This is a genomic window from Aequorivita sp. IT1183 (assembly GCF_058068265.1).
In genome coordinates, this window is sequence record NZ_JBYRHS010000003.1 from 1 (window position 1) to 57,671 (window position 57,671).

A 57,671-nucleotide genomic window follows, 5' to 3' on the forward strand; every position below is an offset into this window, starting at 1 on the left:
AACGCTAACTACGCTTGCGTTAAACGTTGACGGTAAAACTTTAGAGTATACAGACGAAGACGGTGTTTTAACTAGCATCGACTTAGAAACTGTAATCGATACTTTCGAAACCCTTACAACTTTAGCCCTCAACGTTGATGGTAAGACCTTAGAGTATACAGATGAAGACGGTGTTACAACTCATGTTGATCTTGAAACTGTAATTAAAAATTTCGAGACTCTTACTGTAATCAATGATAATGGTGATGGAACATATAATTATATCGATGAGGATGGTGTAACAACTGTTATCGACGCCAACACTACTTCTGTAACTGTTGTTGATGGTGTTTATACATTCTTAGATGGTACCAATACTGTGATTACAACAATCGATACCAACGCAGATGCTATTGCTTTCGATAACACTACTAACGGCTTTACTGCTACAGATGTTCAAACTGCAATTGAAGAGTTGCTTACAACTATAACTACAGGTTCTGGAGTTACTTTAGTAGATAACTTGGACGGTACTATTACTTTAGAGTCTAGTACTGGTGCAGATTTAGGAACAATCGCAAAAGCTAACTTGACTGATAATACAGACGGCTCTTACCTTTTCAGTAATGCTGATGGTACAGATATCGAATTTGATGTTCTTTCTGTTGATGTTTCTCTAAATACAACTACCAACCAATACGAGTTTAAAGATTCTGACGGGAACGTAATTGGAAGCATCGATATGAATGCAAACAATGTTGCTTTCGATAACACTACTTCAGGGTTAACTGCTACTAATGTTCAAACTGCCTTAGACGAATTAGCTGCAAAAACTGATAAAGTTGTAAATAACAACGACGGTACTTACACCCACACTGCAGCAGACGGCGATGTGCAAACTATCGACGCCAACACTACTTCTGTAACTGTTGTTGATGGTGTTTATACATTCTTAGATGGTACCAATACTGTGATTACAACAATCGATACCAACGCAGATGCTATTGCTTTCGATAACACAACGAACGGCTTTACTGCTACAGATGTTCAAACTGCAATCGAAGAATTATTAAACACTATCGCTACCGGTGGCGGTGTTACTTTGGAAGAAAATTCTGACGGAACTTTTAGCCTTGTTGCTACAAACGGAACTGTTTTAAGCACAATCTCTAAAGCTAACTTGACTGATAATACAGACGGCTCTTACCTTTTCAGTAATGCGGATGGTACAGATATCGAGTTTGATGTTAAGACTGTTGATGTTACTCTTAATACAACTACCAACGAATACGAGTTTAAAGATTCTGACGGTAACGTAATTGGAAGCATCGATATGAATGCAGACAACGTAGCTTTCGATAATACTACTTCAGGGTTAACTGCTACTAATGTTCAAACGGCTTTAGATGAATTAGCTGCAAAAACTGATATAGTTGTAAATAATAACGACGGTACTTACACCCACACTGCAGCAGATGGCGATGTGCAAACTATCGACGCCAACACTACTTCTGTAACTGTTGTTGATGGAGTTTACACATTCTTAGATGGTACCAATACTGTGATTACAACAATCGATACCAACGCAGATGCTATTGCTTTCGATAACACAACGAACGGCTTTACTGCTACAGATGTTCAAACTGCAATCGAAGAATTATTAAACACTATCGCTACCGGTGGCGGTGTTACTTTGGAAGAAAATTCTGACGGAACTTTTAGCCTTGTTGCTACAAACGGAACTGTTTTAAGCACAATCTCTAAAGCTAACTTGACTGATAATACAGACGGCTCTTACCTTTTCAGTAATGCGGATGGTACAGATATCGAGTTTGATGTTAAGACTGTTGATGTTACTCTTAATACAACTACCAACGAATACGAGTTTAAAGATTCTGACGGTAACGTAATTGGAAGCATCGATATGAATGCAGACAACGTAGCTTTCGATAATACTACTTCAGGGTTAACTGCTACTAATGTTCAAACGGCTTTAGATGAATTAGCTGCAAAAACTGATATAGTTGTAAATAACAACGACGGTACTTACACCCACACTGCAGCAGACGGCGATGTGCAAACTATCGACGCCAACACTACTTCTGTAACTGTTGTTGATGGTGTTTATACATTCTTAGATGGTACCAATACTGTTATTACAACAATCGATACCAACGCAGATGCTATTGCTTTCGATAACACAACAAACGGCTTTACTGCTACAGATGTTCAAACTGCAATCGAAGAAATAAATACAACCATTAATACTTCGAAAGGAGATCTAACTGTAGATGGTGGTCTTGAATTTACCGGCGCCACAGATGGTCTTAATAAGTTATTAGCTGATGCAGGTATCCAAATAAAAGATGGTGGAATTACAACAGTAAAACTTGCTGACAATGCTGTTGATTCAGATAAAATTATTGATGGTGAAGTTAAAACTGCAGATATCGCAGATTTAAATGTAACAGCTGATAAATTAGGTGCAGATGCAGCCGACGTAGGAAAAGTTGCTACAGTTAATGCTGATGGAACAGTTTCTTACAATGCAATTACAACAACTTCAATTACCGATGCTAAAGACCTTACTGCTGGTGATACTTCTATTACTGTAACCAATGGTGCAGGTGCTACCCTAGTTGATTCAAATGTAAAAGTTACCGATGGCGGAATTACTACGTCAAAACTTGCTGACAATGCTGTTAATTCAGCTAAAATTATTGATGGTGAAGTTAAAACTGCTGATATCGCTGATGCTGCTGTTACAACTACAAAAATTGTAGCAGGAACTGCAGGTCAAGTAATGATTACGAATGCTTCGGGAGATGTTGAATGGGTAAATCAATCTACTTTACAAGCTCAAATAGCAGATGGTACTACTACTGTTGTAAGCGGTACAGGTACTTCGGCAAACCCTTATAAGGTTGAAGTAAAGGACGCTGCAATTACAACAGCAAAACTTGCTGACAATGCAGTAACTTCTGCTAAAATCGACGATGGCGAAGTAAAAACTGCAGATATTGCCAATTCAAATGTTACCGCTGCCAAACTTAATGACGATGTTGCTGGTGCAGGATTAGTAAAAAACTCCACAACTAACGCATTGGATGTTAAAGCTAATAACGGATTGAATGTAGATGTAACTGCAGATGCTGTGCAATTAGGTGGTGCTTTAATTAAACCAACTACTGTTACAACTTCAGCTGCTAATACTTTAGCGGTTGCAGGACTACAGACGGGAACATCTACAGATAAATTAGTTGTTGCAGAGACAGATGGTACTTTAAGACAAGTAAATTCAGCTATGCCGAAATTTTTCTATATGCCGGCAATTATTTTTGATACTACAGTAAATGGAAACTTTACCAGAAACTTGCATCAAGAATATCTTGGCCAATTTACAGGAACAAGCAACCCTACCCTAGTTTCTAGTTCAGGAGCGCCAAGTGCAATACCAAACGTACCAACGGCTACAGATTTATATTACTACATTACCTATTATGATACTGCTGTATTCTCAAATATTTCTGTAGATGCAAATGGTGTTTTAAGCTATACTATTATAGGAAATGCCACCGAGGCGTCGTATATGACCATTATATTCGTAGTGAAGTAAAAACAATACATAGAATCTGGCTTCGAAGCATTCGTAGCCAAATTCTTAATTAATCAAACTAATAAAATCATGAGATTTATAAAGTTTAATATAATTGAATGTATTGTCTTTATAGCATTACAGTTTCACACAGTAGTAGTGAAAAGCCTCGCAGACATACCGGAATATTTATCACAAAGTAAATGGCAATTAATATGAAGAAATCAATATTATATATCGGTACCCTCCTTCTTCTTACCCTTGGTTCAAAAGCCCAAACTTCAAACGAAGGCATGCTCTATGTTAGTGAAGACACAAAATTCTCAACAGTGGAGCGTTTTAATAACTTAACTACCGGATCGTTTTATAATGATGGAAACGCTTTTATTTATAGCCATTTCAAAAACGAAGGAATTATAGACTTCTACCAAAACACTGGAATTACAAGATTTATTGGAAGATCTAATCAAGCTATTAGTGGATCGCAAGTGAGTTATCTGTATAATGTTTTATTTGAAAATAGAAGTAACACCATTCCCTTTCAACTGTCAGGCAATATTCTAATAAGTGGTCAAGCAGACTTTTTTGAAGGTATAGTAGACAATGATAATTTTGGCGGAGAGATTACTTTCAATACAGATGCAAGCCACATAAACACTTCAGATTATAGCCACGTAGATGGTTTAGTGAATAAATATGGGGACTCCCAATTTACATTTCCTATTGGAGATGGAGGCTACTATCGTTTCGGCGGAATTTCTGCACCCGTAAATGATACGGCGGTATTCGAAGGAAAATTTTATTATGAAAATTCAAACGACCTATATCCGCACGAATTAAAAGCTGGAATAATATTGGAAATCGACAACCAAGAATATTGGACTATTGAAAAAGAATCCTCCACTAAAGAAAATGTATTAATTACCCTATCGTGGCGAGATGTAACTACTCCGCAGTCTATGATTTCAGCCGCAGAAAGAGAAGCATTAACAATCGTGCGATGGAACGAGGCTACCAATATGTGGGTAAATGAAGGAGGAGCAATAGACACTGCTAACAAAACTGTTACTGCAGCTGCAACAGGATATGGAGTTTTTACCTTTGCCAGAATTGTTGAAGGCGAAGTTTTAGGTTGTAGCAGCATCGCAATTTATAATGCAGTAAGCCCGAATGGAGATGGTGTAAACGATTTCTTTAGAATAGACGTAACAGATGATTGTGCTCGAGATATGCACGTATTAATATTTAACCGTTGGGGTGTAAAAGTTTTTGAAACAAACAACTATGGCCCAGATGGCGATGTGTTTGATGGAACGTCTACAGGTCGTGTTACAGTAAAATCTGCCGATCGTTTACCTACAGGAACATATTTCTATATTTTAAATTATGAATACGGAGATCCTATATTGGGCAACAGACACAAACAAACAGGTTTCTTATATTTAAACTAATAATTAAAATAATTTTCCAGAAATGGTAAAGATTTAATGTATTTAATCTTGAGAAGCTTAAATATATTTAATTTATATAACAAATTTATAGTCCCCCTGTATTATGAACAAAACTACTTTTTCAGTTAAAATAATACTTACACTATTACTACTATGTATAAGTGTATCTGGATTTGCGCAACAAACCGAAATAGATCTACAAGTTACTAATACACACAATGGTGCAAATCCATCTTCCCCTGGCGATATTATTCAATATACCATTAAGGTAAAAAACCTAAATAGCACTACTGATGGAACTGGCTTAGTAATAAAAAATCTCTTGCCAACCGATCTTACTTTTATTTCAGTTAGATCAATTCAAAATGGTACAACTTATAATTCTACAACTGGTTTATGGAATATCGGGTTTATAGAAAAAAACAAAGAATATCAATTAAAAATTGATGCCAGGGTTAATGCAAATACGTCAGCTAGAACGATTGTAAATACAGCATCCGTCAATGCTTTTAATCAATACGACCCTGTAACTACAAACAACACAGCTTCTGCAATTTTAAATATTTCAGGCGCCGATTTACAAGTGGTTAAAACGGTAAATAATAATTCTCCTCGTCCTGGAGATTTAATTACCTATACTGTAGTTGTAACAAATAACGGTCCTGAGGAGGCCAAGAATATTGAAATAAAAGATCTTTTGCCAGCAGGCTTAACCTTTGTATCATCAACCATAACTCAAGGAAATGCTTATGTTCCTAGCACAGGAATTTGGTATGCAGATAAAATAAGAAAAGACTTTACTGCAACCTTAACCATAACAGCAAGAGTAAACACAGGTACTTTAGGCCAAACAATAACAAACACGGCATCTGTATATTCAGTACAACAGCTTGATAGTATTACCAATAATAATTCTAGTTCGGTAGAGATTTATATACTTGAAGCAGATTTAACTATTAGTAAAACAGTTAGTAACCCGCTACCTAGCGAAGGAGATATTGTTACATATACTATTAACTATACCAATGCTAGTATATATAATGCACCTTATGCAAGAATAACCGACTTGCTACCAAGCAATGTTATTTATTTAAGTAATACAAGCCCTGGGGGCGGTTATAATCCACAAACAGGTGTATTCAGCTTAGGCACTTTACCCGCCATGACAAGTGGCACCTTTACTATTAGAGTGCAAGTAAGTCCGAACACTGGTGGTATTACAGTGGTTAATACAGCAAACATATCTTCCCCTGCTTTTGACCCAAATACAGCTAATAATACTAGTACAGCTACATTTCAAGTGTCTGGGGCAGATTTAGCAGTTACAAAAACAGTTAATAATACTACTCCTGCTGAAGGAGATATTGTAATTTATACAGTAATTGTTAAAAACAATGGTCCAGATAGGGCCAATAGTGTTAATGTAGCCGATAGAATACCAAATAACTTAGCAAACATAACCTTTACTTTTACCCAAGGTGATTATCAATCAAGCCAGGAGAGCTGGAGGGTCGGAAATTTACTCAATGGCCAAAGCGCAACTATGACGGTGCGCGGTACCCTAGATAGATCAGGTACGTTTATTAACGTTGCGACTGCCTCATCTAATAAACCAGATGGTAACCAAGCTAACAACAGAGCACAAGTAACAGTTAACTCCTACCATACTTTTTCGGCTGGTGCCTGTATTATTAATATGGGAATAGTTCCCCAAACTTATAATAATGGTTTAAAGCCATATGGTTTAGTTTATGAATTAGCTAACGTCCATGACATCCCAGTATACTGGTCTATTAAACCAGATAAAACCTGGGGCCCGAGTATGACTGGAACTACCACACAAAACATTGTAAATCAAGCAGATTTTTCGGTAAACGGAAAAGAATATAAAGGGGGGCCATTTATTATACCTTCAGAATATATGAGTGTACTTGTTAGGCACCCCAATGGTTCAGGCGCCACTATTACAGTACGTGATTTAATAACTTATTGGATGGGACAATTTCCCGGATTAAGCATAGACTGTGAAAGAGATGGCTTTGTAGCTCCCATGCACGATGTAATAACTAGATTCCCAAGAGCAGTTTTAGACACGCAAAACGGCTCTAAATTACGTACCGCTTTTTACGAAAGAGCAAGATTATATACTGGACAATTTAGTGCAGGGGCTAACCCTTCATATAGAATAGCCTCTCCAAGTCAATTAACAGATTGTGACGATATGTTTGGATTACCTCACGCCGATCCACATGATTGGAATGAATTAACGGAGCAAGTACACCTCAAAAACTGGATTAAAACTGGTGGATACTTATGGATGGCTTGTCACGCTGCGAGTTCTATGGAAGGATTAGTAAATATTTCTACTGCTAATGATCCAGATGGTTTAGATATGCGCCTTTTAACTAAAAATGGTTTAGTGGAATGGAGAAATCATAGTAATACGGCAACCCCACCATTTGATTATAGTTTAGAGCGCGGCATATTTAATGCCAATGTGGCTGCAGATCCTTTTATGCAATTTATAGGAAAAGTAGATGGCGCCCTCTCTGGGGGATCTGAAGAAATATATTTGGTGAAACCAGAAGGTTATAGATCCACTACTGTTTTTCCTGTGAGAGATTTAGATCATCCACAAACGCAACCTGGAGGTGCCTTCCCTCCTGGCCCAGCTGCTTCTGTAGTATATGGACGTGCTTTTGGAAATGAAGCCTACGGAATGGTAATGTATGAAGCATCGCACAGTTTTGCAAGTGGATCTGAAGCTGAAAATGTAGCGGCTGCACGTATTTATGGCAATATGTTATTACAAGGTGGTATAGAAAGAAACCCTAAAATAACTCCAGGCACCAATATACCCCCTCGGTCTGCCTGTATAGGTCAAACATTCCTGATGGATATGAAAATTACAGGAATAGGTTCATCTTTTACTTATGAATGGTCTTCCAGTATTCCTGGCACGTTTTCAGGTCCTGTTACAGGTTCAGTTAGTGGAAATGGATTAATTTCTAATTCGTTTACAACACCTTCTGTTACGCAGAATACAATGTGTATTATTCGTTTAAAAATAACTGATAATTGTGGAAGACAGAGTTTCCTAGCTAACCCTGTACTTATATATGCAAATCCAGTTCCAACAATTACCCCTACTACTAATAGATGTATTAATAAAGAACAAGTGCACACCACGGAAGCTGGAATGACAAATTACATTTGGAATGTAACCGGAGGTGTAATTACTGCTGGTGGAACAACAAACGCCGTTACAGTTAATTGGACTACTTTAGGAACGGGTAGTATTAAAGTTACCTATACCAATCAGTACGGATGTACAGGTTCTACAACCAAAAGTATTGTTGTTAACAATTCGCCAACTGCCGGGAATATTACAGGCATTTCAGAATTATGTCCAGGGAATACAACAACCTTAGTTGCCAATGCCACTGGATCAGGTACATTAACATATACTTGGGCATCTTCAAACACAGCCGTTGCAACAGTTAGCAATACTGGCGTTGTAACTGGATTGTCCAGTGGAAGTACTAATATTCGATATACCGTGACAGCTAGCTCTGCACCTGATTGTGCAACAACTTCGGCGCCCTTTTCGTTTAATGTATTAATTTGCAGAACCCTTATTGCAAATAACGATTCTTATTCTGCCACCTTTCAACAAGGCGTGGATGGTAGAACCTTTGGTAGTGTTTTAAATAACGATACCCTTGATGGCAATCCTGTTAATGCAACTGATGTTACCCTTACTTCAACAGCTACTGCAGCTTTATCTATAAATTCGGCCAATGGAAATGTTATAGTTGCTGCGGGTACGGCCCCTGGAACGTATACAATAAATTATACCATTTGTGAAAATGCGAGGCCTAGCAATTGCAAAACGGCTACAGCTACCGTTATAGTAGGCAACCCAACCCCTATGGTAGCCCAAAATGATTCGTACAATGCAAGCTTTCAAGAAGGTGTAGAGGGAATTACATTCAGCGCTGTATTGGATAACGATACTTTGAATGGTTCGCCTATAAACCCTGCAGATATTATACTAACTTCTACTGCTACAACTGTACTTTCAATCAATTCAGCTACGGGCGATGTTATTGTAGCCCCAAATACAGCACCAGGAACTTACACTATTAACTATAGAATATGTGAAAGATTAGCCCCAACTAATTGTAAAACCGCTACTGCTAGTGTAACAGTGGGTAATCCCACCCCAATAGTAGCACAAGATGAAACTTTTAATGCATCTTTCCAGCAAGGAGTAGATGGAGTTACTTTTAGCGATGTTTTGGATAACGATACTTTTAACGGTGCAGCCATAAATCTAACTGAAATAACACTTACCTCTACCCCCACTTCAATTCTATCTATAGACCCAAATTCTGGCGATATAACTGTAGCTCCGGGAACCGCCCCTGGAACCTATACAATAGATTATACGCTATGTGAGACCGCAGCGCCAAGCAATTGTGAAACAGCTACCGCAACGGTAAAAGTAAGGACAGCTTTTCCAATAGTTGCAACAAATGATACGTACAATGCATCCTTTCAACAAGGTACAAACGGCACTACTTTTAGCGATATATTAGATAATGACACCCTTAATGGTGCGGCTATAAACTCAGGAGATGTAACCATTTCATCTACTTCTACTTCCAACCTATCTATTAATCCCACAACGGGCGATGTAACCCTAGCCCCAGGAACCGGGGAAGGAACGTATACCATTAATTATACCATATGCCAAACCACCGCTCCTGCCAATTGCGATTCTGCAATTGTAACGGTAGTGGTTAAAGCGAGAAGTTTGATGATAACTAACCCGAATATTTATCACAAAGTGAGAGGCAATTAACGTGAAGAAATTTATATTTTATATCGGTAACCTGCTTCTTCTTACACTTTATTTAATAATATAAACTTCAAACGAAGGAATGCTTGACATCGGTGAAGACATAAAATTTTCAACTGTTGAGCGTATTAAAAACCTAAATTCAGGGTCATTCTTTAATTAGGTATAAAAGTATTTGAACTAATAATTAAAGCAGTCCGTGCGCCGAAGCAAATTTGTAAAGCGCAATGGTATTGCCTTCAATATTTAATTTCCTAAAAATATTGCGTCGGTGCGTTTGTACCGTAAAACTGGAGAGATAAAGCTGATCTGCTATTTCTTTAGAGTTATATCCCTTGCAAACCATTTGTATTACTTCGGTTTCGCGTTTAGTGAGGTTGTACTTTTTTAAAAATTCATCCATAAAAGTAAACTCGGTAGGAGTTTCCTCAGTTTTTTTTGAAAAGTCTGGAAACACGGTTTTGCCGTCCATCACTTCCAATATATTTTCTGCAAGTTTATCGAGATTGTCCGATTTCAAAATAAAACCATTGGCACCCGCAGCGTGGCACTGCTCCGCAAGTTCTTTTGAAAAATAAGAAGTAAGCACCAATATCTGAACATTGAGACTCATTGCCTTTATTTCTTCCAGTACTTGAAGTCCGTCTTTTCCAGGCATATTTAAATCTAGCAATAGCACATCGGCATCTGGGAGAATAGTAGATTGCATTAGTGCTCCCCCGTCATTAAAAGTAGCCGTAATTAAAAAACGTTGATTCTTTTCAAGTATTTCGGTAATACCATTTACGATGAGTGGATGATCATCTGCAATAATTACTTTTATTTGGGTTTTGGGGGCTTCCATTAAAATGATTTTTAATATTCTAAATATCTTGGTAAGGGTTTAAAAAGATTGCTTTTTCTTATTGTCTTTTTCAATAGGAAGCTCTGCTAAAATAAAAGTTCCTTTATTTATATTTCCGTTAATTTCTATAGTTCCGTTTAAATATTCTACGTTGCTTTTCAGCATCCTCAAACCAATGCCCTCCTGCCCTACACTGTTTTCCATTCCTTTTCCATTGTCTTCAATATAAATGGTAACAGAGTCTTCCAATTCCACAATTTGTAACAGCACATGACTCGCCTGCGAATGTTTAATGATGTTATTCATTACTTCTTGCACAATTCTATAAACCGTTAAACAAAATTCTTCGTTCCAAGTACTCGTGTCTTCAAGTCCTTCATAAATTTCTTCCACCTTAAGTTTTTCTGAAGTGTTAACCGCATTAACCAAATCGTGAATTGCAGGTCGCAATCCGTATTTTTCAAGTGCTATTGGCATTAATGTGTGACTAATATTCCGAACACTTTCACTAATATCTCCTAATAACCTATGTGTTGTTTCTAATTTTTGCGCTGCGTTGCTACCAATTTTGAAATCGTCGTTTTTTAGTTGCTTTAAATTCAATATTGCAATTGAAAGCATAGAACCCGCCTCATCGTGAAGTTTATGAGCAACTTTTTTACGTTCTTGTTGCTCGGCGTTTTTTAATGATTTTGTAAGATTTAAACGGTGCTCCTGTCCCAAATTTACAAGCTGTGCCTGATGCCGTTCTTTTAATTGTTTACGGCGAAGCCAAAGCGAAAGGGATACTAATAACAGAATAAGTACTACACTTCCTCCTCCAAAAATCATTCGCTGTTCCGAGAGTTTCTGTTTTTCTTTCTCTAAAACCATAGCCATATCGTGCTTTTCCACTTCATAGGCTGCTTCAGTCTTTAGCGTATTCACCTTTTCATTTTCGGTGAAAATTGTTCTTTCCAATTCAAGCTCCTGCGTTTGATACTGAAGTGCTTTTTCGAAATTCCCTTTTCTGCTATATAAATCCTTTAGGTAACCATATAAATCTTTCAAGTCATTATTTTGGCGATCCTTGCCAACAAATGCTGGTTCTGCAGCCAATAAATATTCTTCGGCTTCTTTATAGTTTTTCTGCTCCATGGCTGATTTTCCCAAAACGGCAAGAGATGAAGCTGCGGCAAGGTCTGCACCTATCTGTGTACGCAGTTTATAGGCAGTCTGCAAACGTTCGTCTGCTTTCACATAATTTTTCCGGATAACTAAAGAATTTCCGTAATTATGGTTTGCAAACGCAATTCCACCTAAATCTGAAGCCTTCTCAAAATATTGTATTCCTTGAATATAGAGAGTATCAATACCATTATATTCTTCTCTTAAACTATAAATAGTGGCCATATTAACTAAGGTTAGCCCCATAGACCGATATTCCTTCAAATTTTTTCCTAGCGCTAGACTTTTATTGTAATACTTAAGTGCTTTTTCATATTCACCTGCATTTTTGAAAGCAATTCCCAAATTATTATATGCCCTCAGTAAACCATTATTATTATTTGTTTTTTCATTCAGCCGAATTACTTTAAAATGAATTTTAACAGCCTCATCAAATCGAGATAAACGAGAAAGTGTATTGGCATAATTAATATAAATGTTAGAAAGCAGTACATTATCCTTGCTTCCTTCCGCAAAACTCAAAGCTTTCTCTATAGATTGCAGCCCCTTTAAATGGTCGCCACGCCTAGCATTTAAAATACTATTTCTATTGTATAGCTCTGCCAGTCGTGCTCTGTCTTGCGGCTTAAAACTTTCTTCGTTTTCGATGGCTTGCTTTAGTAGAATTTCAGCATTCTTAAAGTCACCAGTTGTTAGAAATTCTCTTCCTAAATTACCTAATCCTATAGCACTTCCTTTTTTATATGAAATTTTATCGGCCAGATTTATGGCAAGTGAATCAAAATGAGCCGCTTTTTTAGGATCTCTATTGAAGAAGTGTAAATTTCCGTAGGCAATATAGCAGTCAACTTCGCTGCTTTTTTCTTCGCTTTTCTTGAAGTAGTTAAACGCGTCATCAATATCCTTAAATGCGGCTTCGCGCTCAGCTTTACCGTAAACAAGTGCACGTTCTAATTGAAGTTTCGCTTTCTGTGAAGGCGATTTTGTACTCTTTATTTCTTGGGTAAGACTATCAAGTTTTGTCTGTGCTATAACATTGCAGCCTAAAAATAAAGTGGTTAAAAACAATAGTGTCTTTAACCCCATGGTAAAACTTGATACTAAAATTGAGGAATTATTAATTTGAATTAAATTCAATGGGTTTAATATTTTTTTATCAAAAAATAACAAGGAATCTTAAATAATTACTGTTATAAAGATAGAAAAATCAATAGAATGTAAAAATCGGAAACTGAGATACTTCCAGAAACATTTACAGTGATGTTTTATCACACTCTATTCCAGCCGATTAACTAAAATAACTTAAAGTTTTTTTACTGAAAGCATTTTAAAATATGTACTTATGAAATTCTTTTACACCACTTTGTAAGAAATTAGGCACAAAAAAAATGCGACTCTTAAGAGTCGCATTTTCAATTGGTGAAGAATAAATATTTAATTTTTAAGTGAAGCCATATCTATTACAAATCGATATTTTACATCAGCTTTTACTACGCGTTCATACGCCTTATTTATTTCTTTTATATCAATTAGCTCAATATCTGAAACAATATTATGCTCGCCACAAAAGTCAAGCATTTCTTGTGTTTCTTTTATTCCGCCAATAAGTGATCCAGCAATACGCTTACGGCCGCCAATGATTCCACCTCCGTGGAATGGCTCTAACGGCTCAACAGCCCCTACGAGCACCATTGTGGCATCAACCTTCAATAGACCAATGTACGGGTCCATTTTATGTCCCACCGGGATGGTATTCAATATAAAGTCGAAGCTGTTTTTATGTTTCGCCATATCTGCTTCGTCCTTACTAATAAGCACTTCGTGAGCTCCTAATTTTTTAGCATCTTCAGCTTTAGATGGCGAAGTAGTAATCATCACTACGTGAGCGCCCAGTGCGTTTGCAAATTTCACACCCATATGCCCAAGACCTCCAAGGCCAATAACGCCTACTTTATCGCCTTTTTTTACATTCCAGTTTCTAAGTGGAGACCAAGTAGTAATACCTGCACAAAGTAAAGGTGCAGCCCCAGCTGGATCTAAGTTTTCTGGAATACGAAGAATAAACTCTTCATTTACAACAACGCTAGTAGAATAACCTCCGTAGGTTTGTTTTCCTTCCAAATGTTTGTCTTTACTATTATATGTGAAAGTGGCGCCTTTTTCGCAAAACTGTTCTAGATCATTTTTGCATTGTGCACATTCTTGGCATGAATCTACCATGCAACCTACACCCACCAAGTCACCTTGTTTTATATTTTTTATATTCTTACCAATTGCTGTTACGCGACCAACAATTTCATGCCCTGGAACTACTGGATAAGTAGAACCGCCCCATTCATTTCTAGCTGTGTGAATATCGCTATGGCAGACGCCACAGTAAGTAATATCTATTTTTACATCATCATCACCAACCTCTCGACGCTGAATGTCCATTGGTTTTAGATCGTCTTTTTCGTTTTGTACTCCGTATGCTTTTGTACTTGTAGCCATTGAATTTATATATTTATGAATTTAAAATAATCAGAACTAGAAAAGAAATCCATCCGCCAGTCCTATTGATTTTTGTAAAGATATTTACTGAGAAGTGCAATTCAGGTTAAGGAGGTGTTAATACCTTGAATTATAAAGAAACTTAATCTCATCAAAATTTTATGAAAACTGCTATTGATTACCAAATCGTCAATTTTTTACATATTTTATGACAACTTTATATTTTTAGGTGTTAATTTATTTCATTATAAAAACTATTTTTAACCAACTAAAAACATAAACTCAATGGGAAACATTTTATGGTTAATTGTAGTATTACTTGTAATTGGCTGGCTATTCGGATTTTTAATATTTCCGGCAATAGGCGGTATTATTCACCTTTTACTAGTGATCGCGGTAATTATGGTAATCTACAAACTGCTTACAGGTAGAAAACTGTAGTATTTAGCGAAGGATTATTAATAGGTATCTTCAAAATATATTTTTTGGAGATACCTTTTGCATATAAAAGAAAACAGCTTGAATTCCTACAAAATCTAAAAAACTATTTTTCGAGCTTTTCACGTTTTACTCTGCCCGAAAATCTAGGCAATGTAATTGAACTACGAGTAGTAGTTATAAAATACACACCAGTCAACAATACAGCAGCTGCAATAATAGATTGTGTGGTTATTACTTCGTCTAAAATATACCAACCTAAAAACAATGCTATAATCGGGTTAACGTACGTAGAAGTTGCAACTTTATCTGGCGAAACTGTTTTTAATAGGTAGTTAAAAGATGTAAATGCTACAATACTTCCGAAGACTATTAATAGCAGCATACTCCATTGTACAGATTGCCCCCACTGGTTTGGCGCCACCCATTGTTCCCCAAAAAGCAAACTGGCAATTGCCAACGTAAGTCCTGCGGTAAACATTTGATAACCTGTGTTTACGAAGAAGTTTTTCGGAAGATCTGCCTTGCCCACAAAAAGACTACCGTACGCCCAACTGAGCATACAAGCAAAAATCATAACCATTCCTAAAACGGTACCTTCTTTTGCAATTATTTGCTGTTGACTTACAAGCAGAATGATTCCTAATACGCCCAAAGCGACCCCCACTAACGACATCACTTTTATAGGTTTTCCTTGCAATAAACGCATTAGTAGTAATACTACTAATGGCTGTGCCGAAATCTCCAAAGCCGCAAAACCGCTGTCAACATATTTAAGCGCCCAAACGATAATTCCATTACCAAAAGAAAGAAACAAGACTCCCACAATAAAAGCATTTTTAAACTGCTTGCGAGTAATGGCAAGGCTTTTCCCCATTGCTTTCGAAATAATAAAAATAAGAAGCCCAGCGCTTGTAAACCGAATGGAGGCCAAAAAGAACGGTGGCAACTCCCCCACCGCTACTTTATTTAGCATATAAGTAGATCCCCAAATAACGTAAATAGAGAAAAAAGCAAGGATTATAACGGTTGTGTTTTTCGGCATTTTTAGGATAATTGGCTAGTGACTTTTGAGGTAGTGAAGATATAAATTTCGGCTAAGTGTATTTGCTATAAACTTCAAAATCTAAGTAACTTATTTTAAACTTAATTGGAAAATCTTTTCTCATTTAACTGCTATTCAGAGCTATGACAGTTGTTTTGTTGAAGATTAGGCAGATAAATACTTAACAATTTGTATTTTAGTGAAAATATTATTCAATCCTCACTACTCTTTAGCCCTATCTATTATTATTAAAAGGATAAACTATGGCTTTAATTCCCGGATATGAATACGACATTTTCATTAGTTATGTGCACGCAGATAATGAATCGGAAACTTTTGAAGAAGACGGATGGATAGATCAGTTTTATAAGTATCTAGACACCAAACTCAACAAACACTCCAAAAACATAAAGATTTGGTGGGACTCCAATAATCTGGACCGCAGTGAAGTATTTGATAATTCAATTGCCGAAGCTATCGATAAATCGGCAATTATGATTTGCCTCTACTCACGGCTTTATCCCCAATCTGAGTATTGTATAAAGGAGTTAGAACATTTCCACGAAAAAGTTTCCAAAGAAAAAATAGGTTTAACCGTAGGCAACCGCTCTCGGATTATCCCGGTTTTTATGTCTAATATTCCGCATACCGAATGGTTAGAAAAACTGAGCGGCACTAGTGGGTTTCCGTTTCACGACGATGATGATTACGGCGATCCTTTAAAAAATACCAGCCCAGAATTTAGCACCCAAATGATTCAACTTCGGAATGCTTTGGTTCGCATTTTTGACGATTTTTCAAAAGAAACAGCACAAACAGAAGCCCCAAAACCACCCGTTGTTGAGGAAGCAAAGGAAACTGGTTTTACCATTTTTATGGCTGAAGTAAATGATTCACTAATAGACCGCCGCGACGGTATTATTGCTGAATTAAAAGAAAAGGGTTATAATATAATCGTTGGAAATTCTACAAGTACAGATTCCGAAACGCACAATGCTTCAACTAAAGAGGCAATTGAAAAATCGAAATTCACGGTACATCTTTTAGGAAACTTTCCCGGAAGAAAAATTCCTGGAGAAACTGAGGCTCGTTTCATTCAAAGACAAACAGAAATAGCTTTAGAAACTGAAACCCCGCAATTAGTTTGGGTTTCACGCGAAACAGATTTCAATAAAACTGAAAATAAAGAATACCAACAGTTTTTAAAAGGTTTGGAAGATGCGACACTCTCTTCAAAAAAATATGAATTTGTACGCGGCAACGAAGGTGAATTGGCTATGTTAATTGACGATTATGCTAAGCAATTGAAGGAATTACAATCGCAAAAAGCTTCGGAACAAAAAAGTGAAAAAGGAGCACCAATAAAAGTATTGCTAGACACACACACAGACGATTTTAAGCAAGCTTTTAATTTGAAGAAAATTCTTAACGATTACAATGTAGATTTAATCTTCAACCCCGAAGACGGCGATCCGCAGGAAAATATTAAATCGCTTTACGCAAATATTGGGGAAGCTAAAAAATTCATCTTTTTGTACGGAAACGAGACTCATAAAGATTGGGTAGATATTCGGGTGAAAAACACTTTGAAAAAACTAATGGATTACGATCGCTATGGGCAGGATATTTTCATCTATGTCACGCCTCCAGAGAAGGATATGGAATCTATAAAAGTAGCGCAAAACCCAATGGTTAAATTAGTAGATCACAGTCATAATGCTCCAATAGATCAGACGGTTTTGGAAGCTTTTTTAAATGACCTAAAAGCTGAAAATCTATGAGCAATAACTCCTTTAATCCGTACGTAGGACTTCGGCCTTTTACAGATGATGAAAACTTACTATTTTTTGGTCGCGACGAGCAAACTTTAGAATTATTACAACGATTACATTCTAATCGTTTTGTTGCCGTAGTAGGAAGTTCCGGTAGCGGTAAATCTTCATTGATTAGAGCAGGATTAGTTCCCGCTTTAAAAGGTGGTTTTCTTGTTGAAAATAGCAGTCAATGGTTGGTCGCTATTATGAAACCGGGCCAAAACCCAATGTATAATTTGGCGGAAACCATTATACATCAAATCGACCCAAAAATAGAAACCGAAGAAATTCAGGCGCTAGTTAAACGAATTAAAAAAGAAGGTGTTTCAGCGATATTAGATATAATAGAACCACTTCGGAAAACTAAAAATGCAAACTTCTTTTTGCTAGTAGATCAATTTGAAGAACTCTTCCGCTTTTCAATGAAACAAACAGATGCTTCGTATAAAACGGAAGCAATCGATTTTGTAAATATTATTTTAAAACTTTCAGAACAAACAAGTATTCCGTTTTATGTGGTATTGACGATGCGCTCCGATTTTATTGGAGATTGTTCGCAGTTTTTTGGACTTCCGGAAGCTTTAAACAAAAGTCAGTATCTAGTGCCTCGTCTTAATAGATTAGAGTTGAAAAAAGTGATTGAAGGCCCCGCAAAACTGTACGGTGGGAAGTTTAATACTGCGCTTACATCCCGATTAATAAACGATTTAGGAAAGGTAAAAGACGAACTTCCTTTGGTACAACACGCATTAATGCGAATGTGGGATTATGAAACCAATACCGATAAAAGTGGCGAATTAGATTTGGAAGATTACAACCAAATTGGTGGAATTGAAAACGCCCTCTCAAAACATGCCGATGAAGCTTTAAAAGAATTAAAGGCAGACGAAATGCCTTTAGCCAAAGCACTTTTTCAAGCTTTAACCACTATTGATGAAAATGGTAGAAAAATACGAAGACCAGCAAAGTTGAGCGACTTAAAAAAGTTGACCAATTCCAGCGATGAAAAATTAATGGGTGTAATAAATAACTTCATTAAAAATAACCGTTCATTTTTAATTGTGGGCAAAATTGGCGACTCTGGCGATAAACTTATAGATATTTCTCACGAAAGTTTAATTCGGCATTGGAAATCATTAAATAGTTGGGTGGACGAGGAGAGTGAAGCTGCAATTCAATACATAAGACTTTGCGACGCTTATTTGGCGAACAAAGAAGATAGAAAAGATTTACTTTCAGGACGAGAATTTGAAATTGCCCAAGAGTGGTACGAAAAGTTTAAACCTAATAAACTTTGGGCCTCTCGCTACAACGATAATTTTGATGATGGGATGAAATACCTTTCAGACAGCGCTAAAATTTACAATATAAAAGCACGAAATTCTCGAAGAATTAAACGTATTAAAAAGGGACTTATTTATACTGCCATAACAGTTCTTTGTCTTGGTGTTTTCTATTATTTTACCCGCCCAGTTACAGATCAAAAAGCTTGGGATGTAGCAATTTCTGAAAATACAATTGAAAGTTATGAGGCTTATATAGACTCTTATGGTAAAGGTGAACACGCTCCAATCGCCCAAGATTCTATTGCATCTCTAAAATTTAAAAGAGACTTAAATGCATCATGGTTAGAGGCTAATGCTCTAAACGCAGTTAAGGGCTACGACAATTATTTAAACCTCGCTGCAACTACGAGAGATTCAGATGGTAAAATAACTGGCTTTTCAAAAATGGCTAAAAATGTAGAACTTGCCCAGAAAAGAATTGATTCCCTTAGAAATACAGTTACTACAACCCTATTAGACGATGATGCGTGGAATGAAGCAGAAAGTGAAAACAGCGTTAGCGCCTATTTAAATTATATTAGGAATGAAAAGCTGATTGGTGAGTACGACATGCTAGCAATGGTAAAATTAAATGAAGTAGGTAAAACTGGTTATTTATACTCAGGAAAAGTTGAAGGCGACCAAATCTACGACCCAGTTTTCGATTTAATTTACAGAAACGGCGGAGAGTTTAAAGAAGATAGTATGCTACGTGTAAACGACATTGTTCGTGCTTTGCAAAATAGAAGAATTTATAGCAATCCTACGGTTACAGCTGCTTCCGGCGATCTAATTAAGCAAGACAATATTTATATGGTAAAAAGTATTAATCTACAGGGAAACGCTGTATTTGTTGAAATTATTTATTAATCTATCTACCGTTTATTTTTGCCCTTATTGTAGTTTTTATCGCCTCGCGTTTTTGGTTTTTTGTATTTCTGCTTAATGATGCGTTTGTAAGAACCGCCTTGATTTTCCTTTCTGTTCTTTTCTTTCTTTTCATGAAAAGCGGGGCCGGCCTCTTCTACACTATTTGGATTATTAATTTCTATTACTTGCGGTTGCTCCTCGTAGGTAAGTTGGTCAGAAATTTCAACCTCTTTCGGAAAATCGAGTTCTTCAATTTTAAAATCCATCAAATCTTCGATGGCAGTTTTTGCGTCTGCTTCCTTTTCAGTGTAAAGCAAAATAGCGGTTCCCTCCTGTTCAGCCCTTCCGGTTCTCCCGATTCGGTGCATATAGTTTTCAGGGAAGTTTGGCGTATCAAAATTAATAACGTGACTAATTCTGTCTAAATCTAATCCACGCGCCATAACATCTGTAGTTACAAGGATGCGCGTTTTTTCGGTATTGAAGTTTTCAATAGAACGAATTCGGTAATTCTGTGTTTTATTTGAATGGATTACAGCTACTTCACTTCCGAAGAATTCATCCAAAATTTCAAATAGTAAATCAGCGCTCTTTTTATTCGGAACAAAAACAAGTACTTTTTTGAAATCGCTTTCATTCTGAAGAAGATGTTTCAGAAGATTTGCTTTGGTATAAAAATTCTGTACTTTATATGCAAATTGCGAAATGTTTTCCAATGGAGTACCGCTTACTGCAACAGATACAGTGGTTGGTGCAACAAAAAAATCGTGGATAAATACATTTACATCATCCGTCATTGTTGCAGAAAACATAATGTTTTGGCGCTTAACTGGAAGCAATTCCAAGATATTTGTAAGTTGAAAACGAAACCCAAGATCGAGCATAACATCAACTTCGTCAATCACTACTTTTTTAATAGATTTTAACTGAATTGCTCTACTAATAATCAAATCGTATAAACGTCCCGGAGTTGCAACTAATATATCTACTCCCTGCGCAACCGCTTCTTTTTGATTGTTAATGTTTGTTCCACCATATATTCCAACAACGCGTACAGACGAATATTTTCCGAACTTTTCTATTTCTTCAACTACTTGCAATACTAGTTCGCGGGTTGGCACTAAAACCATTACACGTGGATGCACCTGTTTAGAAAACTTCAAATCTTGAAGAATGGGAAGCATATACGCAAAAGTTTTCCCTGTTCCTGTTTGGGCAATCCCAACCATATCAGCCCCCGACATAATAACCGAAAAAGACTGCGCCTGTATGGGTGTTGGCTTTTCAAATCCTAAATCTGCAATAGCATATTGCATTTGTTTGGAAATGTTAAGCTCGTTGAATAATTCCATGTAAATTTTATTTTTTGCAAAAGTAGCGTTTCAAGGACTAATAATACACATTTATATATTTATTGATGCTGAAAGACGCTAACCGATGAGAAGTTTTGAGAATTTATATCGATTATGTAACTATTCTTAATAGAAATATGTTGCGAATCGAATTTGAAGTAATGTCTTATATTTTTATTAAAGTCACAGCGTTTTAATGAATTAAACTAATTATGTAGCACTCGGATTCATTCTTTTTAAGTTTTGGATCGCATAATCTTTACCAAAATTAGCGTCAAGATTTAGTGACTCTTCACGACCTAACGTATACAAGATATGGTTCGCTCCTGGTTTTGAATAACACACAATTAAATCAGCCAAAACATTGTATGCGGCTTTTGTTTTCTTCGAAACACCATTTAACTCACTGTAAGCCGAAGACGCAAATTTTGAGCAGTCTACCAATTCATTTTTATTATTTATGTAATTTTTACCCACGATTACTTGGCAACCTGCAGACCAATTAGAATGTCCCATTCCAGACCAATGGATATTTATACTGTTATTTACCTCTAAGCTTTGGTTTCCTTCTACTTTTAGATCATTTGGTGTGAGAGCATCATCCTTATCGAGATCTCTGAGAATTACTACTCCTGCCGAACTATGAGGTTTTAAGGCGCGATAAATTTTATTTTCTACGGAAATTTTATGCCATCCAAATCTGTATTTATGTTGTCCCTCCACAAGAAATGGCGCATTTCGACTAGTGCCTACCATATTTTTACTCGGGTCTGTTGAGCCCCAAAATTTAAAAACCATTCCGTTAACTAACAACACAAACAAGTCATCATTAGCTCGTTTATTAGCTTCAGACTGGTTTTGTTTACGGCGTATTCCTATTAAATGAATTTCATCTGTGCTAAAATTCCAGTCGCCGGCTTTAATAGTGGAATGTGTTTTTTGTAATGAGTTTACAAACTTCATAATTGGTCCTGGATTCGCTTTGTAATGCGCTTTGGCTTCGTTAAGAAGTTTAATCCAATTTTTGTATTCTTTTGATGCTTTCGCCGAAGAAGATTTACCCCATTCCGCTACTTTTCCTTGCTTTTTCCAACGATCTACATGTTGCATCGTTACTTTTCCCACAAGTCCGTCAGGCACCATAGTTGGGTCACCATCGGGATCCATTGTACGAACATATTCCTGAAATAATCTAGTAGCCGCCTGAGTAACATAATCAAAAACACCGTCAATAACCCCTCTGGGCATAAAGCCAGCCTTGAACAAAAATTGTTGAAGCTTTGCTACTTCATTAGAATCTTCTTGTCTAAAAGAGCGCCAAGTGGTTCTATCGTCGTCACGAAATGAAACAGCAGTAGCCGTAAGTCCATCTTTGTGGTATGGTTTTAAAAAAATTTTACGATCTGCAGGAATTTTACCTAAATCACAACTTCCGAGAAAAATAGTGCTCATTATAGTAGTTTTTAATTAATATTAGAATAAATCCAAACTTGAAAGAAGTCAGGCATTTAAAAACTATTGAGTCTATATTGATTTTGGGGCTAAAAAATGAGGAGATAAAACAGCTTATTAAAAAATTAATGCGCTACACCTTGTAGCTCAATCTTTTGTAAAAGTGCTTTCAATCTTAAATATAAGAAATTACAATGAGAAAATAACTGAGATTGAAGATTAAGATTCAGAAGCGCCCCTATCTCCAACTAAAAATCGTATAATTATTTTGAATGATTATTCTTCGGGTGGAAAACCGTTTATTTCTTCAAACACGGTATCAAAATTATCGCGAAGGTAACTTCTAAGTTTTAGGCGATAATCGTCATTCAACCAGCTAATAAAGTTATGTGTACTCTTGCTTATGCACTGTGAGTATTTCTCAATGCGATGATTAATATCATCATTAAGCATTTTTGCCAATCCTAATGCGTCATAAATATCTTCACTATTTTCAATACATATATAAGCGTGATGTGCAATAGAACGCTCCAGGACTACTTTGGACGATTCACCTTTAAAAGTTGCTTCGGTATAGGTTTTTTTAATATCGAAATAAACCTCTTTACTTTTCGCGAATTCTGCTCTAAGTTCTTCAGGCATTTCATACCTAAAGTGGCTCTCCAACTCATCATCGTTCATTAAACGATCCATATAATAATCTGGAGATCGGAAAATTGCTTGCCAATCTAAGGGGGCTTCCCAAGGACCAAAACGCTGATAGTTGTTCCCCAAATCAATCATACTAAATTTTGACTTATTGTTCAAAATTCGTGAACCTCGACCTATCATTTGGAAATAAAGCGTAAGCGAACGTGTTGCTCTATTCAGAATAATTGTATCAATGGTAGGCTCATCAAATCCAGTAGTCAAGATACTTACCGAAGTTAAAATAGCATCTGGAGTTTCTTTAAACCATCTTAAAATCTGTTTACGTTCTTTTTTGGACGCAGTATTATCCAAATGCATAACGTTTAAACCTTCTGCTTTTAAATGATAATAAACCTGTATAGAAGTGTTTATCCCATTATTGAAAATCAATACTTTTTTGCCTTTGGAATGCGCATTATACGCTTGAAACAATTGATCTAACATTCCCACTCCAGAGTACAAATCGTCTGAAGATTTTACGGTATAATCGCCATTAGAACCTATTTCTAAGGAAGTAAGCCCCATATTATATTGAAAAACCTCAACTTCCGCCAAAAATTCATTTTCAATTAAAGACTCAATACTCTCGCCTACAATAAGTTCCTGATAATTGTCCTTCATCGGAAGGCTTCTATTGGAACTCAAAGGCGTAGCAGTAACACCAAGAATAAAGGATTTTTCGAAGAATTTAAAAAGCTTTGTAAATGAATTATAGTGGGCTTCATCTATAATTACCAAACCAATGTCTGAAATATCGAGCTTATTATCATTCAAACGATTGTTAAGCGTTTCAACCATTGCAACAAAACAACTGTATTTGGCCTGATCTGAAAGATTTGCGGTGCTGTTAACCACTTTATTTACTACACCAAAACTAGACAACATTTCTGAGGTTTGCTTGCAAAGCTCAACACGGTGAGTCATTACCAAAACCTTTTTGTTGTGGTGCTTTAAATACTGACGAACTATTTCAGAAAATATAACCGTTTTCCCTCCACCAGTGGGAAGTTGGTAAAGTAAATGGTAATCATCTGGCGCTGTTTCAAATTTGTCAAAAATCCTATCAATAGCACCTTTTTGGTAGCTATACAGCTCTTTATCAGTCTTTTTCTCTTGAACAGCGTCTTGAATATCAGTCATATAATCATCATTTTGCAGGTTTGCAAAAATACACCCTTTTGTAGGTTTTTGGGGAATAATTAAGATTTTTATTAAGAAAAAATTTATTTATGTTTTCGAAAAGTTCGTTTTTAGGTAAAGTTGCTCCACTTTTTCACGAGCCCACGGTGTCTTTCGAAGGAAGGTTAAACTCGATTTAATGGAAGGATTGCTATTGAAAGAGTTTATTTTTATTTTTTCGCCTAAAACGTCCCACCCGTAATACTCCACGAGTTGTTCCATTATCTCAGCTAGTTTTATTCCGTGTAAAGGGTTGTTGGGTTGTTCGTTATTCATAATAATTATTTAATAGTGTTCAAATAAGTCGTGACTCAAAACGTCTTGGTTCTATAGGAAACTACCAATCAATGGGTCTATAATCCTTCAAAAACTTCCCGCTCCAGTGTTTGCCAGTGTTAATCCCGTCAATTAATGGATCCATTACTCGGGCAGCGCCGTCTACAATATCGAGCGGTGGTTGAAAATCGTGCAGCTCCATTTTGCGCTTTGCAAGTTCTGCAGGGTCTTCATCTGTTACCCAACCCGTATCTACAGCGTTTATAAATATTCCTTCTTTTGCAAGACTTCCTGCGGCAGTATGTGTTAGCATATTAAGCGCGGCTTTCGCCATATTTGTATGTGGATGACGATCTTCCTTAAAAAATCTGTGGAACTTTCCTTCCATTGCCGACACATTTATAATGTGTTTTTTACCCGTGTTTTCCTTCTTCATTATTTCGCCCAAACGATTGCAAAGCACAAAAGGTGCAATTGAGTTTACTAGCTGAACTTCAATCATTTCGGTAGTCTCAATTTCACCAAGCCTTAAGCGCCAACTGTTTGTTTTTCTGAGGTCTACTTGTTGTAAATCTGCATCCAATTTTCCTTCGGGAAACACTTCTTTTGCACTTAAAGAATTGTCGAAACTGTACGGAATCTGCGATAGTTTAGCTGAAGCACGAATGCCTATTCCAGGTTCCGAACCGTGCCAAGTAACCGGCAAATTCTTGTTTGGGTTTTTACCAATATCGTCTGTAAGGGTTTTTAATTCTTGCAAACAATGCATGTGATCGTGCAGCAAATCTTTCACAAATTGCGGATGATCCTCTAAAGGCATTTCCTCCTTCGCCATTAAATGCTGATAAAAACCTGCTGGCCTTCGAACGGTTTGCGCTGCATTATTAATAAGAATATCGAGGTTTTCGTATTTCTGCTCAATATAATTACAGAAAATTTCTACACTCGGAATATGCCTTAAATCCAAACCATGAATCTTCAAACGCTTACTCCATTGATTGAAATCTTCCTCCTGCGCAAAACGATATGCTGAATCTGCTGGAAACCTTGTTGTGGCAACAACAGTAGCTCCCGCCCGAAGCAACATTAATGAAATATGGTACCCAATTTTTAAGCGCGAACCCGTCATAACTGCAACCTGCCCAGTTAAATCGGCAGATTGAAAACGTTTCGCATAATTGAAATCTCCACATTCCGTGCACATCGTATCGTAAAAGTGATGGAGTTTAGTGTAAAGAGTTTTGCAAACGTAGCAGTTGCGCGGCGACTCAAGTTCTATATCTTTTTTAAGTGATAAATCTGTTGCCTGCAATAATTTTGGCGCTACAAATACAATGTTTTCGCGAGCGCTTCTAATACCTGTTTCTTTTCGAGCGGTTCTATCTTTATTGGCTTGCTTACGTTTTTGTGCTTTTTGGGCATCTTTTTTTCTGCGCGAAAATTCTTCGCGATTGGGACGAGAAAATTGCCCCGAAGCTTTTATTAGAGCGGTGCGTTGTCCTTTTGGGATTTCAAAAATTTGATCGGTATTGTTATTTAAGTGCTCAAGGATAGCGATACACTTTGCTATTTCTTCCGCATTAATCTCCTGTTGTGACTCATTACCGCCATCGGATTCGTTCAAATTCTTCATTTCTTCCTTTATAGAAGTTTCCATTTCAGGAACCTGCTTTGACATAATTTAATTTTCGGCAAATATAGTCACAGTTTGAACGTGCAAAAAAATTATTACAAACCATTGTTATGGGCCAATTCAATCAATAAAACAATAAAAATGTATATTTATTAAAATTTAACCAATGAAAAAAACACTAACCTCACAAAAGCCTCAGCCATACAGCGGTAGGCTTTTATTATTTTTAATTCTTTTATTAATTACAAATACTACCATTGCCCAATGTTGGACGAAAATAGAAAAAGGAGCTTGGCATGCACTCGCCATTCAAGATGATGGAAAATTGTTTAGTTGGGGTCTTAATCAAAAAGGTCAATTGGGAATTGGTAACCTTACCGATTTGCTAGCACCCATTCAAGTAGGAATTGACAGCGATTGGCAGTTTGCAGAAGGGGGGCTTTATCACACAGTTGCTCTTAAAAACGATAATACACTTTGGGCGTGGGGTTCAAATGTTCAGGGCCAATTAGGAGACGGAACAAACATAGATACTACTGTGCCAATCAAAATAAATACTGATACAGACTGGCAAGCTGTAGGTGTAGGGAATTTTTTTACGGTTGCATTAAAAAATGATGGAACCTTGTGGAGTTGGGGATTAAACGATCACGGACAATTGGGCGACAATACCACAAATGATAGAAATGCGCCCGAACAAATAGGATTGGATAATGATTGGGAAAACTTTTCAGTTGGTTTATTCCATGTACTCGCAATAAAAACAGACGGCACCCTTTGGGGCTGGGGTTTAAACAACTACGGTCAGTTTGGAGATGGCACAAATACTAATAGATTATTGCCAACACATATAGCACCAGGAACAGATTGGAAATTAGTTAGCGCCAGCTTTGACCATACCATTGCACTAAAAGACGATGGCTCATTATGGGCTTGGGGACACAATGACAAGTCGCAATTGGGAAATGGAACTTCCAGCAACACCCTTGTATTATGGCCTATTAGGATTGGTTTCGATACAGATTGGAAAGATATTAAAACATATTACCACCACAATTTGGCCCAAAAAAATGATAACATTTTGTGGACGTGGGGATATAATAATTTTGGACAATTAGGGAATGGAACCTTAGACAATATTTTAGAACCTACTCTTTTTGATACCAGTACTAACTGGGAAACCACAGCATTGGGTGCTTACAATACATTTGTAATAAACGATGATAATATTTTGTCTTCTTTTGGTAGAAATCGATTTGGAGAACTGGGTGACGGAACTACAATAGACCGATTGGAACCTGTTCAAATTGATTGTGTACTTTTGAGTACCGATGACTTTGGCACATCACAATTTCAAGTTTATCCGAACCCCGCAAATAATAGCATTCAAATTATTTCTTCTCAAAAAGGGACTATTGAAAAGATCAGTATTGTGGACCTTACGGGAAAGATCATTATTAAAAACCAAGAAGTTGTAAATGGACAATTTAATACTGAGTTTTTAGATGCGGGTATATATATTTTACAAATAGAAATGGCCGGGAAAATCTATAGTTTAAAACTGATAAAAAACTAATAAAAATGAAATTTTGGATTCTAAAGTTTAAGGCGTTAATTCAATAAAATTTTCAGATTCGCTCTTTTCGTTTCAGATTTTAAAGTGATGAAATATAATCCTGACGTTAGTTTTGCGCCGCTTGCATTCGCTCCTTTCCAAATAATATTTTGTTTTCCAGAAACTACTTCATCTAGAAGGGTATTGAGTTTTCTTCCCCGAATATCGAATACTTCAATTTTCACTTTTTCTTGATTATCGAGTGTAAATTGAAGCGTTGTTTCATCAGAAAAAGGATTTGGGAAAGAAATTAATTCAAAATTAGTGGCGGTTAAATCTTCAACATTTAAAAGTCCGTTTGGCGAAATACGCGAGTAATAAATATCTTGCCCACCATTAAGTGTACTGGCCCAGGCAAGATGAGCGTAATCATCATCGCTCACCATATCGAAATAATCTCCCATTTTATTTTGTTGTGGATAGCCAATTGACGGATCGAAAGGATCAGAAATTGGCGTGTTATCAGACCAAATTTCTCCTTCGTCTTCGGAAAAGCTATAGTAAAGCACAGAATCAATACCATTAGATGCATCACGAGTATCTAGCCAAATTACATCAATACGACCGTTTGGCGCTACAGACATAGTTCCAAACCATTGGTGAGCGGTTGTTCCGGGGTCCGTGTTTATTCTAACAGGAGGATGAAATATATCTCCGCCATTAGTGCTTTTTGCAAACATTACATCTCCCGGGTCATTATTTGAAAAACGCCCCACCGATGCGGCTACGTAAACATTACCATGCCCAGGACCGTTGGAAACGACTACATCTACCCACACCTGCCCCATCAAGCCTACGGGATTTACTGGCTCGTAAAAATTGAGATCTCCATCTAAATTAACAGGCACTATTCTTTCCCAAGTAGTATTACTCAATGGATCTTTTGCAGTGGTAGATTTTATAAGTACAATCCCAAAATTTGAAGTTCCTGCTATATATAGCGTGCCTTCCGCATCAACCGCCAAAGTTCCCCACACTGGATTGCCGTCAATAAATATGCAATCTTCAAAAGTGTTGCTTCCATCTGTTGACCGCGTAAATGCGCCGGTGCAATTGGAGAAATTGGAACTCCAAAAAGAATAATTGTTTCCTTTACCAATACCGTCTGTTTTATCTAAACGCATCCACTGTTTGTCGCCTCCTTTTGCGGCTACAGGAACTCCCCAATCATTACCTCCATCGGTAATTTTGTAAACGTCGCAATTAAAGCCTCCCTTCAAGCTATTATAATAAAAGTTTCCGTCAGCATCAAAATCTAAAACGGGATCTGATCGAAAAATTCCAGGATCGAGAACACCAGGAAAAGTCCATGTTAATCCTCCATCCAGCGAATATCCATTACCCGCTTGCCGAAAGTTGCTATCCACAGTATCAAATTGCCGCCAACCTATAACTATTCTATTTGGATTTGTAGGGTCTATTGCAATGGAAGGTTCATTGCCTGCATCGCCTACTATATTATTTCCGTTTACATCCACATTTACTTGTCTAGTAAAATAGTTTGGAGTGGAAACTTTATAGGCAGCACTCCGTTCCATTGAAGATTTCGATACTGGAACATAAGGGTGATCGATCGTTTCGTGATAACTATTTTTAAATTTTTCTCGTGAAGTATCTTGTGCGAATAATGAAGAACTAGTTAATAATAAAAGTAAAAAAAAATACATTGAAATAAGTCTAGTCTTAAAGCGGAGATTATTCATAATAAAAAAATTGAAGGAGTGTTTCTAAAATTACAACAATTTGATTAGAAATGATATACACCCAATTATTAATGTTTTACTTTAATTTTTCAATGAAGAAATTGTAAACCTTTTATTAAATTGAGTTGTAGAATATTAAACTTATATTAAAGTCATTTCAGAATTATGATTGAGACTTCTAAAGCCGTACCTTCACTTAAACAAAAAAAACAAACAACATGAACAATAAAGGAAAAGGATTACTTGCGCTTATTGGAGTAGCAGCTGGGGCATTAGCATTTTGGAAATACAAAAATTTGACCCCTGAAGAAAAGCAAAGACTTAAAGACAAAGCCAACGAAACTGGTAGTAAAATAAAAGAAAAGGCTGGAGAAGTACAAGATACTATTTCAGAAAAGTACGACCAACTTAAAAACTCTGCCAAAAGAGAGGCTGACGAACTTAGAAAATAAGCTATAGATATGACAAGCTAGGCTTTACCTATTTTAATAAGAAAAATCCCGCTAATAGCGGGATTTTTTATTGCTCTAAAAAGCAATAATAATTATACCTTTTTTACCTTCACGGCATTCATTCCGCGTTGTCCTTTTTCAAGTTCAAAAGTTACGTTGTCATTTTCAGCAATTTCATCAATAATGCCGCTTACGTGCGTAAAATATTTTTCGTTATTTTCATTATCGATAATAAAACCAAAGCCTTTGGAAGAATCATAAAATGAAACCTTCCCTTCTCTTACTGGGTTAAAAGCTTCGCGATCGCCTTCTTCTTTCGGTGGAATACCTAATATAATATCTTCAGCTTCTATCTCTACTTTCATAGATGGATCTGGTGGAGTATCTACTAAATTTCCGTTGTAGTCAACATAAACGAATTCAACTCCAGGAGTCTTATCCGCTCTGCGAGCGTCTTTTTTCTTTTGCTTGTCTTCCCGCTTTTTCAGCTTCGCTTTTTCTTTTTCCTTTTTACTATACGTCTGTTGCGATTTTGCCATTTTAATTTTTAAATTTTTAGTACAAAAAAAGCCATCCACGGACTGCAGATGACTTTTTAATTAGTTATATGTGAATAGTTTTTTTATTGGTTTACCTAGCTGGATTTTAAAATATTGCTCATCTGAGGGCTACAAAGATACGGTTTTTTCACAATTTAATATCATAAAAATGGTTAAAGGTTTCAGAATCAAAATTAGCTAGTTTTTTAAACTACTCCTGCTTTATAAACTTGAGAGCTGCAGAATTCATACAATAACGCAAATTTGTTGGCTCTGGGCCATCGTTAAAGACGTGACCCAAATGCAGACCAGTTGATTTCTCTACTATTTCATCTCTAGACATTCCCAAGCTGTTGTCTTTTGCCCACAGCACCGCATCTTCATTTATAGGTTTTGAGAAAGATGGCCACCCAGTTCCGGAATCAAACTTATCTTCACTTCTGAATAACGGTTCGCCCGTGGCAGCACTTACATAAATGCCCTTTTCGTGATTATCGTAGTATTCATTATTAAATGGTGCTTCGGTACCTTTTTTCACCATTATTTGATACTGTTGATTTGTAAGTTCATTTTTCCATTCAGCGTCCGGCTTCGCTTTAGGAAATGTATTATCCATGGCCAAAGCCTTAGAATTGTTGGTTGACTTTGCGTCATCTTTCTTTACGTTATTCTGGCAAGATACCTGAGAAAGGCCAAGCAGTAATCCAAAAGATAGAATGATAGTTTTTGATAAATTGCTTTTCATAACATTTATATTTTAGTGTACTTATAAAATATACGCAAATGAAGTCTGACTGGTTTTAAAATAAGCAACTACTGAAAATTATATCCGCATTGTTATTTCAACTTATCGGCGTGCATTTGTCGCAGCCTTGCAAGTTTTGGCGTAATAACAGCTGTACAATAACCTTGCGACTTGTTATTGGTATAATAATCTTGGTGCTGATCTTCTGCTGGAAAAAACTTTTCCAATGGGCTTAATTCAGTTACAATTGGGTTTTCGTAGTAAGGTTTCATTTCTTTTAAAATAGTTTCAGCAAATTCTTTCTGCTTTTCGTCGTGATAAAAAATTACAGAACGATACTGTGTTCCCTTATCTGCACCTTGACTATTTAAAGTTGTTGGATCGTGACTGGTCATAAATATGATGAGTAAATCTGCAAAAGAAACTATTGTTGGATTAAAAGTAACCTGAATTACCTCTGCGTGACCCGTAAGGCCACTGCAAACTTCGCGATAAGTGGGTGTTCCCGGGACTGTTCCGCCGGAGTAACCAGAGACTACTTTCTCAACTCCTTTTATTTGATCGAAAACTGCTTCGGTGCACCAAAAACAGCCACCTCCTACAGTTATTTGTTGTAAATTATTTTCTTTCATTTCGCTTTTTTTTCAAAGATACTTACTGCCTTTTAGGAAGGTTACAAAGTCTTGTTAAAGCTACGAATGGTTCTTAACAATTATTTTTTGTTTATACACTGAAATTTATATCTTTAAAAAACCTTAAAAAGTTCTTCATGAATAAATATTTACTATTCGCATTACTCTTTTCAATAAGCGTTACTCCAGTATTTTCTCAAGACCAACAAATAGAAATTGTTGAAGAAGAAAAACCGAGCCGTCTATTTCTTTATGGTTTAAATAAAACCGAGCAAGATCTGGACGTTACAATTACGGTAGAAGGAACAAATTTTAGGCAAAGTAAAAGTGCCCCAAGACCTGTCCGAATTCCCGCGGCTTCAAAAGTATTGCTTACTAATTTGATGGTAGATAGAGGTAAAAAAGCAAATTACACTTACAAATTAGAAGTAAGCGATAGTCTTTCCCGACGTGCCATGCGAAGGGATTTTGAAGCTATAAAAATTGAGCCAAAGAAGAAAGTAATAATTTACATTTCTGAAAATTGTGTAGATTGTGATTCGCTAGTTTCCGACCTTGATAAAAGCAAATATTTATATACTGCCTTGCGCTTTTCAGAAAAACCTGAGCTAAAAGACCAACTGGCGCCCGCGTTTGCTAACTCTACAGTTAAAATAGATTCAATAACTACACCAATTATAAGCCTAGACGGAACCTTGCACGTAAAAATTGAAGATTACGATCAGCTGTTGGAAGAATTAAATAAGTAGAAATACTTTAAAACGGATAACCAATTCCGAAGTTAAAAACGGTTTCTTGCACGTTAAAATTGAAGCGTTTTCCTTCAGCAAGTGATGGATCGTGAAATGGCGCGGCAAAATCAAAACGAAGCACGAAGCCCTGAACGTCAACACGTAGGCCAATACCCGCCCCCATTCCTAATTCATTTATAAAATTTGAAGTGAATTTATCCTCCCCATTATAATTTGGATTCGCTTTCGAGTTCCAAATATTTCCCGCATCTGCAAAAACAGCGCCTTTGAAGAATGAAAATAGTGGAAATCTGTATTCAATATTTGCCTCCAAACGAATGTTTCCTGTCTGATCAAAATAATTGCTGTCAGGGTTTTCTTCGTCATTATAAGTTCCCGGCCCTAACGATCTAATTCTGAAAGCCCGCACACTGTATGGCCCACCAGAATAGTACTGTTTTACATAGGGAACAACTTCTGAATTACCATAAGCATATCCGTAGCCACCAAAGAGCCTGGTTGCAATTAGCTGTCCTTGCCCTAATTTAAAATGATATCTAAAATCTATATCGGCCTTGGCAAATTGTGCATACTCCAACCCTAAAAACTCATTGGTTCCCGTCCCATTATCTTTTCCGAAGAGACTAATGCTATTTCCGGCAACATCCAATGTGGCATTTAGAAAAAACTGGTTCTTTTTTGAAGCATCGACCATTTCATTATATGTAAATGAATAGTTTAAGCCAGAAATAAATTGCTGATCAAAACTGCGTTTTAAAAAAGGGTTTTCTTCTAAAATTGCATCAAATTCGGGAGTTGTATTTGAGGGATTAGTATAATTTATTGAAATAGGAATAATTTCATGAGTAACAAATTTATTGGCTTGCCAAATGTATCCAAACTGTGCCGTGCCCGAAAGCAAGGTATAAAGTTGAGACCTGCTTAAATAATCAATACCAAGGCTTGTTTTAGTTTTGGGAATGGAATATTTGAAAAAATCTGTATTAATTTTTATAGGAAAAATTACCCGAGGGAATATCAGTTCAGATTTCAAGCCGAGATTAATACTGGTATTTCCGCTATTACTGCCGCTGTCAATCTGCACTTCATATCCTAAACTAGCCGTGGTATTTAATGTTTCTCCCCCGTTAAAAAGATTGCGATTGCTATAAGTTAGCGCCAAACCTGGGCCAGCAAAATTATTAGACTTTGTTACAGCCTGTAATTCTGCTCGCAAAGCGCGTTTGTTCAATGGAGAAAGAAAAATATTAGCCTCCAAAATTCCCAAACTATCTGTTTGTAAAGAATCCGTTTCCTTATACTGAATATTCACAAATTTATACGCCCCAATAGTAGAAAGTCGTCTTGCTGTATTTCTAGAATCTTCAGGACTATATAACGTTCCTTCTTCTAATGTAATAAAGGGATCCAGATATTTTGGTTTAAAAATAGCTGCGCTATTAATGTAGTTCTTATCATTAAAACGGGTTACTTCAATAACTGTAGAATCTCGACCATCATAATTCCCATAGATATTAATTTTTGAAATTTTATAAGGAATAATCGCCTTCTCAGGCACATCTTTCTTTAACCGAAGAAAAAGATCGAAGCGTTTTTTATTGTATTGATTGGTATCTGCCTCAAAAAGTAGGAAGCTAGAATTGAAATTGTAATATCCTTTCTGTTTTAAATCACGATCTATTCTATCGCGCTCCAATTTCATATTTGAAAGATCGAAACGCATTCCTTTTTTAAGCTTCGTTTCAGCAACACTTTTCTTTATTTCAGAATATATAGGTTGCGGTAATGTATCTAACTGGTAGCTGGCAATAGTATAGGGCGTGGGCGCTTTAACTGTATATTTTGCAGAAGCTTCCTTTTCTTTTTCTTCAAATTCTGAACTTACTTCTGTGTAGAAAAACCCTCTGTTTTCCATTCTATTAAGCAATATTTCTTCAACCTCATACGGTTTTACATCGCTTTGATAAACTGGCTCCTCGCCTATTTTTTTATAGAGAAACCGATTTATAAATCCTGGTTTTTCCTGTTGCATTTTATAATAAAAATGAAGCCCTGCACGCATTCCTAGAAATTTCTTATTAGGTTTTGGGCGCAATGCTTCTTCCAAAACCGCTTCTAAATTTCCTTTGTTATCAACCACCGAATCTGACTTAATTTCAACAGTAGCACCTGTATAAAGACGCTCGTCTTGCGGAATAAATTTCTTTACTGCGCAAGATTGCAGCACGAGCAAAATCGTGGTAAAAACAGTTATTATTTTATATCTAATGTTCAAATTTTAATATTTAAAGTCAATCAATTTCGAATTAATGAATCACTCTTTTTCTATTTTTTTCTCTACTTTCTTTTCTTCTTCACTTTGCTCCTCCTCTTTTTGCGCCTTTTCTTTCGCTGCTTGTTCTTCGGCAGCCTTCTTTTCAGCCTTTTCCTTTTTGGTTTCACCGCGAAGTAAAGCTTGCCACAACTCATCAAATTTGTTGAATTCCTGTGTAAAAATTAATGCAATTCCGCTAACGATTGTTTGCCCGTCAACTATATTTTCAAATTGATTTTTTCGAAAACCTTTCAGCCTGTATCTACCGTTTTCAGTGAGCAGATACTCCAAGCTAACATCGCCAACAATTGGTGCTGCTTCGTCCGTAGAACTGCTTCCTTGCAAATCTACTTCACTCCCCACACGAACTATAAGCCTGTCGTTAAAAAGCTTTTTCTGTGCGGCAATATCCAACTGTGTTCGTTCTTGTGCAGTATCGCCCTGATAGTCTGTATAACTATCCAATCCAAAATCTAATTGCACTCCCGAGTTCCCTAAAAGTTTATCTGAAAAAACATTTAATTGATCTGAAACCGCATCGTTTAAGTTATCACGAGCTACGGTTGCAAATCCGCCGCCACTACCGTCACTACCGGGTTCAGGATAAAAACGACCTAAAACTAAAAGTGAAAATACTTGTCTGTTTAATTCATCCTGCTGCGTATTTACTTGCTGTAATCTGCCATAAACCTGTCCGCCAATTGCGCCCTGCTCTTCCTCTGGCATTTCGATATCAAAACCAATTTCAGGTTTCGTTAATTCGCCATCAATATTTAAATATACATTGAACGGTAAAACCTGTTTGTATTTATTCTTTACCGAAGGGTCTGATCCCGAAGTTACGGGTGCCATTAAAGGAGCCGCCGAAGCTTTTACAGTGTAAATCGCTTTCACATCAAGCTTTGCATCAAAAGGATCTCCAGACCAAGTTACCCTGCTTTCGGGCGAAAGTTCGAATCTTCTGTTTACCAGATTGTACAAATTCATTTCATAATGGCCGCCGGCAATTTCATAAACGCCGCTCAAAGTCATTCGTCCATTCGGATTCATATTAAAGTCGAATTCACCGTCGCCAAAAACCTCAAAATTATCACCTGTTTCCTGATCTATAATGATTGTAACTTTTGCAGATTTCCCGATTCTTAAAATCGCGTTTACATCGAGTCCGGTAAACGTTGCTGTTTTTTCCACATTTCGCGTTAATATGGCGTCGGGATTTTCACGATTTACAAAAATTACTACACCATCGCGCTCTTCAATGGCGACGCTGGAGGACGGAAGTATATAAGTTAAATCTGTATCGTCGTTTACCGTAATCTGTGCGTCTAGCCTCGGAATTTGCAAATCGCCTGTTAACTTGGCGTCTGCATTAAAAGAGGCTTTTCCGTAAACAAATTCATTGTCATCTTTAGTGGCATTTAAAACTTGGAAATTATCTGCTTTTAATTTTAAATCGAAGGTGGGATTTATAAAACTTTCCGTCCCGATTTTTCCAGTCATTACAAGTTTGTTTTGGTTTTCATCCAGTACCGTAAAACCATCCATGTACAAACCTTTGTTGTCTATTCGCAAAATTTCATTGGCTAAAGTGAAAGGAGCATTCAACTTTGTAACAGTAAAATCTGCATTTATAAAATTCAAACTGCCTTCGTATTTTGGAGCAGTTGTGCTTCCAGTAACACTGAAATTACCCGAAAAACTCCCATCTGCATTTTTTACTTCGCCTAAAGAAAAACCTTCCAAAGCACGCATCTTAAATTCATTTATACTTAAATCTAAATTCAGTTTTGCGTCATTTTGAGTTGCGATATAATCTCCCATTAAATCGAGATCTACTTCTCCGTTTTTTAAGGCTAAATCGAAATCATAACTGTTTCCGCCTTTCGATTTTGCATCGATTGTAAGTATTCCTAAATCTACGTCTAACAAATTCAAGCCTTCAACTGAAAGATCTGCCAAAAGCCCAGCATTTCCAAAAGGTTCGACAATGGCTAAATTGCCATTCAAACTTCCCTTTGCAAGCTCTTCGGAAGGATTTATGTAATTTAAAATTTCACTTAATTTGAAGTTTTCAAAAGTAATCGCGGCGTGTTGTTGCGCAACACCAAAGAGATTGTGGGTTAATGCTACAACTTGATTATTTCTGCTAAAGCGAAAATTGTTAAACTCCAAATCGTTTTTGGAGAAAATAACTTCATTGTTTTCAGGTGTTTGCCACGGATTTCTATCTAAAACTAAATCTTCGGGTACAATGTGAAATCGAAGTTTTTCTGAAGTTCCCGTAATCTGCGACTGAATATTTATTAAGGTGCTGTCTTTATAAACCGAATTAAAATTCAGGTTCAATTCACCGTTCTGCTGATTACCGACAATTTTCGTTTTAGGAATATCCAACGGACCGCCTTTTATGCTTTTAAAACCAAGATCGAATACAAATTTCTCTTTATCGGTATCCATCGTAAAAGCCAAACTATAAAGTTCATTTCCGCCGTAATTTATATGAGGCGCAGTAATTCCCGCTTTCAATTTTCTGGCTGCTTCATCAAAAGCCACGTCTATTTTTATGGTATCCAGTTCTTTCACATTCACCAAAAACACTTCGTTTAAAACAGGTGCTTGTACAATCTGACCTTTAATATCGAGCTTTACAGGATTTTGAAGTGTGTCTGCAAAAGCAATGTTTTTTGAAAAATAACTGGAAATATGCCGCTGAACCGAACTACTAAAAGTGGTAGGATCTGTATTGCTCTCCAAGCTCAGTTTTATCATTTTATTATCGAGCCAAATTGAAGTTGTATCACTCCGAACGTGGGCCGTTGCAAGTACATCTCCCAATAAATAAGTTCTATTATCGTAAACCACTACCCCATCGCCAATGGTAGAAATTACATTAAAACCTTCCTTATTTCCTTCAAAATCGGCATCCAATTTAAAAGCCGTTCGCACATCACGACTCATTAACCCGAGCGATTGCAAATTGGCGCCAATAATATTTAAGTGAGCGCTTGCCTTGGGCGAAATGGAATCTAAAACCACGTCTGCATTAAGGTCCAAGTTGATGTTTTCGTCTTCGTAATTAGACACAACTTCGCCTTTTCCATTTTTAATATTACCGTTAATTTCCAAATCTTTTATAGCGTATTTATTAAACTGAAAACTGGAAACAGTAGCCTCTAAAGTAGCGTCTAAAGAATTTATGTCGCTACCCGAACCTTTGGTCTTTAGTCGCAAACTAATTGGCCCTAACTGTTCATTTTGAAGTAATTCATCCAACTTGTATTCTTGAATTTCAACTTTGGCATCGAAGGCAATTTGCAAATCGTTTTTAAAATGACCGTCAATTGTTGCAACGCCCTGAGAAGTAGTTAAATTCATCTTTGCATAAACGTCTTCTAAATTTCCTTTTGCGTTTCCCTTAAGCGAAACGTTTTCTGGCAACTTTACACCGAGATCTTTTTCGCTTACAAACTGGGTCAAATCACTTCGTTTGGTTTGCGCGGAGAAACGAGGAATATTAAATTTTAAGTTTTCAGGATTTGTTACATTTTGAATAAAACCGTTTGCGAAAATTCGGGTTGAATTTCCCCAGCGAATATTCAAGTTGGGAATTTGAATTGAAGAAAGATAACCCTCTGCTTCAACATTTCCGGAAAGGTATTTTTTACTGATTGTTTTTAAGTATTCATTCTTTTTAAGCGCAGGTTGAAATTTGAAAACTTCCTTTAAATCCAATTGAAAGGAAGGAAAATTTAATGCAATTTTTGATTGATTGGGCTTTTCAACTAAGTGCGCTAATGTTTCATAATCCAACCGTAATTTTCCGTTGAGTTTATTGTCGTTTAGTACGAGTTTTAAATCGTTTACCGCTAAATAGTTGTCGGTTGCATTCAGCTTAAGCGCAAGTTCATTTAGATTAAAACCCGAGCCTTCTTTAAAGGTTAAAGTCTCCAATTGCAAGCCAGCCTTTTTATCTTTCAAAAAAACATCGTTGGCTTTTAATGTTAGGTTTTGCAAAGCGATTGCATTGGGATTGAAAACATTGGGTTTCACCTCGTTTTTACCCACAAAATAGCTAATGTTGTTTCGCTCCAAATCTATTTTTGAAATAGCAATTTTTAAATTTGGCCATTCAAAATTTTGGATGTCTTCTTTTAAATCGTCCTTTATTTCTTCAACTTTTTGAGTGATGCCATTATTTTCAGTTTCGGTATTTATTATGACTTTTGAATTCTTTAATTTGAACTCGCCAATTTCAATATCGTTGTTTACCAAATTGGCTTTTGGTAATTCGATATATAATTCAGAAATCTCCAGATTTGCTGCAATTCTGTCGCCATAAGATTGATAATCTAAAAAAACATTTTTTAGTGTAAGTTCATCAAAAACCAAATATGGTAATGGCGGTGCATCGGTTGTAGGTGGCGGAACGGGAGATTGAATGTATTTTATTTGCGCATTGAAGACTGTCGCTTCCGAAGCGCGAAAATCCATGTTTTCCAAATCGGTTTTCTTCATTTGCAGTGCCAAAGAACCTACTTTAAATTTGCTGTCAATTCCAAGTACGGCGTCATCAAAAACTACATGAATATCTTTAAAATTGATTTCACCTAAAATAATTTCTAAGGGTGCTGCTGTAGAATCGACAGCGACTTTCGTCGAGTCTGGCGAAACAAAAGCATCTATCAAAAACTGAAAGTTATATCCTTTTATGGAGTCTTTTCGAATAATATTGGCCCGCAATCCTTCCCATTCCAAATAGTTAATTCCTATTGCATTGCCCCGTATAATTGGCAATAACGGCACATCTGCTTCCAATGATTTTGAATAAACTAAAGTATCACCTTTTTTATCTTCAAGATAGAAACCTTTCAGCATAATATTGCCACCGAAAGTGATGAAGAGTTTTTCTATTTCAACTTTTGTTTGGGTTTTTCCGGAGACATATTTTACAGCGCGTTGCACGATAATATTTTGTCCCCACGGACTTCGGATAAACAAAACCAATAGAATAAACAGGATTATAAGACCCGCGAAAATTCTTCCGAGAATTCTTAAAAACCTGTATTTCTTTGGCTTGGTTTTGTCTTCTTTTTTCTTTTCCAAAGCAATTTTTGGTAGTATTCAAAAATATGAAAATTCCATATCAATTGTGCAGCTAATCCTGCTTACGAACTACTATTTCGCATAAACTTCTGTTAAAAGTATAATCGGATACCTTTTAAAAATGAAACCTTCAACTATTCATATATAATTAAAGCTGTATAATTTCTTATCATACATCAATGCAGGGGTTTCTAATGCGCGGTAGTTTTGCTGTACAGATAATTAATATTTAAATACATAACGATATGAGTACAAAAGAAAAATCTACTTGGAATATTGACGTTTCACATTCTGAAATTAATTTCAAGGTAAAGCATATGATGATGTCAACGGTAACTGGGAATTTTGAAAAGTTTGATGGCAAGGTTGAAACTGATGATGAAAATTTCAAAAATGCAAAATTTAGCTTTCAGGCTGAAATTGATTCAGTGAACACAAATAATAAAGATCGCGATACCCATTTAAAAAGTGATGACTTTTTTGGTGCTGAAAAATTTCCGAAGCTTACTTTCACTTCAAAATCATTTAACGGTGAAAAAATGATTGGCGATTTAACCATTAAAGGGGTTACTAAAGAAATTACCTTAGACGCTGAATACAACGGAACGGCTGTAGATCCTTACGGACAAACAAAAGCAGGTTTTGAATTTGAGGGCACGGTAAACAGAAAAGATTTTGGACTTACTTGGAGTGCCGTAACCGAAGCAGGAAGTATTGTAGTTAGCGACAAAGTAAAACTGATTGCTTCCCTTCAATTTGTAAAGCAATAATTTCCGACATTTAAATATTGAAAAAGATTCGGCCCAAAAGCCGAATTTTTTCTTTTTAAAAATGCATCGAACTTATCATACATCAATGCATTTCAGTGTAATATGAAGTAATTTTATATTATTAATTTTAATACACTTAATACAATGAAAACACGAAAAATAGATCGCGTATTAACTCCTCCTCGCCCACATATGGTTGGTGATGGTTTTAGGGTTCATCAATATATTCCTTCAGGAATAGGCGAAGGTTTTGAAAGAATGAATCCGTTTGTAATGATGGATTACAATAGTAAATTTTACTTTCCACCCACAGATAAACCACGTGGCGTAGACGTACATCCGCACAAAGGATTTGAAACGGTAACTATTGCGTACAAAGGCAGTGTTGCTCACCACGACAGCGCTGGCAATAGCGGGGTTATTGGCGAAGGCGATGTGCAATGGATGACGGCTGCTTCGGGGATTCTTCACAAAGAATACCACGAGGAAAATTTTAGCGAAGCGGGCGGCGATTTCCAAATGGTGCAATTATGGGTAAATCTTCCAGCGAAAGATAAAACGAGCCCACCAAAATATCAAGGCATCACAAATGCTGAAATGAAAAAAGTGCAACTCCCAAATAATGCAGGAATTGTTGAAGTAATTGCCGGCGAGTACACGGGCGAAAAAGGTCCGGCCTTTACATTTACACCGGTGCATATGCTAAACGCGAAGCTAAATAAAGGTGGAAAAGCGACTTTTAGTTTTCCGGAAAACTACAACACAGTTGTATTAGTAATTGAAGGGAATATTAAAGTGAATAATACTGAAGAAATTAAAACTGACGGTTTAGGATTATTTAAAAATGAAGGTGAAGAGTTTACAATTGAAGCTACCGACAACGCTTTGGTATTAGTACTTAGCGGCGAACCAATTAATGAACCCATTGTAGCTCAAGGACCATTTGTAATGAACACACGAGCCGAAATAGTTCAAGCTATAAGTGATTTCAACATGGGTAAATTTGGATATTTAGAATAAATCCCAAGGTCTGATCGAGCGCAGTCGAGAACTTTTTAGTTGTACAATATTGAACTAAAATTTGTCCCCGACTGCGTTCGATTTGACAATTTTCAACTCGGCTTAAAATTTTTATGAGCGAGCTCTTTCCGAACACGGCTAAGGCTTTCGGGCGTTATTCCCAAATAAGAAGCAATCATCCATTGTGGAACCCGAAGTAACAGATCTGGGTAGGTTTTAATAAAACTTAAATAACGCACTTCGGCAGTTGCACCTAGTAAAAGATTAATCCGTTTTTGCATCTGCCTAATATGATTGTGCAGCAACTTATCATTAAACTTGCTGTAAGCAGGCGTACTTTCAATCGTTTTACAAATAAACTGTTCGTTTATTAAAACTACTTCGGCATCCTCGATTGCTTCAATATAACTTTCAGAAGTATCATTAAAATAAACACTACTCCTGTCTACAATAAACCAATTTTCTGGCGCAAACTGTATTACGTGCTCTTTTCCATCTTCATCAAGCATGTACGATCGCAGCAAGCCTTTTTCTACAAAAAAAGAATGTTTGCACAAATCGCCTTTCTTCAAAACTATGTCTCCTTTTTTATAGTTAATTCGTTTTAAATCTGAAGTAGCTTCCGCAGCCTCGCCTTCGGTCATTCCCGCAGTTTCCACTAAATAGTTATAAAAACTGGATTCTATTTTACTTTTTTCTGGCGTCATTTAAGTTGAATTTTTAAGCGTTTTAAAATTACAGTTTTCTTCGGAAACAGATTTCGAGTTTAAAAATAAACTTGTGGCACTTTTTTTGTTTCCTGATTAAGAGAACACTAAACCATTTTTAATTATGAGAAATTCAAATATGCCCTCCGTGAATGCCGGTAGTATGGCCGACATTGCTTTTTTACTTTTAATTTTCTTCTTGGTAACATCAATGATTCCAAACGATAAAGGAATTGCGCGCGAACTTCCGCAACCGTGTCCGCCCGGAGCAGATTGTAATATTCCACTTAAAAAGAATAATATTTTTAGCATCAGCGTTAATGAAAACGGTGAAATCATGGCGAATAAAATCCTTATTAAACTTGAAGATTTAACAGACGAATTGAAAATATTTATAGACAATAACGCCGACAAATCCTGTGTTTACTGCAACGGCATCCAGCTTGCAGAAGCTTCAGACAATCCTAAAAAAGCTTCAATTTCTTTATCAATTCATAGGGAAGCTCCCTATCAAAGTTATATTACAATTCAGGATGAAATTGCAAAGGCATATTTTGAATTACGTGAAAATTACGTTTTAACTGTTTTGAAAACGGATGTTAAAACCATAACTGATGGAGAACTTAAAAAAATGCAGGATGCATATCCTTTCCGAATAATTGAATCTTCTCTATAAATCTTATTCCCCTGATTTATTATTATAAACGATTGAAAGACTACTTTTAATAATAATTTCAAACGAAAATTAATATGAATTGGACTTTCGAAAATTTTAAACCAAAGCTCGATAATTTAACTCCTCAGGTACGCGAAAAAGCCTTGGAAATAGCAGAGCAGCTTATGAAGAAAGGCGGCATTTCTGAAGAAAAAGCTATACAGTTAGCAGTTGTTCGCGCAGAGGAATGGTTTTATGATACAGAAGGTTGATAGTATTAGGGTTTTATTACAAGGTCGAGAAGTTCCAAAAACTTCACCAGCTTCTACCTCTCAATTTTGAAAATATTAATTTCAATGTATACGTTGGTAAATAGCAATATTAAAAGCTACTGTGTTCATAAATTGCACAATGAACAGTTCATTTTCAAAACATTGAAAACATCTAGTATCTCGAACGCCGTTCATAAAGTAAATGGTCAAAAATTCGTTTTGAAAACTAAAAGTTCCAAAATTGGTTTGCATATAATTTTGAATCAGTAAGAATGAAAAATCGTTTTTGAATACAATATTCTCCTCCATCATTAATGGAATGAATTGGTTATTTTGAATGCTTTTTAGCAATCGCCATTGACCGTGTAAAAATGTTGGATTGTGCGTTTTATTCGCTAATCTTTTACCAATATATTTATCGTCTGTAAATTGTCCAACCTGTGATATAACGGCTTCCAAAACATAATTGCTTGGTCCTGGACTTGGGCCAGATAAAATTAATGCCTTAAGTTTTTCTCCAATATAAACCGTTGTATCATCCCTTTCTAAAAACGCGTTTATTGCGTATTTAATTTTTTCTGGATCATCCAATTTCTTATCGAGCAACTTTTCGAGTCTAAATAAAAGATCCCGCTGTTCTGCGGCAATTAACGGTTCCCCTTGCATTATAATTGAATAAATATCGCTCAATTCAGTAATAGGAATTACCGGTTCAGGAACCAAACTGGGATCTGTCCAATTTTTGCTGAATTCGCTTATATTATCACTGATGTTTTTTAAGATTGTTGCAAATCTCACCTCTCTACCTTCGTTTTCTGGCTTGTAGGGTGTTGTGTTATTGTTTTTTAATAAATGAGGCATAAAGGTGGCATCCAAATCGTCAATCTGAAGTGCGATTATATGCCTTCCCAATTGATCTGCATAAGTAAGTTCGGCCTGGCAGGCTTTCGATTTTGTAGATTCTTTGGAAAGTAAAAAAACAAAAATTTCACAATTTCGAATTTGCGATAAGATTTCTTTCCACCATTCATCGCCAGCTCCAATATTTTGGTCGTACCAACACTCGTGATAAACTTTGGATGCGTGTACTATATTTGCAAGTTCTGCCTCTTGGGCTCTCGAATAACTAAAAAATAGTTTCATATAAAAACATTTTAAAAATGTAATTAAATCAGAAAAATTTGGGAAAATTTGGTGAGGATTGTTATGTAAATATAATGATTTATACTAATAATTTACCGTGCCGATAAAAATGTGAAATTCTATAATTCTCAATATCATTTTCATTAATGAAAAGTCATTGATAGCTGAAAATCATTAGTTTTGTACTAAATAATAAAAGCACACGCGTCTAATTCCAAAGACGTAAAATTTTAACCCAAATGATGATTAAATGTTTAGACATCAAGGTAAGAGCAGAACATTAAAGCACAATCTGCAAATTGCCACTGTATTATCTTTTGTGGCTGGAATTGTAAATGTAACTGGGTTTTTATCCATCAAACAACTTACTACAAACGTAACTGGGCATTTCGCTCAATTTATGTTTGATCTTGAAAATTTTGAATTCTGGAAAGGCACTATTTATTTCGTTTATATTTTTTCATTTTTATTTGGTTCATTTTCATCGAGCTTTCTAATTGAAAAATTTAGAGCCAACAAAAAGCTAAACGTTTTTGTTATTCCCACCTTAACTGAATCTTTTATTTTGATAGCGGTTGCTGTTTTTAGCAATTTTACAGAAAACCTATATCCCGATTTAATAGCCTGTTTGCTACTTTTTTCTATGGGAATGCAGAATTCTTATGTAACAAAAATTTCGAATGCAATTGTAAGAACCACACATTTAACTGGGCTTTTCACCGATTTAGGGATTGAACTTTCGCAGTTGTTTTTTCCCAAAGCACATCCAAATAGGGAGAAAATTAGATCCACAATAAAACTGCGTGTTTATATAATTTCCTTCTTCTTTTTTGGCGGAATTATTGGCGGAATTTGTTATTCTGCCTTACATTTAAAGTTGAATACATTATTATTGGCTGCTATAATTTTATTAGGAAGCCTCTTTTATGACGATTTCAGATTTGGTGTAATCAAAACAAAAAGAAGGTTTAAACAAAGAAAAATAGCGAAGCAAGCAAATTAAATTATCGGTTATGAAAACAACAGATAAAAGAACGTTGACAACAGAGCAACACAACGAATTGATTAAAATTTTGAAAACCCGTTTCGAAAAAAACTCAATACGGCACCCGAAAATAGAATGGTTTGAAGTTCAAAAAAAGCTTGATTCTAAACCCGAAAAACTTTGGTCACTCAACCAAATGGAAGAAACTGGTGGCGAACCCGATGTTATTGGTTTCGACAAAAAAACTAACGAATACATATTTTATGACTGCGCGTTAGAAAGTCCGAAAGGCCGTCGAAGTCTTTGTTATGATAATGAAGCGCTGGAGGCGAGAAAAGAGCACAAGCCAAAAAATAGTGCAATTGGTATGGCAGCAGAAATAGGAATCGAACTTTTAACTGAAGAGCAATATTGCGAATTACAAAAACTTGGAAAGTTTGATACTAAAACGTCGTGTTGGCTAAAAACCCCTGAAAGTATTAGAAAATTGGGCGGTGCCATTTTTGGCGATTATCGTTTTAATACTGTGTTTATTTATCACAATGGGGTTCAATCTTACTATGCTGGGAGAGGGTTTCGAGGATTATTAAAGATTTAAATATAAAATTCGAATTGCAGAATTTCAATATATTACTCTCGTTCGTGTTCTTCTATATCTTTTCGTAAATCTAACTTTCGCAATTTTGGAAAGAAGGCTCCTGTACCAATAACGGTAAGTATCGTCATTCCACCTCCAAAAACTACTGCGGTTACCGTACCCATTAACTTTGCTGTAAGTCCGCTTTCAAAAGCACCCAACTCATTTGATGATCCTACAAACATAGAATTAACCGAAGCTACACGGCCTCGCATAGCATCTGGCGTACGCAATTGAAGGATAGTCTGTCGTATTACCATAGAAATACCATCTGTTGCTCCACTTAGGAAAAGCGCTACTACCGACACCCAAAACCAAGTAGAAACACCAAAAATAATAATGCAAATTCCGAATCCGAAAATTGCAGTAAGAAGTTTCATTCCAGCATTTTTGTTAAGTGGGAAGTGTGCAGATGTAAACATTATTAATAACGCTCCCACGGCTGGCGCAGCGCGTAATATACCAAAACCTTCTGGCCCAACTTTAAGAATATCCTGTGCGTAAATAGGAAGCAACGCTACTGCTCCACCAAATAACACAGCAAACATATCTAAAGTAAGTGCTCCTAAAATTACTCTCGTATTCATTACGAATTTAATACCCTGTTTTAAACTTTTAAAAATAGGCTCGCCAATATTCGGGTTTAAAATTGGCTTCTTCGGTATCTGTAGTAACAATAGTAAAGCCATCAATGAAAAAGCAAAAACGAAACACATTGACCAGTGAACACCAATCCAATGAATAAAAAACCCACCGAATGCGGGACCAACCACAGCGCCCATTTGCCAAACAGAACTGCTCCAAGTTGCAGCATTAGGATATACCTTTTTAGGAACTAATAATGAGAAGAGTGAAAATATAGTAGGCCCGAGAAATGCCCGAACAATACCACCGAGGAAAACTAAAAAGTAAACTGTGTATAGTATCGTATCTGTAGGAAGATCGGCTATTATGTATGGCCAAGTTATAAGAAAAAGACCTAAACTAACGACGGAAAACCCAAGAATACACTTAATTAAAAGTCCGCGTTTTTCTTTTTGATCTACAATGTGACCAGCAAAAAGTGCCATAGACACCGCAGGAATTACTTCCATTAAACCTATAATTCCTAAAGAAAGTGGATTTTTAGTAATACTGTATACTTCCCATTCAATTACAACAAATTGCATGCTCCAGGCAAAAACCATTGCAAAACGAACAAAAAGAAAAATATTGAACTCTCGAAATCGTAAAGCAGCGTAAGGATCTATTTTCTTCATTTAATTTAAAGGAGGAAGTTAATTGAAAATAGAGAGCATTTTTCCGAAGAAAATACTTCTACGCCACGAAAGTACTATAGCAAACTGAATATAGCAATTGCATAAAGATAAAATCGTACAAAACGTAGCAAGCCAAACAAAAGGTAGTTTTTAAACTTGTAGTGAATCATACCTGCCGCCATACTTGTCATAGAAAAAGGTATAGGCAATAAAGCACCCACAACGATTAAAAAGCCACCCCATTTACGAATATGCCTTAAGTGTTTTTTCATCTTTCCTTCCATATAAGCAAATACGCGTGGAATAGTGAAAATCCATTTTCCTATAAAGAATGAAATTATACCACCAATGTACGAGAGCGTTGCTAAGAGTGTTAGATAAAGTATAGGTTGTGGCATTTTATCGCTCCAGGCAATAAAAATTTCTGGTGGTACAAGCCCCAAGAATGATTCGGAAGCAAGAAAAACAAGTAATATATTAATTGGCGCGTAAGTAACAGTAATGTACGTAAAGAGATTACTGAAATCTACTACGTATAAATCCAATACAACCAATAAAGCAATAACCACAAAAATTGGTATAATTGCTTTTTTAAGACTTTGACCTACAAATGAATAAAAACCAGTGTATTTATAATATAAGTGGGTACGCTTAAGTCTATTTGTTTCAGATTTTCTTACAGTGTTCATTTCTAACTTGGGATAATACTATTCTAATCTATAATACTTCGGCAAAATGCCGTGTATATTGTATTGTAATGTGCAAATATAGCCCTAAAGCCCCTACTCTGCAAGCAATTGGCAATTGATTGAGGGTTAATAGAATGTTAAACATTTCCGCCCTTTTCGTTCATTTAAAGAAATAGCTAAAAGTTAATATTTCGTTAAATTAGTACTTTGCATTGCATAGTACTGTAACAACATAGCATTTTCTTCGTCTATTAGTTATAACCCAATAAATTAAAAACAATGAGAACTTTAAACAACAATCAGTTAACAGCAAAAATGAAAACTTCAAAAGCTTATTCTTGGAATTTGAAAAGAAGATTTCACTAAAAATTAAACTACAAACAATTAAAATTAAAAACCATGAGAACTTTAGACAGCAATGTAAAACAACACAGACCCACCAATTCCAATGCATACAAATGGAATTTGAAAAGACGTTTTAATTAACTTAGTTGAAGAAAATCAAAAGATGAAAACTTTACGACACATTCAAAGAAGAATTAAATGCGGATCGCAGGAACAGCATACCTTACAGTACTTAAGCACACATCATCGACTGTTTGAGGATCCCACAATCAGAAAAATATGCAAAAATATTTATTGAGAATTATAAAATTAAAAATTGAGTGAAGCTAGATTGAAGAAATTTAATTTAGCTTTTTTCTTTGCCCCTATTCGGCCTTGGTCTTGGCACAATTGGTTTTTTATTTTCTGGTTTTGCAACTTTCCGCTCTGGCATGGGCCCTCTTAAGTGAATTACCAACCCGTTCAAAAAATTTCGTAAAAACTGATCGCCGCACTCCATATACTTTTCATGACTCTCATGTCTGAAAATTGCGCCCAATTCACTCTTAGTTACAGCAAAATCTACTAACGAACATATCTTCACAATATCCTCATCGCGGAATTTGTGAGCCACGCGTAGTTTTTTCATTATATCGTTGTTTGAAAGTGCCATAAATAATTTTTAGTTTGAATTGTTCTGTTTGCGAAGGTATAAATTTAAGCGGTAAACCTTAAATACCTGTTATATTTTTATTTAATGTGTGTTAAATAGAAATTCCCTTTTTCGCTTTTCGAATATCTTTAAAAGAAAACTTGTGAGTTGCTTGCTAAACATTTAAGGTTTCTAATTATTCTTTAAACTTTTATATGAGCAACCATTTTTTCTAATTCTTAAAAATAAATTCAAATGAAAAATTCAGAAAAAAAAGATTCAACATCAAAGAATACTGATCAAAAACTACCCTATAATCCGAATGTAACGAAACATGATAAAGAGATTCTTGCGCAGAATAACATTCACGGCGACGGAGGAGATGACCAACAACTTCGCGACAGAGAAGAAAAAGTAGATATTGCGGGAAAAGACCTCGACGTCCCCGGCCGAAATCAAGCTAAAAAGTCTAATGGCAACGGTCTGAATGATGAAGAAAACAAACTCTTTAGCTTAGGCGGCGAGGATAATGAAAATTTAGAGCAGGACGAACCTCTCTAGTAAATTATTTGTTTTAGAAATTAATTCCCGGTTGGCACCATGTAAACCGGGATTTTTGTGTCTTCCAAAACACTAGAGGCAACCGTCCCTAAAAATAATTTTTCCAAAGCACCGTGGCTGTGAGTGCCCATTACAATTACATCTGCATTCCATTCTTCAGCATATTCTAAGATGCATTTCGCGGTATCACCCTCGGCTAAATGGGTTGTAACATTTTTTCCGCCTAAATGAGTAGCCGTTTTTTCAAGATAATCTTTCGCCACTTTCACAAATTCCTCCTGAATTCTGAAATCTACCGGAAATGCGTATCCTTCGTAGCCCATAAATGGTTCGTACTGCATTCCGTAATAACGTACTTCTGCCAGCACATGAAATAAACAAATTTCAGCATTCATCAATTTTGCAAGTTGATTTCCCATGTTTACTACCTTTTCGGAGTCTGGGTTATAATCGAGCGTTATCAGTATTTTTTTCATAGTTGTCGGTTTATATTCTGAATTAAATATAGCTTTCTTTTCGAAGTTTTCCTTCATAAACCGAGGGATAAATTACTTCGTAACATTTAATTTCGGTTTCTCCTTGTTTAAAGATAAAATTTATATGCCCCAGTACTGGGAAGTTGCGAAGGATAGCATGTTTTTTTTGAAATAAATCATAAATACCAATTCCGAAAATTAGCATTCCAAAAATGGAGAAACCATAAACTGGCCAAATTGTGGTGCAAGTAATTGTTGCTATTATTGCCACACCTACTGCTTCCATCCATCTGGCGGTGGAAGCTATAATTATTTTTAATTCTTCCATTTTATATTAACTTGGTTTAGTTGAAAAAAGACTTTATTTCAGCCATCAGATTATTCTTTTGGTCTTTATCGCCTTTAACCGCTAAAAGAATTTCCTTCATTTTAGATTTTCCGAAGCCCCAAGCTTGATCTAATGTTATATGCGGTGGCAAAGAAAGTTCACCCGGGGTTGTAACTGCATCTATTATAAATGGTTTTGGCGAAGCAATTGCCATTTCTATTGCCTTTTCAATATCTGCGGCTTTTTCAACTCTAATTCCATCCCCTCCACAAAGTTTGGCGTATTCTGCAAAATTTGGGTTTTGTAAAGTGAGCGCTTCATTTGACATTGCATAACCAGCTTCTTCCATTTCAATTTTCACGAAGCCAAGCTGACTATTATTATATACCAAAATCTTTACGGGCCAGTCATAACGAACTGCTGTAATAAAATCATTCATGCACATTCCAAAGGCGCCGTCGCCCACAATTGCCCAAACTTGACGACCGGGATTGACAGATTGAATACCCATTGCTGCCGGAAAACCAACAGCCATAGAACCGTGATTAAAAGAACCGAGTAATCTTCTTTTACTGTGAAGCGTTAAATGATGTGCCACCCAAATAGCACTTTCGCCAACGTCTACCGTAAAACACGCATCGGCAGAAGCTTTTTCATTTAATACATTCATAAAAAGCTGCGGATGCAATGGTTCTTGGTCATTTTTTAAACTACTACTTTCCTTTTTTTGTTTTTTCCATTTATTGAAGTTTTCAACCAAATTGTCCAAGAATTCAGAATCTTTCTTCGGAAGAATTTTAGAATCTAGTTTCTGAAGTGTTGCCAAACAATCGCCCTGCACACCAATATCTACTTTTACGCGATTCCCAATATTTTCGACGCGGTTGTCTATTTGAATAATTTTTGAATTGTCTGGCAAAAAGTTGCTGTAAGGAAAATCTGTTCCTAACATTACAAGTAAATCTGCCTTCATTACAGCGTGATAGCCTGAAGGGTTTCCAATAAGCCCTGTGAGACCAACCACATTTTTATCGTCGTTATGGATTATGTCTGAAGAGCGTAGCGTATGTACAATTGGAGCTTTAATTTTTTCGGAAAGTGCGAGTACTTCCTCCCTACTTTCAACGCATCCGGAACCAGCAAGTATGGTAATTTTCTTTGCTTCGTTAATAGCATTTGCAACAAGGTTTATATCTTCATCTGAAGGTACTAAAACCGCATTTCCATGAAAAACTGGATGCAAATAATGATCTCCACTTGCTTTCTCTACTGCAATGTCAACAGGAATTTCTACGCGAACTACGGCTCGTTGCTCCAAAGCAATCTGAATGGCTTTTAAAACAACGCGTGGCGCTTCTTCGGCAGAACGAATTACGGCTTGATATGCACAAACATCGTCGAATACTTTAGTAAGCCCAACTTCTTGAAAATAATTGGTGCCCATATTTACGCGTGCTACTTGCCCACTTAGCGCAAGTACGGGAACGCGTTCTTTTTTTGCGTTGTAAAGACCATTAATTAAATGAAGTGTTCCTGGTCCAACGGTTCCAGCACAGACTGCTAAATTGCCAGTCATTTGCGCTTCGGCGCAGGCGGCAAAAGCGCCGTTTTCTTCGTGCCTTACTGCTTTCCACTTTAAATCTTCATCTCCACGAAGCGCGTCGGTAAAAGTGTTAAGTGCATCGCCGGTTACCCCCCAAATTTGAGTAACACCAACATTTTTAAGAATTTCAAGAATTTGTTCAGAAACATTCATAAGTTACATTTTCTTATAAAGTTACAGACCTTGAAAATAAAATGGACGTTTAGGAAATACTATTTCATTTTATTAAGTGAATTTTAACGGAGACAACAACTACATCCTGAAAATCAAAAAGATAAACTGAATTGATGCTAATCTTTTTCTTCCAAATTAAAAAAGTCATTTACTGGTTTATTGAAAACAATGGAAAGCTTTAGTGCCAAAAGCGTGGAAGGCACATATCTATTAGTTTCAATAGAATTAATTGTTTGTCTGGAAACCCCGATTTTTTGTGCCAAATCTTCCTGAGTAAGGTTGAGAATGGCCCTCTCTACTTTTAGCGTATTTTTCATGCGTTTCTCCTTTTTAAGGACCAAAATGCTGTTAAGTAAACAATTAAAAGAAACCACAGTATTTGAAAATCACCTAAATCTTGAAAAATTGCTTTCTCAGGTCTAAATAAAAGGAATACAATATAATTTATTAAAGGTTGAACCAGCACATAAATAACCCCAAGTATAAAAGCCAATGTAAATGATTTACTTCTTAGGTTTTCAATACGTTCATCTTCAATTTTTTCTTTTGAAATTACAACAATCAATAAACCGAGTAGCGACATTTTTTTCAAAATCGATTTAACTACTAACATGTCACCTTCTATAAATTTTGTCAAAATAAGAAGTGTAAAGGAAATTATAAGAACCCCCCATCCTATTTTTTTCCAAACGTTTGGTAATTTAAAATTAATCAACCAGTGTAGCCTTCGCTCTTCTGAAGCACATATTTTATTCTTTAACATAATCTAAGTTTTTAAATTAATAAATACAAGTAAACTTAACAATAAGACAAATATACTATTTATTTTGTAAAACTAGCTTTACATTTCAATATATTGCAAATACGTACTAATCCTTGAGATTTTGTCTAGGATTTTGTGTACTTAAATAAATTGTTTGAAACTTACTGCTTCACCAATATGGCTGTGGCTTTATTGCCAGTAAGAAGATTCCACTCGTAAGACGCTAGCAGATTACCTATTTCGTCGTAGATATTTAATTGTGCTGTATTTGGCCCGGAAGTACCTTGATTTAATGCTTCAAAATCTATTTTATTGAAACCATCTTGCAGCGGAACGTCAAAGCCTTTAAAAGTTCCTTCTAGTCTCGCTTGCGGAATTACAATTTGGTTATTCACATAAACTCGAATCATATCGCCATCCACAAATTGATGATCGCGATACATAAATGTTGCTGTTTTAGCTTTCGTTTTAAAATCGCCTAAATATTGGTCCTTTCCGTACTCTGCTTTAATTTCCTTGTCATCGGTGAAATATTTCGGCGTCTTATTAGTAGTGTATTCCATTAAACCGTCGCCGTTTTGCATATCGATCTGTTTCTCCTTTTCCTTTCCTAAATCTGAATTGTTTGGTGTATTTGGGTTTTTAGTATTTGAAAGTGAGGGTGTTTTTATTGCAGGAATTTCAAAACCGGTTGAGCTGCTCACATTTGCGTCTGGAGCATCAAAACGCACGGAACTACTTGGCAATTCTATTTGAGAAAAGGTGGTCCAAGTAATCAAAACAAAAGTCAGTAGAAAAAAATATTTCAACATAATTTAAATAGTTTCCAAGTAGCTAACAACAACTGCACCAAAAATAGTATTCAGATTATTATAAAATTACTATAATATCATAAATTATTTATTCTTATTTTTTCGTTTATTCTTCCAAATAAAATACAACAAGATTGCACATAACGGAAGTACGATATAAATAATTACATCTGCCGGGTTCGTTATGTCTATTGGTGATTCACTGGGTTTAGGTACTTCAGTGGGCTTTTGTGCAAAGATTGTCGTATTAATTAAGAGAAAAATGGCTAAAAGCATGTTTTTGTTGAATTTCATATAATTTTTTTTTTGAATGTAAGAAAAAATAATGGACTAACAAATTTTAACAAGTTGTGTTAAGTATTTGGAAATTACCCTAAAATGTCATACTATGCCGTGTTATTATTAAAAACAAGAGAATATATGAGACAACTTAAGATCACGAAGCAAGTAACCAACCGCGAAACCAAATCTTTAAACAGTTATTTACAGGATGTTAGTAAAATTGATTTAATAACTGCGGAGGAAGAAGTTGAGTTGGCTCAGCGCATTCGTGAAGGAGATCAGGCTGCTTTGAATAAGCTAAGTAGAGCGAATTTAAGGTTTGTGATTTCCGTGGCGAAACAATATCAAAATCAGGGATTGAGTCTACCCGATCTTATTAATGAAGGAAATGTGGGTTTGGTAAAAGCAGCCAAGCGATTTGATGAAACTAGAGGTTTCAAGTTTATTTCTTATGCAGTATGGTGGATACGTCAAGCAATTTTACAGGCTATAGCAGAACAATCGAGAGTGGTTCGCTTGCCGTTGAATAAAATTGGCGATATCAATAAAATAAAAAAGGCTTCCATTCATCTTGAACAAAAATTTCAACGTGTACCAACGGCAGCCGAAATTGCTAAAGAACTTGATTTTAGTGAATCTAAAGTGAAAAGTTCACTTAAAAATTCAACTAGAAGTTTGTCCATGGACGCACCTTTTCAAGAGGGCGAAAATGACAACAATTTATATGATGTTCTAAGTTCAGGTGAAAGCCCGAATCCAGATAAAAACTTGTTGCACGAATCACTTCGTATTGAAATTAATCGTGCGTTAGATACTTTAGCGCCACGTGAAGCTGATGTAGTAAAATTGAATTTCGGACTTTGCGGACAACCGCCAATGACGCTTCAAGAGATTGGAGATACTTTCGATTTGAGCCGTGAACGCGTGCGTCAGATTCGTGAAAAAGCAATTAGAAGACTAAGACAAACTTCAAAAAGCCACATTCTTAAAAAGTATTTAGGATAAAATGTTAAAAATATTGGCGCTGTCAATATTTTATGAAATTCTTAGGAACGAGAATTATTTCTGCGGTTATCTTTATCAGACTAACCATTCATTAAAATGAATACAGAAATAATTCTCGTTTTTTCTATTCTGTTTGTTACCATTATCCTTTTCGCATTTGAAGTCTTTTCTGTAGACAAAATTGCGATGCTTCTCGTGGCCTCACTCGCACTTACGGGTTTAGTAGAACCTGAAGAAGCTATTTCAGGATTCTCCAATACGGCTACCATTACAGTGCTTTCATTGATGATTATAGCACTAGCGCTTGAAGACAATGGCGTAATTGCTTCACTAGCGCGCTTTCTAAAAAATCTACACATATTACCATTATTTCTGTTGCTACCCGTACTTATGCTTATAACGGGCGGTATTTCGGCCTTTATAAACACTACGGCGGTTGTAATAGTTTTTATCAAAATTATTTCAGAATTATCCAAGCGCTTTAACCTGTCGCAAGGTAAATTACTATTACCTATATCTTTTGCAGGTATTATGGGCGGTAGCTGCACTTTAATGGGTACCTCAACAAACCTAATTGTAAATTCAGTAGCACGAGACTTGGGTGCGGAACGCTTCAGTTTTTTTGAATTTTCTATGTTTGGAGCAGTTTTTTTAGTGGTTGGGATTATTGTAATAACAATAGCTTCAAGATGGCTTCCGAAGGATTCTAAAGAAAATTTACACGACGCTTACGATTTAGAAAGCTTCGTAACTACAGTTATAATTAATAAAGACTCTAAATTAATTGACAAAAACATAGAAGATACATTTCTATATAACAACCCCGATATTTCTATTTTAAAACTCACTAGAAATAAGCAAATTACCAATGCGCCTGGTAAATACATTACACTTAAAGAGAATGACAAACTAGTATTAATGTGCGATTTAGAAAATCTCTCTAAACTAAATGATGACCAAGGTCTCAGCATTCATAAAAAGCAAGATATTTCAAGAAATAATGAGCTGGAAGTTAAAGAAGACGCTGAAGCTCCCAAAAAGTCAGAGGATTGGGGTTTTGTAGAAGTGCTCATCTTACCTGGTTCTACATTAATTGGTAAAACTTTAAAGCAATTAAGAAAACAAACTTTTAATAATGCCTTACCTATAGCAATTAAAAAAAGAAGGAATATAAGGAATACCGAGGAACGTTTGGTTAGAAAGGATATGGATAAAATAAGCCTTAAACCCGGGGACAGATTGTTAGTAGAAATACCCACCAATGAAATAAACCAACTCTACGATTTAGAGAATGTCGCTATTTTACGGGAACATAAGTCACAATCCGTAAATACTAAAAAGAGAGCAATGTCTTTCGTTATATTATTATTGGTAATTGGTTTGGCAGCAAGCGGTGTACTTAGTATTCTAATTAGTGCAATAACGGGGGTTTCACTTTTACTATTAACCCGTTGTTTGGATCTTAACGATGTTTATCATCGTATAAATTGGCAGGTAATTTTTCTGCTTGCCGGTATGATTCCTTTGGGAATTGCTATGCATAATACCGGAGCAGATAAATGGATTTCAGACAACCTTTTAGAAATCTTAAGTGGACGATCAAATATTGTAGTAATCGGATTAATATTTCTTATTACAATGCTTTTAAGTAGCGTTGTTAGCAACAATGCCACAGCTATTATAATGACGCCAATAGCGATAGCAGTTGCCGTTGGATTAGACTTATCTATGAAGCCATTTATACTTGCCGTTTTATTTGGAGCGAATTTCAGTTTCTTCACTCCAATGGGCTATCAAACCAATACATTAATATACGGAATGGGCTTTTATAAGTTCAAACATTTTTTTATAATTGGAGGTGTGCTTTCTATAATCCTCTGGATTTTAGGTACTTTTATGCTTTCAACACTATTTTAAATCAAAACCATGGAAGAAGAAAAATTTTCAGTACACGACTCAGTTACAGGTTTATACGACAAGCTAGACGGCTGGTTAGATGCAATAATATTGAAGTTGCCAAACTTTGCGGTTGCAATACTTGTAATGATTGTTTTTTATTTAATTGCAAGAGGACTTAAAAAACTATCACATAAAGTACTATTCCAAAAGATAGGTGATGAGTCTATTAAACAGGTACTTTCAAAATTAATCTACGCAATTGTTTTATTAGTTGGTTTTTTTATAGCTCTTGGAGTTATGCAATTAGACAAAGTTCTTACTTCTGTTCTAGCTGGG

The 57,671-nt window shown here is 36.0% G+C and carries 45 protein-coding genes (1 of these 45 running past the window's edge); 19 read left to right on the forward strand and 26 right to left on the reverse strand.

Annotated features, from left to right (window positions below; translation table 11 throughout):
- The 3 genes from AC3RVF_RS05670 to AC3RVF_RS05680 form a co-directional block, all read left to right on the forward strand.
- Nucleotides 1–3,595: beta strand repeat-containing protein (locus AC3RVF_RS05670; RefSeq protein WP_489692967.1), on the forward strand; the 3,595-nt coding region annotated here is incomplete at its 5' end.
- Between the two features lie 194 nt (nucleotides 3,596–3,789).
- Nucleotides 3,790–5,025: a T9SS type B sorting domain-containing protein gene (locus tag AC3RVF_RS05675; protein WP_489692968.1), complete on the forward strand. Its 1,236-nt coding sequence runs from the start codon at nucleotides 3,790–3,792 to the stop codon at nucleotides 5,023–5,025.
- 103 nt (nucleotides 5,026–5,128) lie between these two features.
- Complete coding sequence (locus AC3RVF_RS05680; RefSeq protein ID WP_489692969.1) at nucleotides 5,129–9,892, forward strand: Ig-like domain-containing protein; 4,764 nt, start codon at nucleotides 5,129–5,131, stop codon at nucleotides 9,890–9,892.
- A 184-nt stretch (nucleotides 9,893–10,076) separates the two neighbouring features.
- On the opposite strand, the gene AC3RVF_RS05685 is transcribed toward AC3RVF_RS05680, so the two are convergent.
- From AC3RVF_RS05685 to AC3RVF_RS05695, 3 genes are all read right to left on the reverse strand, one after another.
- Complete coding sequence (locus AC3RVF_RS05685; protein WP_489689906.1) at nucleotides 10,077–10,733, reverse strand: response regulator; 657 nt, start codon at nucleotides 10,731–10,733, stop codon at nucleotides 10,077–10,079.
- A gap of 39 nt (nucleotides 10,734–10,772) precedes the next feature.
- Complete coding sequence (locus AC3RVF_RS05690; protein ID WP_489689905.1) at nucleotides 10,773–13,037, reverse strand: tetratricopeptide repeat-containing sensor histidine kinase; 2,265 nt, start codon at nucleotides 13,035–13,037, stop codon at nucleotides 10,773–10,775.
- Nucleotides 13,038–13,334: 297 nt separating this feature from the next.
- The gene (locus tag AC3RVF_RS05695) at nucleotides 13,335–14,390 is read right to left on the reverse strand and encodes an NAD(P)-dependent alcohol dehydrogenase (RefSeq protein WP_489689904.1); all 1,056 of its coding nucleotides are present in this window, start codon (nucleotides 14,388–14,390) and stop codon (nucleotides 13,335–13,337) included.
- Nucleotides 14,391–14,675: 285 nt separating this feature from the next.
- Here AC3RVF_RS05695 and AC3RVF_RS05700 point away from each other — a divergent pair, with 285 nt between their 5' ends.
- Nucleotides 14,676–14,831 carry a lmo0937 family membrane protein gene (locus tag AC3RVF_RS05700; protein WP_489689903.1) on the forward strand — a complete coding sequence of 52 codons (156 nt, stop codon included), beginning with the start codon at nucleotides 14,676–14,678 and terminating at the stop codon, nucleotides 14,829–14,831.
- A 103-nt stretch (nucleotides 14,832–14,934) separates the two neighbouring features.
- Here AC3RVF_RS05700 and AC3RVF_RS05705 read toward each other — a convergent pair whose 3' ends face one another.
- Nucleotides 14,935–15,873, reverse strand: coding sequence for an EamA family transporter (locus AC3RVF_RS05705; RefSeq protein WP_489689902.1), 939 nt, complete (start codon nucleotides 15,871–15,873; stop codon nucleotides 14,935–14,937).
- A gap of 263 nt (nucleotides 15,874–16,136) precedes the next feature.
- Here AC3RVF_RS05705 and AC3RVF_RS05710 point away from each other — a divergent pair, with 263 nt between their 5' ends.
- Together AC3RVF_RS05710 and AC3RVF_RS05715 are read left to right on the forward strand one after the other, a co-directional pair.
- A complete protein-coding gene (locus AC3RVF_RS05710; RefSeq protein ID WP_489692970.1) occupies nucleotides 16,137–17,654 on the forward strand; it encodes a toll/interleukin-1 receptor domain-containing protein in 1,518 nt (505 codons plus the stop codon).
- Nucleotides 17,651–19,882 carry an nSTAND1 domain-containing NTPase gene (locus AC3RVF_RS05715; RefSeq protein WP_489689900.1) on the forward strand — a complete coding sequence of 744 codons (2,232 nt, stop codon included), beginning with the start codon at nucleotides 17,651–17,653 and terminating at the stop codon, nucleotides 19,880–19,882. Before AC3RVF_RS05710 ends, AC3RVF_RS05715 begins: the two co-directional genes overlap by 4 nt.
- 5 nt (nucleotides 19,883–19,887) lie before the next feature.
- On the opposite strand, the gene AC3RVF_RS05720 is transcribed toward AC3RVF_RS05715, so the two are convergent.
- The 5 genes from AC3RVF_RS05720 to AC3RVF_RS05740 form a co-directional block, all read right to left on the reverse strand.
- On the reverse strand, nucleotides 19,888–21,234 hold the full coding sequence (locus AC3RVF_RS05720; RefSeq protein ID WP_489689899.1) for a DEAD/DEAH box helicase: 1,347 nt from the start codon (nucleotides 21,232–21,234) through the stop codon (nucleotides 19,888–19,890).
- Between the two features lie 210 nt (nucleotides 21,235–21,444).
- The gene (locus AC3RVF_RS05725) at nucleotides 21,445–22,686 is read right to left on the reverse strand and encodes a peptidoglycan-binding domain-containing protein (protein ID WP_489689898.1); all 1,242 of its coding nucleotides are present in this window, start codon (nucleotides 22,684–22,686) and stop codon (nucleotides 21,445–21,447) included.
- Nucleotides 22,687–22,962: 276 nt separating this feature from the next.
- A complete protein-coding gene (locus tag AC3RVF_RS05730) occupies nucleotides 22,963–24,516 on the reverse strand; it encodes a DEAD/DEAH box helicase (RefSeq protein ID WP_489689897.1) in 1,554 nt (517 codons plus the stop codon).
- Between the two features lie 87 nt (nucleotides 24,517–24,603).
- The gene (locus AC3RVF_RS05735) at nucleotides 24,604–24,831 is read right to left on the reverse strand and encodes a VF530 family protein (RefSeq protein WP_489689896.1); all 228 of its coding nucleotides are present in this window, start codon (nucleotides 24,829–24,831) and stop codon (nucleotides 24,604–24,606) included.
- A 61-nt stretch (nucleotides 24,832–24,892) separates the two neighbouring features.
- Complete coding sequence (locus tag AC3RVF_RS05740) at nucleotides 24,893–26,464, reverse strand: SDR family NAD(P)-dependent oxidoreductase (protein WP_489690127.1); 1,572 nt, start codon at nucleotides 26,462–26,464, stop codon at nucleotides 24,893–24,895.
- A gap of 166 nt (nucleotides 26,465–26,630) precedes the next feature.
- Here AC3RVF_RS05740 and AC3RVF_RS05745 point away from each other — a divergent pair, with 166 nt between their 5' ends.
- Complete coding sequence (locus AC3RVF_RS05745; protein WP_489689895.1) at nucleotides 26,631–28,040, forward strand: T9SS type A sorting domain-containing protein; 1,410 nt, start codon at nucleotides 26,631–26,633, stop codon at nucleotides 28,038–28,040.
- A 35-nt stretch (nucleotides 28,041–28,075) separates the two neighbouring features.
- Here the strand turns inward: AC3RVF_RS05745 and AC3RVF_RS05750 are convergent, their stop codons facing one another.
- A complete protein-coding gene (locus tag AC3RVF_RS05750; RefSeq protein WP_489689894.1) occupies nucleotides 28,076–29,746 on the reverse strand; it encodes a sialidase family protein in 1,671 nt (556 codons plus the stop codon).
- Nucleotides 29,747–30,000: 254 nt separating this feature from the next.
- Here AC3RVF_RS05750 and AC3RVF_RS05755 point away from each other — a divergent pair, with 254 nt between their 5' ends.
- Nucleotides 30,001–30,234, forward strand: coding sequence for a YtxH domain-containing protein (locus AC3RVF_RS05755; protein WP_489689893.1), 234 nt, complete (start codon nucleotides 30,001–30,003; stop codon nucleotides 30,232–30,234).
- A gap of 92 nt (nucleotides 30,235–30,326) precedes the next feature.
- Here the strand turns inward: AC3RVF_RS05755 and AC3RVF_RS05760 are convergent, their stop codons facing one another.
- The 3 genes from AC3RVF_RS05760 to msrA all read right to left on the reverse strand — a co-directional run bounded on the left by AC3RVF_RS05760 (nucleotide 30,327) and on the right by msrA (nucleotide 32,150).
- Nucleotides 30,327–30,773 carry a cold-shock protein gene (locus AC3RVF_RS05760; RefSeq protein ID WP_489689892.1) on the reverse strand — a complete coding sequence of 149 codons (447 nt, stop codon included), beginning with the start codon at nucleotides 30,771–30,773 and terminating at the stop codon, nucleotides 30,327–30,329.
- 211 nt (nucleotides 30,774–30,984) lie between these two features.
- The gene (gene msrB / locus AC3RVF_RS05765) at nucleotides 30,985–31,518 is read right to left on the reverse strand and encodes a peptide-methionine (R)-S-oxide reductase MsrB (protein WP_489689891.1); all 534 of its coding nucleotides are present in this window, start codon (nucleotides 31,516–31,518) and stop codon (nucleotides 30,985–30,987) included.
- Nucleotides 31,519–31,610: 92 nt separating this feature from the next.
- Nucleotides 31,611–32,150 carry a peptide-methionine (S)-S-oxide reductase MsrA gene (gene msrA, locus AC3RVF_RS05770; protein ID WP_489689890.1) on the reverse strand — a complete coding sequence of 180 codons (540 nt, stop codon included), beginning with the start codon at nucleotides 32,148–32,150 and terminating at the stop codon, nucleotides 31,611–31,613.
- Between the two features lie 137 nt (nucleotides 32,151–32,287).
- Between msrA and AC3RVF_RS05775 the strand changes: the two genes are divergently transcribed.
- Nucleotides 32,288–32,899 (forward strand): hypothetical protein, encoded by a 612-nt coding sequence (locus AC3RVF_RS05775; RefSeq protein WP_489689889.1) that lies wholly within the window; start codon nucleotides 32,288–32,290, stop codon nucleotides 32,897–32,899.
- 7 nt (nucleotides 32,900–32,906) lie between these two features.
- On the opposite strand, the gene tamL is transcribed toward AC3RVF_RS05775, so the two are convergent.
- Both tamL and AC3RVF_RS05785 read right to left on the reverse strand, forming a co-directional pair.
- Complete coding sequence (tamL, locus tag AC3RVF_RS05780) at nucleotides 32,907–35,177, reverse strand: translocation and assembly module lipoprotein TamL (protein ID WP_489692971.1); 2,271 nt, start codon at nucleotides 35,175–35,177, stop codon at nucleotides 32,907–32,909.
- 39 nt (nucleotides 35,178–35,216) lie between these two features.
- On the reverse strand, nucleotides 35,217–40,319 hold the full coding sequence (locus AC3RVF_RS05785) for a translocation/assembly module TamB domain-containing protein (RefSeq protein WP_489692972.1): 5,103 nt from the start codon (nucleotides 40,317–40,319) through the stop codon (nucleotides 35,217–35,219).
- Between the two features lie 245 nt (nucleotides 40,320–40,564).
- Between AC3RVF_RS05785 and AC3RVF_RS05790 the strand changes: the two genes are divergently transcribed.
- Both AC3RVF_RS05790 and AC3RVF_RS05795 read left to right on the forward strand, forming a co-directional pair.
- Nucleotides 40,565–41,089 carry a YceI family protein gene (locus AC3RVF_RS05790; RefSeq protein WP_489689886.1) on the forward strand — a complete coding sequence of 175 codons (525 nt, stop codon included), beginning with the start codon at nucleotides 40,565–40,567 and terminating at the stop codon, nucleotides 41,087–41,089.
- Nucleotides 41,090–41,233: 144 nt separating this feature from the next.
- Nucleotides 41,234–42,109, forward strand: a complete 876-nt coding sequence (locus AC3RVF_RS05795) for a pirin family protein (protein ID WP_489689885.1) — start codon at nucleotides 41,234–41,236, stop codon at nucleotides 42,107–42,109.
- 92 nt (nucleotides 42,110–42,201) lie between these two features.
- Here the strand turns inward: AC3RVF_RS05795 and AC3RVF_RS05800 are convergent, their stop codons facing one another.
- The gene (locus AC3RVF_RS05800; RefSeq protein WP_489689884.1) at nucleotides 42,202–42,816 is read right to left on the reverse strand and encodes a Crp/Fnr family transcriptional regulator; all 615 of its coding nucleotides are present in this window, start codon (nucleotides 42,814–42,816) and stop codon (nucleotides 42,202–42,204) included.
- Between the two features lie 124 nt (nucleotides 42,817–42,940).
- Here AC3RVF_RS05800 and AC3RVF_RS05805 point away from each other — a divergent pair, with 124 nt between their 5' ends.
- Both AC3RVF_RS05805 and AC3RVF_RS05810 read left to right on the forward strand, forming a co-directional pair.
- Nucleotides 42,941–43,492: an ExbD/TolR family protein gene (locus tag AC3RVF_RS05805; RefSeq protein WP_489689883.1), complete on the forward strand. Its 552-nt coding sequence runs from the start codon at nucleotides 42,941–42,943 to the stop codon at nucleotides 43,490–43,492.
- A gap of 74 nt (nucleotides 43,493–43,566) precedes the next feature.
- Nucleotides 43,567–43,743: a hypothetical protein gene (locus AC3RVF_RS05810; protein WP_489689882.1), complete on the forward strand. Its 177-nt coding sequence runs from the start codon at nucleotides 43,567–43,569 to the stop codon at nucleotides 43,741–43,743.
- Nucleotides 43,744–43,824: 81 nt separating this feature from the next.
- Here the strand turns inward: AC3RVF_RS05810 and AC3RVF_RS05815 are convergent, their stop codons facing one another.
- A complete protein-coding gene (locus tag AC3RVF_RS05815) occupies nucleotides 43,825–44,886 on the reverse strand; it encodes a toll/interleukin-1 receptor domain-containing protein (protein ID WP_489689881.1) in 1,062 nt (353 codons plus the stop codon).
- Between the two features lie 250 nt (nucleotides 44,887–45,136).
- Between AC3RVF_RS05815 and AC3RVF_RS05820 the strand changes: the two genes are divergently transcribed.
- A complete protein-coding gene (locus AC3RVF_RS05820) occupies nucleotides 45,137–45,889 on the forward strand; it encodes a YoaK family protein (protein ID WP_489689880.1) in 753 nt (250 codons plus the stop codon).
- Between the two features lie 10 nt (nucleotides 45,890–45,899).
- Nucleotides 45,900–46,469, forward strand: coding sequence for a DUF4256 domain-containing protein (locus AC3RVF_RS05825; RefSeq protein WP_489689879.1), 570 nt, complete (start codon nucleotides 45,900–45,902; stop codon nucleotides 46,467–46,469).
- A gap of 32 nt (nucleotides 46,470–46,501) precedes the next feature.
- On the opposite strand, the gene AC3RVF_RS05830 is transcribed toward AC3RVF_RS05825, so the two are convergent.
- The 3 genes from AC3RVF_RS05830 to AC3RVF_RS05840 form a co-directional block, all read right to left on the reverse strand.
- Complete coding sequence (locus AC3RVF_RS05830) at nucleotides 46,502–47,767, reverse strand: MFS transporter (RefSeq protein ID WP_489692973.1); 1,266 nt, start codon at nucleotides 47,765–47,767, stop codon at nucleotides 46,502–46,504.
- A 74-nt stretch (nucleotides 47,768–47,841) separates the two neighbouring features.
- Entirely contained in the window at nucleotides 47,842–48,456 is a 615-nt protein-coding gene (locus AC3RVF_RS05835) for a YqaA family protein (RefSeq protein WP_489689877.1), read from the reverse strand.
- A 691-nt stretch (nucleotides 48,457–49,147) separates the two neighbouring features.
- Nucleotides 49,148–49,453: a DUF1456 family protein gene (locus AC3RVF_RS05840; protein ID WP_489689876.1), complete on the reverse strand. Its 306-nt coding sequence runs from the start codon at nucleotides 49,451–49,453 to the stop codon at nucleotides 49,148–49,150.
- A gap of 234 nt (nucleotides 49,454–49,687) precedes the next feature.
- Between AC3RVF_RS05840 and AC3RVF_RS05845 the strand changes: the two genes are divergently transcribed.
- Nucleotides 49,688–49,993, forward strand: coding sequence for a hypothetical protein (locus AC3RVF_RS05845; RefSeq protein WP_489689875.1), 306 nt, complete (start codon nucleotides 49,688–49,690; stop codon nucleotides 49,991–49,993).
- A gap of 20 nt (nucleotides 49,994–50,013) precedes the next feature.
- On the opposite strand, the gene AC3RVF_RS05850 is transcribed toward AC3RVF_RS05845, so the two are convergent.
- The 6 genes from AC3RVF_RS05850 to AC3RVF_RS05875 form a co-directional block, all read right to left on the reverse strand.
- Nucleotides 50,014–50,469 (reverse strand): universal stress protein, encoded by a 456-nt coding sequence (locus AC3RVF_RS05850; protein ID WP_489689874.1) that lies wholly within the window; start codon nucleotides 50,467–50,469, stop codon nucleotides 50,014–50,016.
- Nucleotides 50,470–50,491: 22 nt separating this feature from the next.
- A complete protein-coding gene (locus AC3RVF_RS05855) occupies nucleotides 50,492–50,797 on the reverse strand; it encodes a hypothetical protein (protein ID WP_489689873.1) in 306 nt (101 codons plus the stop codon).
- A 16-nt stretch (nucleotides 50,798–50,813) separates the two neighbouring features.
- A complete protein-coding gene (locus AC3RVF_RS05860) occupies nucleotides 50,814–52,553 on the reverse strand; it encodes a thiamine pyrophosphate-dependent enzyme (RefSeq protein ID WP_489689872.1) in 1,740 nt (579 codons plus the stop codon).
- 137 nt (nucleotides 52,554–52,690) lie between these two features.
- Entirely contained in the window at nucleotides 52,691–52,891 is a 201-nt protein-coding gene (locus AC3RVF_RS05865; protein ID WP_489689871.1) for a helix-turn-helix transcriptional regulator, read from the reverse strand.
- Nucleotides 52,888–53,337: a hypothetical protein gene (locus AC3RVF_RS05870; RefSeq protein ID WP_489689870.1), complete on the reverse strand. Its 450-nt coding sequence runs from the start codon at nucleotides 53,335–53,337 to the stop codon at nucleotides 52,888–52,890. The genes AC3RVF_RS05865 and AC3RVF_RS05870 overlap by 4 nt, the downstream gene beginning before the upstream one ends.
- 161 nt (nucleotides 53,338–53,498) lie before the next feature.
- Nucleotides 53,499–54,149 (reverse strand): hypothetical protein, encoded by a 651-nt coding sequence (locus AC3RVF_RS05875; RefSeq protein WP_489689869.1) that lies wholly within the window; start codon nucleotides 54,147–54,149, stop codon nucleotides 53,499–53,501.
- 420 nt (nucleotides 54,150–54,569) lie between these two features.
- On the opposite strand from AC3RVF_RS05875, the gene AC3RVF_RS05880 reads away from it, so the two are divergent.
- From AC3RVF_RS05880 to AC3RVF_RS05890, 3 genes are all read left to right on the forward strand, one after another.
- A complete protein-coding gene (locus tag AC3RVF_RS05880; RefSeq protein ID WP_489689868.1) occupies nucleotides 54,570–55,436 on the forward strand; it encodes a sigma-70 family RNA polymerase sigma factor in 867 nt (288 codons plus the stop codon).
- Between the two features lie 96 nt (nucleotides 55,437–55,532).
- Complete coding sequence (locus AC3RVF_RS05885; protein ID WP_489689867.1) at nucleotides 55,533–57,353, forward strand: sodium:proton antiporter; 1,821 nt, start codon at nucleotides 55,533–55,535, stop codon at nucleotides 57,351–57,353.
- A 9-nt stretch (nucleotides 57,354–57,362) separates the two neighbouring features.
- Nucleotides 57,363–57,671, forward strand: the 5' portion of a protein-coding gene (locus tag AC3RVF_RS05890) for a mechanosensitive ion channel family protein (protein ID WP_489692974.1). It continues 618 nt past the right edge of the window; only the first 309 of its 927 coding nucleotides appear in the window; the start codon lies at nucleotides 57,363–57,365; its stop codon lies beyond the right edge, outside the window.

Bases quoted from the DNA above. Each gene is read 5' to 3' on its own strand.
- AC3RVF_RS05680 (WP_489692969.1), top strand. From the start codon at position 5,129: ATGAACAAAACTACTTTTTCAGTTAAAATAATACTTACACTATTACTA.
- AC3RVF_RS05835 (WP_489689877.1), bottom strand. From the start codon at position 48,456: ATGAACACTGTAAGAAAATCTGAAACAAATAGACTTAAGCGTACCCAC.
- AC3RVF_RS05850 (WP_489689874.1), bottom strand. From the start codon at position 50,469: ATGAAAAAAATACTGATAACGCTCGATTATAACCCAGACTCCGAAAAG.
- AC3RVF_RS05755 (WP_489689893.1), top strand. From the start codon at position 30,001: ATGAACAATAAAGGAAAAGGATTACTTGCGCTTATTGGAGTAGCAGCT.
- AC3RVF_RS05700 (WP_489689903.1), top strand. From the start codon at position 14,676: ATGGGAAACATTTTATGGTTAATTGTAGTATTACTTGTAATTGGCTGG.
- AC3RVF_RS05745 (WP_489689895.1), top strand. From the start codon at position 26,631: ATGAAAAAAACACTAACCTCACAAAAGCCTCAGCCATACAGCGGTAGG.
- AC3RVF_RS05880 (WP_489689868.1), top strand. From the start codon at position 54,570: ATGAGACAACTTAAGATCACGAAGCAAGTAACCAACCGCGAAACCAAA.
- AC3RVF_RS05735 (WP_489689896.1), bottom strand. From the start codon at position 24,831: ATGAATAACGAACAACCCAACAACCCTTTACACGGAATAAAACTAGCT.
- AC3RVF_RS05715 (WP_489689900.1), top strand. From the start codon at position 17,651: ATGAGCAATAACTCCTTTAATCCGTACGTAGGACTTCGGCCTTTTACA.
- AC3RVF_RS05815 (WP_489689881.1), bottom strand. From the start codon at position 44,886: ATGAAACTATTTTTTAGTTATTCGAGAGCCCAAGAGGCAGAACTTGCA.
- AC3RVF_RS05750 (WP_489689894.1), bottom strand. From the start codon at position 29,746: ATGTATTTTTTTTTACTTTTATTATTAACTAGTTCTTCATTATTCGCA.
- AC3RVF_RS05805 (WP_489689883.1), top strand. From the start codon at position 42,941: ATGAGAAATTCAAATATGCCCTCCGTGAATGCCGGTAGTATGGCCGAC.
- AC3RVF_RS05775 (WP_489689889.1), top strand. From the start codon at position 32,288: ATGAATAAATATTTACTATTCGCATTACTCTTTTCAATAAGCGTTACT.
- AC3RVF_RS05675 (WP_489692968.1), top strand. From the start codon at position 3,790: ATGAAGAAATCAATATTATATATCGGTACCCTCCTTCTTCTTACCCTT.
- AC3RVF_RS05720 (WP_489689899.1), bottom strand. From the start codon at position 21,234: ATGGAATTATTCAACGAGCTTAACATTTCCAAACAAATGCAATATGCT.
- AC3RVF_RS05855 (WP_489689873.1), bottom strand. From the start codon at position 50,797: ATGGAAGAATTAAAAATAATTATAGCTTCCACCGCCAGATGGATGGAA.
- AC3RVF_RS05685 (WP_489689906.1), bottom strand. From the start codon at position 10,733: ATGGAAGCCCCCAAAACCCAAATAAAAGTAATTATTGCAGATGATCAT.
- AC3RVF_RS05840 (WP_489689876.1), bottom strand. From the start codon at position 49,453: ATGGCACTTTCAAACAACGATATAATGAAAAAACTACGCGTGGCTCAC.
- AC3RVF_RS05830 (WP_489692973.1), bottom strand. From the start codon at position 47,767: ATGAAGAAAATAGATCCTTACGCTGCTTTACGATTTCGAGAGTTCAAT.
- AC3RVF_RS05710 (WP_489692970.1), top strand. From the start codon at position 16,137: ATGGCTTTAATTCCCGGATATGAATACGACATTTTCATTAGTTATGTG.
- AC3RVF_RS05885 (WP_489689867.1), top strand. From the start codon at position 55,533: ATGAATACAGAAATAATTCTCGTTTTTTCTATTCTGTTTGTTACCATT.
- AC3RVF_RS05875 (WP_489689869.1), bottom strand. From the start codon at position 54,149: ATGTTGAAATATTTTTTTCTACTGACTTTTGTTTTGATTACTTGGACC.
- AC3RVF_RS05820 (WP_489689880.1), top strand. From the start codon at position 45,137: ATGTTTAGACATCAAGGTAAGAGCAGAACATTAAAGCACAATCTGCAA.
- msrA (WP_489689890.1), bottom strand. From the start codon at position 32,150: ATGAAAGAAAATAATTTACAACAAATAACTGTAGGAGGTGGCTGTTTT.
- AC3RVF_RS05865 (WP_489689871.1), bottom strand. From the start codon at position 52,891: ATGAAAAATACGCTAAAAGTAGAGAGGGCCATTCTCAACCTTACTCAG.
- AC3RVF_RS05705 (WP_489689902.1), bottom strand. From the start codon at position 15,873: ATGCCGAAAAACACAACCGTTATAATCCTTGCTTTTTTCTCTATTTAC.
- msrB (WP_489689891.1), bottom strand. From the start codon at position 31,518: ATGAAAAGCAATTTATCAAAAACTATCATTCTATCTTTTGGATTACTG.
- AC3RVF_RS05730 (WP_489689897.1), bottom strand. From the start codon at position 24,516: ATGACTGATATTCAAGACGCTGTTCAAGAGAAAAAGACTGATAAAGAG.
- AC3RVF_RS05870 (WP_489689870.1), bottom strand. From the start codon at position 53,337: ATGTTAAAGAATAAAATATGTGCTTCAGAAGAGCGAAGGCTACACTGG.
- AC3RVF_RS05860 (WP_489689872.1), bottom strand. From the start codon at position 52,553: ATGAATGTTTCTGAACAAATTCTTGAAATTCTTAAAAATGTTGGTGTT.
- AC3RVF_RS05795 (WP_489689885.1), top strand. From the start codon at position 41,234: ATGAAAACACGAAAAATAGATCGCGTATTAACTCCTCCTCGCCCACAT.
- AC3RVF_RS05740 (WP_489690127.1), bottom strand. From the start codon at position 26,464: ATGAAGAATTTGAACGAATCCGATGGCGGTAATGAGTCACAACAGGAG.
- AC3RVF_RS05790 (WP_489689886.1), top strand. From the start codon at position 40,565: ATGAGTACAAAAGAAAAATCTACTTGGAATATTGACGTTTCACATTCT.
- AC3RVF_RS05760 (WP_489689892.1), bottom strand. From the start codon at position 30,773: ATGGCAAAATCGCAACAGACGTATAGTAAAAAGGAAAAAGAAAAAGCG.
- AC3RVF_RS05695 (WP_489689904.1), bottom strand. From the start codon at position 14,390: ATGGCTACAAGTACAAAAGCATACGGAGTACAAAACGAAAAAGACGAT.
- AC3RVF_RS05810 (WP_489689882.1), top strand. From the start codon at position 43,567: ATGAATTGGACTTTCGAAAATTTTAAACCAAAGCTCGATAATTTAACT.
- AC3RVF_RS05725 (WP_489689898.1), bottom strand. From the start codon at position 22,686: ATGAGCACTATTTTTCTCGGAAGTTGTGATTTAGGTAAAATTCCTGCA.
- AC3RVF_RS05800 (WP_489689884.1), bottom strand. From the start codon at position 42,816: ATGACGCCAGAAAAAAGTAAAATAGAATCCAGTTTTTATAACTATTTA.
- AC3RVF_RS05825 (WP_489689879.1), top strand. From the start codon at position 45,900: ATGAAAACAACAGATAAAAGAACGTTGACAACAGAGCAACACAACGAA.
- AC3RVF_RS05845 (WP_489689875.1), top strand. From the start codon at position 49,688: ATGAAAAATTCAGAAAAAAAAGATTCAACATCAAAGAATACTGATCAA.